The sequence below is a fragment of the Campylobacter sp. RM16188 genome (assembly GCF_012978795.1).
GTDB lineage: Bacteria > Campylobacterota > Campylobacteria > Campylobacterales > Campylobacteraceae > Campylobacter_A > Campylobacter_A canis.
The window spans coordinates 57,289-114,129 of sequence record NZ_LIWQ01000007.1 but is presented as its reverse complement, the minus strand read 5'-3'; the positions used below and the strand labels follow the sequence as shown (position 1 = coordinate 114,129).

General features: G+C 38.1%; 58 protein-coding genes (2 of these 58 cut by a window edge). 26 read left to right on the top strand and 32 right to left on the bottom strand.

The window, feature by feature from the left end; all coding sequences use genetic code 11:
- Nucleotides 1–357 carry the start of a peptide chain release factor 2 gene (gene prfB, locus CDOM16188_RS05555; protein WP_172200116.1) on the bottom strand. The gene continues 744 nt to the left of window position 1, outside the view, so only the first 357 of its 1,101 coding nucleotides appear in the window; the start codon lies at nt 355–357; its stop codon lies off the left edge, out of view.
- Nucleotides 358–475: 118 nt separating this feature from the next.
- On the opposite strand from prfB, the gene panC reads away from it, so the two are divergent.
- Genes panC through tilS form a run of 3 tightly spaced genes read left to right on the top strand, consistent with a single transcriptional unit; the run spans nt 476 to nt 3,621 of the window.
- Entirely contained in the window at nt 476–1,297 is an 822-nt protein-coding gene (gene panC, locus CDOM16188_RS05550; RefSeq protein ID WP_172200040.1) for a pantoate--beta-alanine ligase, read from the top strand.
- Between the two features lies 1 nt (nt 1,298).
- On the top strand, nt 1,299–2,630 hold the full coding sequence (gene rimO, locus CDOM16188_RS05545; RefSeq protein WP_172200037.1) for a 30S ribosomal protein S12 methylthiotransferase RimO: 1,332 nt from the start codon (nt 1,299–1,301) through the stop codon (nt 2,628–2,630).
- Nucleotides 2,623–3,621: a tRNA lysidine(34) synthetase TilS gene (tilS, locus tag CDOM16188_RS05540; RefSeq protein WP_172200034.1), complete on the top strand. Its 999-nt coding sequence runs from the start codon at nt 2,623–2,625 to the stop codon at nt 3,619–3,621. The genes rimO and tilS overlap by 8 nt, the downstream gene beginning before the upstream one ends.
- A 10-nt stretch (nt 3,622–3,631) precedes the next feature.
- On the opposite strand, the gene CDOM16188_RS05535 is transcribed toward tilS, so the two are convergent.
- The 8 genes from CDOM16188_RS05535 to CDOM16188_RS05500 all read right to left on the bottom strand — a co-directional run bounded on the left by CDOM16188_RS05535 (nt 3,632) and on the right by CDOM16188_RS05500 (nt 8,601).
- Nucleotides 3,632–4,159: a hypothetical protein gene (locus CDOM16188_RS05535; protein ID WP_172200015.1), complete on the bottom strand. Its 528-nt coding sequence runs from the start codon at nt 4,157–4,159 to the stop codon at nt 3,632–3,634.
- The gene (locus CDOM16188_RS05530) at nt 4,152–4,676 is read right to left on the bottom strand and encodes a hypothetical protein (protein WP_172200114.1); all 525 of its coding nucleotides are present in this window, start codon (nt 4,674–4,676) and stop codon (nt 4,152–4,154) included. Before CDOM16188_RS05530 ends, CDOM16188_RS05535 begins: the two co-directional genes overlap by 8 nt.
- The gene (locus CDOM16188_RS05525; RefSeq protein WP_172200012.1) at nt 4,676–5,686 is read right to left on the bottom strand and encodes a hypothetical protein; all 1,011 of its coding nucleotides are present in this window, start codon (nt 5,684–5,686) and stop codon (nt 4,676–4,678) included. Before CDOM16188_RS05525 ends, CDOM16188_RS05530 begins: the two co-directional genes overlap by 1 nt.
- A 65-nt stretch (nt 5,687–5,751) precedes the next feature.
- Complete coding sequence (locus CDOM16188_RS05520) at nt 5,752–5,979, bottom strand: excalibur calcium-binding domain-containing protein (protein WP_172200009.1); 228 nt, start codon at nt 5,977–5,979, stop codon at nt 5,752–5,754.
- Entirely contained in the window at nt 5,976–6,440 is a 465-nt protein-coding gene (locus CDOM16188_RS05515) for a hypothetical protein (RefSeq protein ID WP_172200006.1), read from the bottom strand. The genes CDOM16188_RS05520 and CDOM16188_RS05515 overlap by 4 nt, the downstream gene beginning before the upstream one ends.
- On the bottom strand, nt 6,433–7,068 hold the full coding sequence (locus tag CDOM16188_RS05510) for a lysophospholipid acyltransferase family protein (RefSeq protein ID WP_172200003.1): 636 nt from the start codon (nt 7,066–7,068) through the stop codon (nt 6,433–6,435). The genes CDOM16188_RS05515 and CDOM16188_RS05510 overlap by 8 nt, the downstream gene beginning before the upstream one ends.
- The gene (gene miaB / locus CDOM16188_RS05505; RefSeq protein ID WP_301538605.1) at nt 7,049–8,362 is read right to left on the bottom strand and encodes a tRNA (N6-isopentenyl adenosine(37)-C2)-methylthiotransferase MiaB; all 1,314 of its coding nucleotides are present in this window, start codon (nt 8,360–8,362) and stop codon (nt 7,049–7,051) included. The genes CDOM16188_RS05510 and miaB overlap by 20 nt, the downstream gene beginning before the upstream one ends.
- On the bottom strand, nt 8,359–8,601 hold the full coding sequence (locus CDOM16188_RS05500; protein WP_169940004.1) for an HP0268 family nuclease: 243 nt from the start codon (nt 8,599–8,601) through the stop codon (nt 8,359–8,361). The genes miaB and CDOM16188_RS05500 overlap by 4 nt, the downstream gene beginning before the upstream one ends.
- Before the next feature lie 145 nt (nt 8,602–8,746).
- On the opposite strand from CDOM16188_RS05500, the gene nusA reads away from it, so the two are divergent.
- Both nusA and CDOM16188_RS05490 read left to right on the top strand, forming a co-directional pair.
- Nucleotides 8,747–9,853 (top strand): transcription termination factor NusA, encoded by a 1,107-nt coding sequence (gene nusA, locus CDOM16188_RS05495; RefSeq protein ID WP_172200000.1) that lies wholly within the window; start codon nt 8,747–8,749, stop codon nt 9,851–9,853.
- Between the two features lie 275 nt (nt 9,854–10,128).
- On the top strand, nt 10,129–11,940 hold the full coding sequence (locus tag CDOM16188_RS05490; protein WP_172200110.1) for a DNA polymerase III subunit gamma/tau: 1,812 nt from the start codon (nt 10,129–10,131) through the stop codon (nt 11,938–11,940).
- A 38-nt stretch (nt 11,941–11,978) separates the two neighbouring features.
- Here CDOM16188_RS05490 and rho read toward each other — a convergent pair whose 3' ends face one another.
- Nucleotides 11,979–13,322 (bottom strand): transcription termination factor Rho, encoded by a 1,344-nt coding sequence (rho, locus tag CDOM16188_RS05485; protein ID WP_169940008.1) that lies wholly within the window; start codon nt 13,320–13,322, stop codon nt 11,979–11,981.
- A 173-nt stretch (nt 13,323–13,495) separates the two neighbouring features.
- Between rho and CDOM16188_RS05480 the strand changes: the two genes are divergently transcribed.
- Complete coding sequence (locus CDOM16188_RS05480) at nt 13,496–14,605, top strand: cation diffusion facilitator family transporter (protein ID WP_172199997.1); 1,110 nt, start codon at nt 13,496–13,498, stop codon at nt 14,603–14,605.
- Nucleotides 14,606–14,632: 27 nt separating this feature from the next.
- On the opposite strand, the gene CDOM16188_RS05475 is transcribed toward CDOM16188_RS05480, so the two are convergent.
- The 7 genes from CDOM16188_RS05475 to CDOM16188_RS05445 form a co-directional block, all read right to left on the bottom strand.
- Nucleotides 14,633–15,574 carry an ABC transporter permease gene (locus CDOM16188_RS05475; protein ID WP_172199994.1) on the bottom strand — a complete coding sequence of 314 codons (942 nt, stop codon included), beginning with the start codon at nt 15,572–15,574 and terminating at the stop codon, nt 14,633–14,635.
- Nucleotides 15,567–16,313 carry an ATP-binding cassette domain-containing protein gene (locus CDOM16188_RS05470; RefSeq protein WP_172199991.1) on the bottom strand — a complete coding sequence of 249 codons (747 nt, stop codon included), beginning with the start codon at nt 16,311–16,313 and terminating at the stop codon, nt 15,567–15,569. Before CDOM16188_RS05470 ends, CDOM16188_RS05475 begins: the two co-directional genes overlap by 8 nt.
- Complete coding sequence (locus CDOM16188_RS05465) at nt 16,300–17,259, bottom strand: substrate-binding domain-containing protein (protein ID WP_172199988.1); 960 nt, start codon at nt 17,257–17,259, stop codon at nt 16,300–16,302. The genes CDOM16188_RS05470 and CDOM16188_RS05465 overlap by 14 nt, the downstream gene beginning before the upstream one ends.
- A 20-nt stretch (nt 17,260–17,279) precedes the next feature.
- Complete coding sequence (locus CDOM16188_RS05460) at nt 17,280–18,392, bottom strand: double-cubane-cluster-containing anaerobic reductase (protein ID WP_172199985.1); 1,113 nt, start codon at nt 18,390–18,392, stop codon at nt 17,280–17,282.
- The gene (locus CDOM16188_RS05455) at nt 18,389–19,150 is read right to left on the bottom strand and encodes an acyl-CoA dehydratase activase (RefSeq protein ID WP_172199982.1); all 762 of its coding nucleotides are present in this window, start codon (nt 19,148–19,150) and stop codon (nt 18,389–18,391) included. Before CDOM16188_RS05455 ends, CDOM16188_RS05460 begins: the two co-directional genes overlap by 4 nt.
- A gap of 131 nt (nt 19,151–19,281) precedes the next feature.
- Nucleotides 19,282–20,367 (bottom strand): threonine synthase, encoded by a 1,086-nt coding sequence (locus CDOM16188_RS05450; protein ID WP_172199979.1) that lies wholly within the window; start codon nt 20,365–20,367, stop codon nt 19,282–19,284.
- A gap of 31 nt (nt 20,368–20,398) precedes the next feature.
- On the bottom strand, nt 20,399–20,776 hold the full coding sequence (locus CDOM16188_RS05445; RefSeq protein ID WP_172199976.1) for a RidA family protein: 378 nt from the start codon (nt 20,774–20,776) through the stop codon (nt 20,399–20,401).
- A 152-nt stretch (nt 20,777–20,928) separates the two neighbouring features.
- On the opposite strand from CDOM16188_RS05445, the gene CDOM16188_RS05440 reads away from it, so the two are divergent.
- Together CDOM16188_RS05440 and ccoS are read left to right on the top strand one after the other, a co-directional pair.
- The gene (locus CDOM16188_RS05440) at nt 20,929–23,313 is read left to right on the top strand and encodes a heavy metal translocating P-type ATPase (protein ID WP_172199973.1); all 2,385 of its coding nucleotides are present in this window, start codon (nt 20,929–20,931) and stop codon (nt 23,311–23,313) included.
- Between the two features lie 11 nt (nt 23,314–23,324).
- Nucleotides 23,325–23,546 carry a cbb3-type cytochrome oxidase assembly protein CcoS gene (ccoS, locus tag CDOM16188_RS05435; protein ID WP_169940028.1) on the top strand — a complete coding sequence of 74 codons (222 nt, stop codon included), beginning with the start codon at nt 23,325–23,327 and terminating at the stop codon, nt 23,544–23,546.
- Nucleotides 23,547–23,550: 4 nt separating this feature from the next.
- Here ccoS and CDOM16188_RS05430 read toward each other — a convergent pair whose 3' ends face one another.
- From CDOM16188_RS05430 to CDOM16188_RS05420, 3 genes are all read right to left on the bottom strand, one after another.
- Nucleotides 23,551–23,853, bottom strand: a complete 303-nt coding sequence (locus CDOM16188_RS05430) for a c-type cytochrome (RefSeq protein ID WP_169940030.1) — start codon at nt 23,851–23,853, stop codon at nt 23,551–23,553.
- 206 nt (nt 23,854–24,059) lie between these two features.
- Complete coding sequence (locus tag CDOM16188_RS05425; RefSeq protein WP_172199970.1) at nt 24,060–24,371, bottom strand: c-type cytochrome; 312 nt, start codon at nt 24,369–24,371, stop codon at nt 24,060–24,062.
- A gap of 121 nt (nt 24,372–24,492) precedes the next feature.
- Nucleotides 24,493–24,801 carry a c-type cytochrome gene (locus tag CDOM16188_RS05420; protein WP_169940034.1) on the bottom strand — a complete coding sequence of 103 codons (309 nt, stop codon included), beginning with the start codon at nt 24,799–24,801 and terminating at the stop codon, nt 24,493–24,495.
- A 120-nt stretch (nt 24,802–24,921) separates the two neighbouring features.
- On the opposite strand from CDOM16188_RS05420, the gene gmhB reads away from it, so the two are divergent.
- From gmhB to gmhA, 4 genes are read left to right on the top strand one after another with little or no spacing between them, the layout of a single operon-like run.
- Nucleotides 24,922–25,437: a D-glycero-beta-D-manno-heptose 1,7-bisphosphate 7-phosphatase gene (gmhB, locus tag CDOM16188_RS05415; RefSeq protein ID WP_172199967.1), complete on the top strand. Its 516-nt coding sequence runs from the start codon at nt 24,922–24,924 to the stop codon at nt 25,435–25,437.
- Nucleotides 25,434–26,423, top strand: a complete 990-nt coding sequence (gene rfaD / locus CDOM16188_RS05410; protein WP_172199964.1) for an ADP-glyceromanno-heptose 6-epimerase — start codon at nt 25,434–25,436, stop codon at nt 26,421–26,423. The genes gmhB and rfaD overlap by 4 nt, the downstream gene beginning before the upstream one ends.
- A complete protein-coding gene (gene rfaE1 / locus CDOM16188_RS05405; RefSeq protein WP_172199961.1) occupies nt 26,416–27,822 on the top strand; it encodes a D-glycero-beta-D-manno-heptose-7-phosphate kinase in 1,407 nt (468 codons plus the stop codon). Before rfaD ends, rfaE1 begins: the two co-directional genes overlap by 8 nt.
- Nucleotides 27,809–28,375: a D-sedoheptulose 7-phosphate isomerase gene (gene gmhA, locus CDOM16188_RS05400; protein ID WP_172199958.1), complete on the top strand. Its 567-nt coding sequence runs from the start codon at nt 27,809–27,811 to the stop codon at nt 28,373–28,375. The genes rfaE1 and gmhA overlap by 14 nt, the downstream gene beginning before the upstream one ends.
- Nucleotides 28,376–28,563: 188 nt before the next feature.
- Here gmhA and waaF read toward each other — a convergent pair whose 3' ends face one another.
- The 4 genes from waaF to CDOM16188_RS05380 are packed head-to-tail and all read right to left on the bottom strand — an operon-like array spanning nt 28,564 to nt 32,705.
- A complete protein-coding gene (waaF, locus tag CDOM16188_RS05395) occupies nt 28,564–29,517 on the bottom strand; it encodes a lipopolysaccharide heptosyltransferase II (protein WP_172199955.1) in 954 nt (317 codons plus the stop codon).
- Complete coding sequence (locus CDOM16188_RS05390; RefSeq protein WP_172199952.1) at nt 29,501–30,532, bottom strand: glycosyltransferase family 4 protein; 1,032 nt, start codon at nt 30,530–30,532, stop codon at nt 29,501–29,503. The genes waaF and CDOM16188_RS05390 overlap by 17 nt, the downstream gene beginning before the upstream one ends.
- Entirely contained in the window at nt 30,504–31,598 is a 1,095-nt protein-coding gene (locus CDOM16188_RS05385; protein WP_172199949.1) for a glycosyltransferase family 9 protein, read from the bottom strand. Before CDOM16188_RS05385 ends, CDOM16188_RS05390 begins: the two co-directional genes overlap by 29 nt.
- 9 nt (nt 31,599–31,607) lie before the next feature.
- Nucleotides 31,608–32,705 (bottom strand): glycosyltransferase, encoded by a 1,098-nt coding sequence (locus CDOM16188_RS05380; RefSeq protein WP_172199946.1) that lies wholly within the window; start codon nt 32,703–32,705, stop codon nt 31,608–31,610.
- A 121-nt stretch (nt 32,706–32,826) separates the two neighbouring features.
- Here CDOM16188_RS05380 and CDOM16188_RS05375 point away from each other — a divergent pair, with 121 nt between their 5' ends.
- Nucleotides 32,827–34,119 (top strand): hypothetical protein, encoded by a 1,293-nt coding sequence (locus tag CDOM16188_RS05375; protein ID WP_172199943.1) that lies wholly within the window; start codon nt 32,827–32,829, stop codon nt 34,117–34,119.
- On the opposite strand, the gene CDOM16188_RS05370 is transcribed toward CDOM16188_RS05375, so the two are convergent.
- Genes CDOM16188_RS05370 through waaC form a run of 6 tightly spaced genes read right to left on the bottom strand, consistent with a single transcriptional unit; the run spans nt 34,112 to nt 39,609 of the window.
- The gene (locus CDOM16188_RS05370) at nt 34,112–34,906 is read right to left on the bottom strand and encodes a polysaccharide deacetylase family protein (protein ID WP_172199941.1); all 795 of its coding nucleotides are present in this window, start codon (nt 34,904–34,906) and stop codon (nt 34,112–34,114) included. The genes CDOM16188_RS05375 and CDOM16188_RS05370 overlap by 8 nt on opposite strands.
- Complete coding sequence (locus CDOM16188_RS05365) at nt 34,903–35,973, bottom strand: glycosyltransferase family 4 protein (protein ID WP_172199939.1); 1,071 nt, start codon at nt 35,971–35,973, stop codon at nt 34,903–34,905. Before CDOM16188_RS05365 ends, CDOM16188_RS05370 begins: the two co-directional genes overlap by 4 nt.
- Nucleotides 35,954–37,054 (bottom strand): putative lipopolysaccharide heptosyltransferase III, encoded by a 1,101-nt coding sequence (gene rfaQ, locus CDOM16188_RS05360; RefSeq protein ID WP_172199937.1) that lies wholly within the window; start codon nt 37,052–37,054, stop codon nt 35,954–35,956. The genes CDOM16188_RS05365 and rfaQ overlap by 20 nt, the downstream gene beginning before the upstream one ends.
- Nucleotides 37,051–37,746 (bottom strand): glycosyltransferase family 2 protein, encoded by a 696-nt coding sequence (locus tag CDOM16188_RS05355; protein WP_172199935.1) that lies wholly within the window; start codon nt 37,744–37,746, stop codon nt 37,051–37,053. The genes rfaQ and CDOM16188_RS05355 overlap by 4 nt, the downstream gene beginning before the upstream one ends.
- A complete protein-coding gene (locus CDOM16188_RS05350; RefSeq protein WP_172199933.1) occupies nt 37,740–38,633 on the bottom strand; it encodes a lipid A biosynthesis lauroyl acyltransferase in 894 nt (297 codons plus the stop codon). Before CDOM16188_RS05350 ends, CDOM16188_RS05355 begins: the two co-directional genes overlap by 7 nt.
- A complete protein-coding gene (gene waaC, locus CDOM16188_RS05345; RefSeq protein ID WP_172199931.1) occupies nt 38,626–39,609 on the bottom strand; it encodes a lipopolysaccharide heptosyltransferase I in 984 nt (327 codons plus the stop codon). Before waaC ends, CDOM16188_RS05350 begins: the two co-directional genes overlap by 8 nt.
- Before the next feature lie 61 nt (nt 39,610–39,670).
- Between waaC and CDOM16188_RS05340 the strand changes: the two genes are divergently transcribed.
- Nucleotides 39,671–40,690 (top strand): 3'-5' exonuclease, encoded by a 1,020-nt coding sequence (locus CDOM16188_RS05340; protein ID WP_172199929.1) that lies wholly within the window; start codon nt 39,671–39,673, stop codon nt 40,688–40,690.
- A gap of 55 nt (nt 40,691–40,745) precedes the next feature.
- Entirely contained in the window at nt 40,746–41,804 is a 1,059-nt protein-coding gene (locus CDOM16188_RS05335; RefSeq protein WP_172199927.1) for an NAD-dependent epimerase, read from the top strand.
- 417 nt (nt 41,805–42,221) lie between these two features.
- On the opposite strand, the gene CDOM16188_RS05330 is transcribed toward CDOM16188_RS05335, so the two are convergent.
- Together CDOM16188_RS05330 and nrfH are read right to left on the bottom strand one after the other, a co-directional pair.
- The gene (locus tag CDOM16188_RS05330; RefSeq protein ID WP_172199924.1) at nt 42,222–43,904 is read right to left on the bottom strand and encodes an ammonia-forming cytochrome c nitrite reductase subunit c552; all 1,683 of its coding nucleotides are present in this window, start codon (nt 43,902–43,904) and stop codon (nt 42,222–42,224) included.
- Between the two features lie 20 nt (nt 43,905–43,924).
- Complete coding sequence (gene nrfH / locus CDOM16188_RS05325) at nt 43,925–44,428, bottom strand: cytochrome c nitrite reductase small subunit (protein WP_253908135.1); 504 nt, start codon at nt 44,426–44,428, stop codon at nt 43,925–43,927.
- A 249-nt stretch (nt 44,429–44,677) separates the two neighbouring features.
- Between nrfH and galE the strand changes: the two genes are divergently transcribed.
- From galE to CDOM16188_RS05270, 11 genes are all read left to right on the top strand, one after another.
- A complete protein-coding gene (gene galE, locus CDOM16188_RS05320) occupies nt 44,678–45,661 on the top strand; it encodes a UDP-glucose 4-epimerase GalE (RefSeq protein WP_172199921.1) in 984 nt (327 codons plus the stop codon).
- Entirely contained in the window at nt 45,658–46,980 is a 1,323-nt protein-coding gene (locus CDOM16188_RS05315; protein WP_172199918.1) for a UDP-glucose/GDP-mannose dehydrogenase family protein, read from the top strand. The genes galE and CDOM16188_RS05315 overlap by 4 nt, the downstream gene beginning before the upstream one ends.
- Complete coding sequence (locus CDOM16188_RS05310; protein WP_172199915.1) at nt 46,977–47,399, top strand: ecotin family protein; 423 nt, start codon at nt 46,977–46,979, stop codon at nt 47,397–47,399. Before CDOM16188_RS05315 ends, CDOM16188_RS05310 begins: the two co-directional genes overlap by 4 nt.
- Nucleotide 47,400: 1 nt before the next feature.
- A complete protein-coding gene (tviB, locus tag CDOM16188_RS05305) occupies nt 47,401–48,633 on the top strand; it encodes a Vi polysaccharide biosynthesis UDP-N-acetylglucosamine C-6 dehydrogenase TviB (protein WP_172199912.1) in 1,233 nt (410 codons plus the stop codon).
- A 3-nt stretch (nt 48,634–48,636) separates the two neighbouring features.
- On the top strand, nt 48,637–50,154 hold the full coding sequence (locus CDOM16188_RS05300) for an MATE family efflux transporter (protein ID WP_172199909.1): 1,518 nt from the start codon (nt 48,637–48,639) through the stop codon (nt 50,152–50,154).
- A gap of 1 nt (nt 50,155) precedes the next feature.
- Complete coding sequence (locus CDOM16188_RS05295; protein ID WP_172199906.1) at nt 50,156–50,917, top strand: glycosyltransferase family 25 protein; 762 nt, start codon at nt 50,156–50,158, stop codon at nt 50,915–50,917.
- 96 nt (nt 50,918–51,013) lie between these two features.
- Complete coding sequence (locus CDOM16188_RS05290) at nt 51,014–52,075, top strand: glycosyltransferase (protein WP_172199903.1); 1,062 nt, start codon at nt 51,014–51,016, stop codon at nt 52,073–52,075.
- 56 nt (nt 52,076–52,131) lie between these two features.
- A complete protein-coding gene (locus tag CDOM16188_RS05285; RefSeq protein ID WP_172199900.1) occupies nt 52,132–53,061 on the top strand; it encodes a glycosyltransferase family 2 protein in 930 nt (309 codons plus the stop codon).
- The gene (locus tag CDOM16188_RS05280) at nt 53,058–54,101 is read left to right on the top strand and encodes a glycosyltransferase (protein WP_172199897.1); all 1,044 of its coding nucleotides are present in this window, start codon (nt 53,058–53,060) and stop codon (nt 54,099–54,101) included. The genes CDOM16188_RS05285 and CDOM16188_RS05280 overlap by 4 nt, the downstream gene beginning before the upstream one ends.
- Entirely contained in the window at nt 54,098–55,225 is a 1,128-nt protein-coding gene (locus CDOM16188_RS05275; RefSeq protein ID WP_172199894.1) for a glycosyltransferase, read from the top strand. Before CDOM16188_RS05280 ends, CDOM16188_RS05275 begins: the two co-directional genes overlap by 4 nt.
- Nucleotides 55,215–56,841, top strand: partial view of an STT3 domain-containing protein gene (locus CDOM16188_RS05270; protein WP_172199891.1) — the 5' portion only. Its footprint extends 728 nt past the window's final position; only the first 1,627 of its 2,355 coding nucleotides appear in the window; its start codon is at nt 55,215–55,217; its stop codon lies beyond the right edge, outside the window. Before CDOM16188_RS05275 ends, CDOM16188_RS05270 begins: the two co-directional genes overlap by 11 nt.

Below are 56,841 nucleotides of genomic sequence, written 5' to 3'. Positions count from 1 at the left end.
GCTAAGTAGCATTGAAATTTCTAAATTTACTATCTTTTCTTCAAGTGCGTCTGCGTCTTCGTAGAGCGAATTGAGCGTCTCTTCGTCATTTTCTAGATTTGCAAGATCGTAAAGATCTCTTGTGTCGGTAAGTGCGTTTTTAGCCTCTTTAAATTTTGCGAGTATATTTGTTATTTTAGTTTTTTCTTTGCCTATTTGTCCTGCGCGCGTGATATCTTGCCAAAAGCTTGGATCGTTTTCAAGTTCGCTTATGGCTTCAAGGCGTTTTTCTATCTCGTTTGGTTTGATTATAAGGGCGATATTGTTGGTTTTGGTTTCAAGTTTTTTAAGAAGTTCGGTGTATTCGTAGTTGTCCAAATTTATCTCCAAATTTATGTTTTTTGCGTGATTATAACATATTTGATTAAAGCTTAATTTTTAAAAGATAAAATTTTGATATAATTGGCGAATTTTAAGATTAAGGTAGAAATATAAGATGCAAATATTTAGAACCGTTAATGAATTAAGAGAATTTATAAATTTAGTAAATCCTGAAATCGGTTTCGTGCCTACCATGGGGGCGTTGCATGACGGGCATATAAGCCTTATTAAAAGATGTATAAGCGAAAATGAAATTTCTATCGTTTCTACGTTTGTAAATCCGACTCAGTTTTTACCGGGCGAGGATTTGGATGCGTATCCTAGAAACGAGGCTAGAGATATTGAAATTTGCAAGCAGTGCGGGGTTGATGTGATGTTTATTCCTACGGCAAATCAACTTTATTTTAAAAATGAACCTCTTATCAGCGCACCTGAAAATTTAGCTTCTATTTTAGAAGGAGCTACAAGACCGGGGCACTTTGACGGAGTTTTAAGAGTGCTAAATAAGCTATTTAATATAACTTGCGCAAAAAGAGCTTACTTTGGCAAAAAGGACGCTCAGCAGCTTGCAATAGTGCAAAACATGGTCGCTACTAATTTTATGAATTTAGAGATAGTTCCTTGCGAAATCGTAAGAGACAATAAAGGACTTGCGCTTTCTTCGCGCAATGCTTATTTGAACGAAGATGAAAAAGAAGCCGCCCTTAAGCTTTCATCATCTCTTATGCACGCTTCAAATTTGATTAAAATGAAACATTTTGGCGCTAAAGAGATAAAAGAGCAGATGCTTGAAATTCTAAGACCTCTTAAGGTGGATTATGTAGCGATCGTTGATAGAAGCTTTCATGAAATTCCAAGAGTTGAGCTAAAAAATAGCATAATTTTAATCGCAGCTTATGTAGGCAAAACTCGTTTAATCGATAATTTATGGGTATAAAATGCAAAATTTAAATACAAAAAATCAAAAACAGCTTCACCTTATCTCGCTTGGCTGTAATAAAAATTTAGTAGATAGCGAAATAATGCTAGGCAGACTTAAAAGCTATGCTATAACCGATGATATCGGACATGCGGATGTTATCATAGTAAATACTTGCGGATTTATCGATTCTGCCAAAGAAGAGAGTATAAACGCCATACTTAGGATGCATGAAGCGCGCAAAAAGGACTCTTTGCTCGTAGTTACGGGATGTTTGATGCAAAGATACCGCGAGGAGCTTATGAAAGAGCTTCCGGAGGTGGATCTTTTTACGGGAGTTGGGGACTATGACAAGATCGATGAGATCATACTTAAAAAGCAAAATTTATTTAGCCCCTCTACTTACTTGCAAGCTAACGAAGAACGCGTTATAACAGGCTCAAACTACCACGCGTACATCAAAATTTCAGAAGGCTGTAATCAAAAATGCAGCTTTTGCGCTATACCTACCTTTAAAGGTAAGCTAAAGTCGCGCGCTCTTGAAAATATCGTAGATGAGGTAAAAAAGCTGGTTGCAAAGGGGTATTATGATTTTAGCTTTTTAAGTCAGGATTCAAGCTCTTATATGAGAGATCAAGCCGTTAGCGACGGGCTTATTAGTCTTATAGATGCTATTGAGAAGATAGACGGAGTGAAATCGGCTAGAATTTTATATCTTTATCCAAGTACCACTTCAGACGCGCTTATACGCCGTATTATCGCTTCGCCGGTATTTCATAACTACTTTGACATGCCTATTCAACATATCAGCGATAAGATGTTAAAGGTTATGAGAAGAGGAAGCGGCGCAAAGCGTATAAAAGAGCTTTTAACCATGATGAGGCAAGCTGAAAATTCGTTTTTAAGAACAGGCATCATCGTAGGACATCCGGGCGAAAGCGAGGCTGATTTTAAAGAGCTTTGCGAATTTTTAAGCGAATTTAAATTCGATAGAATTTCAGCTTTTGCCTATTCTTGCGAAGAGGATACTTTGGCTTATGAGATGGAGCAAATCCCTGCAAAAACAATACAAACTCGCCTATCAAAGATAGAAAAGATCATAAATAGCGCGATAAAAGAGAGTTTTGCAAATGAGCAAGGCAAGCGAATTTTAGTCTCAATAGACGGCATAAGCAGCGAGGGCGAGATGTTTTATGGCGCTAAAAAGCTCATTTGGGATAAAGACATAGACGGTGAAATTCTTATAAACGAAAGCGACATACAAGAGCTTGAAACGGGCGGTCTTTATGAGTGCGAAGTAAGCGAAGTCGTGGATAAAACTCTACTTGCCCGTGTCATAAAGCATGCCTGATATCAGCCTTGCCGAGCTTGAAACTCTAAAAAGCGGTAAGAATTTACTTGCTTTTTCGCACGGAGTTGATAGCACGGCTCTTTTTTACCTGCTTGAGGATGCGGGGGTTAAATTTGATATCGCGATTGTTGATTATAACGTTCGCGCTCAAAGCAAGCAAGAGATAGCAAGCGCTAAAGAGTTGGCTGTAAAATTTGCAAAGCAAATTTTTGAGCTTAGCGTTAAGCTTGAGTGCGCAAATTTTGAGTGCAGGGCAAGAGAGGCTAGATATGAGTTTTTTGAGCGAATTTGTAAGGAATTTGGATATACGAATTTGATTTTAGCTCATCAGCTTGATGATAAATTCGAGTGGTTTTTGATGCAACTTAGCAAGGGAGCAGGATTAAACGAGCTTCTTGGCATGAGTTCGTTTGAAAAAAGAGCGAATTTTAATCTCATTAGACCGCTTTTAGCCGTAAGCAAAAAACAGCTTTTAGGGTTTTTGCAAGAGCGCAAGCTTAGGTATTTTGTCGATGAGACAAATTTGCAAAGCGACTTTACTCGGAATAAATTTAGAGCTAAATTTAGCGAGCCGTTTTTGCATAATTTTGCCCGCGGAGTAGCAAAAAGCTTTGAGTTTTTACAAAAAGATAAAGAAATTTTAGAGCCTGAAATTTTATATGTTTTTGAGAATTTTTATCTAGTTAAAAACGATATAAACGTAATTCGAGGGATTGATAGGGTGTGTAAAATTTTAGGCGTAGTGATGAGTGAAGCTCAAAGAAAAGAGTGCTCCAGATGCCTAAAATTTGGAGCTGATTTAGTTGTAAGCGGCAAAATATCAGTAGGGTGCACACAAAATTTTATCTTTATATCGCCATTTATAAAAGCCGTTATGGATAAGAAATTTAAAGAGGCTTGCAGAGTACTAAGAGTGCCTAAAGCAGTTAGACCTTATCTTTTTAGTAGAGATTTTGACCTAAATAAATTAAAAGATATTTTAGCCTGCTGAAAGCTTAAATTTAGCGTTGTCCGTAAACTTTGATGTTAAAAGTCGTGTGGATTTTATCCTCTTGTCCGCGCATATTTATAGGAAAATCTACTTTTATTATATTGTCGTATTTGGCAAGCGCGTCTATAAAATCATAAAATTTACTCGGAGTTTGAAGCGAAGTCGTAACTTCTAGCTCGTATCTTAAAAACTTCTCATTAGTGTCTTTTGGCGGAACTTCGGCAAGTCTTACTTCGCTGAAAAATTTACTTGCAAAAGCGCTGAAATTTGCCTTGTCGAATTTGGTTTCAAAAGCCTTAAATACAAGCCTTTGTTTCTCTTTCATATCATTTAAATTTGCGTTTTTAGTATTATAAATTTGATTGATTTTAGTTACGCTTGCAGTTTGAGAGCGATTTTGTAAATTTATCTCGCGATACTCTTTGATGTTTGGCACGATAAAAGCAAAGATCATCACCAGGCAAACTATCACAAATACCAGTATATAGATTAAAAGCTTTGCTATATCGATCTCTTCTAGGCTTGTATCTTTACTCATTGTAACCTTCCGAGTTGTCGATTTTGTTTGTGCTTATGAAATTTAGCCAGCCGTTTTTAAGCTGATAAAATGTCGTGTTTGACGTTCTAAATATCGATTTGAGCGGTGCTAGTAAAAGCATGTTGTAAGTATCTTTGTTTGGTGTAACGCCTTTTATGATAAGCGAGTTTTTGTCCATTACAACTTCATTAAGAGTAATACTATCAGGAACCAGGTCAAAAAGGTTGTTTAGGCTTTGTTTTAGTATGGTATTTGAGGCAAAAATTTCATTTGCCAAGTCGCGTTGCTCTTGCAGTTTTGCAGTAACCGCATCGTTTTGAGCGATATCGCTTGAAATTTGCTCGTAAGTTTGCTTAGCTGAAAGGATACTTTGTTCAAGCATATGGTTTTTAAAAACAAGAAATAAATTTAGCGATACCAAAAGCAAAAACACAATACCGATAAGAGAGATCCAAATTTTACTAAATAGGCTAAAAATAGGCTTTTTAAGAGGTTTAATCAGGCTATAGCTATACATCATATTCCCGCCTCGTCTATCATAAGTTCGGTCATTAGCTTAAGCGTATTTATCGGATATATCGAAGTTTCAACGAGCAACTCCGTTTCCAGGAAGTGTAGGAATGTTGCGCTTGTTTTGGCGTTATCAAATATGATAATTTGCTCGATAAAATCACTCTCATAAAGCGGATTTGAGTAAAATTCCCTTAGAGCCGAAGTTATGTATTGATACATACTCATATCTCTGCCAAATATAGATACGGATGCGGTTACGTCGCTTGAATTTGGCATATTGATATCATAATCCAAATCGGCAAAATCTTCTTCGTTTCCTTGTGTTTTAACAAGGTCATCAAGGCTATCAAGACTGTCTAAACTCTCAAAACTACTATCAACCTCGGCTATAAAATCATCGATATCATCAATGCTTTCTTTATCAAATTCTCCAGCCTCTTCACCGATAGAGGCTACAGTGTCGGTTGTCTTGGCAAAAGCTCCGAATTTAAGCTCTGAGTGAGAAGCTATACAAAGCGCAAACGAGTCTTTGTGATTGTAGATATAAAGAGTGTTTTTTTCGCTTAAGCCTTTTTGAAGGATCATCTTATGAAGCAAAGCTATCGGCGAAAAGATAAGATCGACTCCGATATTTTTAAATTTGGCTTTAGCCTCGGCAATATCGATAAGATCAGCGTATACATACCAGTTTTTATCTACTTTTGTATAGCCAATACTCTTAAGATCTATGCCAAATTTTTTAAAATCATCATCACTTCTGCAAGGAAGCGCGCCTTGTCTTAAAGAGTCAAAAAATAGCGCCAAATAAAGCCATTTGTACTCTTTTTGCTGTCTTTTTAGGTAATTGATTATCTTATCGTTTATGTTGTTTTCATTGTCGTTATCAAATTTGGCTTCAACGGTTTTTATCACTTTGCCGCCTCTCATAACTTTACCGTAAAATAGACACTGCTTAGCCTCTATAACTACGCTAAGATATAAGATACTAAAAAAACGGCGAATAGAAAACGACATAATTCTCCTAAAATTTATAGTGCTTTATCTTACCTAAAATTGGCATTAATTGCAATTAATCGAGGTTATCTTAATATGATGTGGCTACAATGTTGACTCTCGCAAGGCACACCGTCATTATCCCCGTCCGTCCTTTGGTTGCCACCATTCTTTTCGCTTTTGCATTTTTTTAAATACTTCATCGCTTCATCACAATCTTTAAAGTGCGAGCAGTAGTATTTCTTGGAGCAATCAATCTTATCTCCGCTAATAAGCATACTCATGCAAAAAGCAACTAAAACTAAATATCTCATATTTCCTCCTTAAACAGCTCCTCTTTAAGCTTTACAAATTTATCTCGCATATCTTTTGCTTCATCTTGGATATCTTTTGGCGTTAGCGTTGAAGGCTTTAATTTGTCGTATCCTTCGATAACGATCTCGCACATTATGCGTATGCGGTTAGTATCTACCTTGCTAACCTCGCTAGACTTGCTTATCTTTAAAATTTGCTCCAGATATTCATTTGCTTCTTCTATGTATCTTGTGTATTTTAGAGCGATTTGGCTCTGCTTCATCACCGTGTTTGCCATCTTGTTGTAGATGTCTTTTTCGTAGGCTTTTTGAGCTAGTTCATGCGCTTTTTTGTAGTTTCCGATTTCATAATAAAATTTAGACTGCAAAGCCTCTTGGTATGAGCTGTTTGTCGCAAAAAACACCCAAGATCCAACGATGATAGCAGTAGCTAAAAGGACTATGAAAAATTTATTATTCATCGCTAGCACCCATCTTCTTTTTTATCAAATTTTTAGCGTCTTCAAGGCTTAAATTAGCAACGCTAAAAGACTCTGAGAGGGTAAAATTTATGGTTGAAAACGGCTTTGGCAGGATCATCTTATCCCAGCTTTTAAACTGCCAAAATTTACTTGCTTCGTAGTTTAGAATTTGGATATTTACGTTTTGCTTTTGAGCTATTATCACGGCTCCGTCCGCTACGCTATGGCGTGGGCCTCTTGGTCCGTCGGGAGTGATTATCACGTCGTTGCCAGCTTTTATCTCTTTAAAGGCGTTTATAAGAGCTTTTGCGCCGCCTTTTGAGCTGCTTCCTCTGATAGTTCCTATGCCAAAAAATTTAATCACTCTTGCTATTATCTCGCCATCTTTATGATCGCTGATAATTACTTTGCCGTGCCTTTTAAATTTACTCCACCAGTGCAAGTAGGCAAAGCTCATCATGGCTATGCGCCCATGCCAAAAGAGCACGACGCATGGAGAATTTTGTAAATTTGTCTTGGAGTAGGTCTTTTTGCAGGTTAAAAATATGAGCCAAATAAGAAAATATATGGCGTAAGTGGTGAAATTTATAAAGAACGCTCTTTTAAATTTAGCCCACCAACTCGCCATAAAGAACCATTCTTTTTGGATTTGTGATTTTTACTTTTAGTGTTTTGCCAAGTAGTTCTTCGCTGCCCTCTACTTGAACCAAGAAATTATTAAAGCTTCTTCCGGCAACTGCGCCATTTGCCCTTAGCTCTTCAAAATAAACCTCTAAAATTTTATCTTTTTGAGAGGCTGTTATCGCGTCTAAAATTTCATTGTGCCTGCTTTGAAGTCTTGTTAAACGAGCCGAAGCGATGTTATCTGGAATTTGATTTGTAAATTCCGCCGCTTTTGTAAGAGGGCGAGGGGAGTACTTAAAGCTAAAAATTTGCTCAAATCTAACACGCTCAAGCACATCCATCGTATCTTCAAATTCAGCGTCAGTTTCACCGGGGAAAGCCACGATGATATCGGTGCTTATGCTTACATCAGGACACATCGAGCGAAGTTTAAGTGCGCGGTCTAAAAACCACTCTTTGGTATATCCTCGCTTCATCTCGCGAAGAACTTTTGTATTGCCGCTTTGAAGCGGCATGTGCATGGATTTGCAAATTTTGGGATTATTTACAAAAACTTCTAAAAATTTATCATCCATATGAAGCGGGTGAGGGCTGGTAAATCGAATTCTCTCAACTCCGTTTACTTCGCTTATCTTAACCAACAGATCGCTAAAATCCATTTTCTCATGAGAGGCTGAAAAGCGCTTTCCGTAGTTATTTACGTTTTGTCCTAGTAAAAATATCTCTTTAGCGCCGGCGTCTGCAGCCTTTTTAACTTCGTTTAAGATTAAATTTGCAGGTATCGAGATCTCGTCGCCCCTGGTATGCGGCACTATACAATAAGTGCATTTCTTATCGCAGCCTATGGAGATGTTGATGTGTGATTTATATGGTGAGCTTCTAAATTCTCCAAAGGCGTATTCGCTCTCGTCGTGATTTATGTCCGTGCTTATAAATTTCGGAGTATTTACGGCCTGTGAAATTTTGCTTACGTTTCTTGCGCCCAAAACAAAATCCACATAAGGGGCGCGTTTAAAAATTTCACTCCCAAGATGACTTGCCGTGCAACCGCACACTCCGATTTTAGCTCCGCTTTTTTTAACTTTTTCAAAGCTACCTACCTCGCTAAATAGTTTATGAACTGGCTTTTCGCGAACCGAGCAAGTGTTGATAAGGATAAGATCGGCATCCTCCATCTTATCTGTTAGCTCATAGTCCTCTTTTTGCTTAAGCTCTGCGATGATATGCTCGCTATCGCGCACATTCATAGCACAGCCTAATGTCTGTATGAAGAGCTTTTTTTGCGTTGCGTTACTCAAAGAATATGAACCTCGTACATATAGTCGTTCTCGTCAAGTCCGTATTTGACAGTTCTATGATATACGCTTAGCCCTTTTTCTTCAAAATGCTCTATTAGGGCGATTAGCTGCTTGTGGCTATTGTCTTTATCGAAATAAAAAATTTTCTGTCCATCTTTGGAAACTGCGGCTTCGATCTTATCGAGCGAAATTGTCTTTGGTTTCGCGTCAATCTCGTTTCTGGCTAGTTTTAGCTCCATCTTTTATCCTTAAAGTTCTGTTTCGTAATCTATTAATATATCAAAAATATCATAAAATGGCTATTAAACTTATTAAAAGTATATATTTTATATAATACGAATCTACGCAGATAAAATCCCATGAAATTTATTATTTGGAGATATAGTGGAAAAGATAGCAGATATCATAGAGTCAATAGCAAATGAAAAAGGTTTAGAGATAGAGGACGTAAAAGAGCGCGTTATAAGGGCTCTTGTAAATACGGCAAAGCGTGTTTATGGTGAAAATTACGAATACGATGTCGTTATAGACGGCGCAAGTCGCTCGCTTCGTTTGTATCAAAAAATCACGATAGTGGCTAATGACGATGAGCGTTTGCAAGAGGATAACGAGCATTTTTTAAGCTTGGATGAGGCTAAAAAGATAGATAGCGGGGTTGAAGTAGGAGATGAGCTTACTTATGAGCTAAGCACGGATAATCTAGGCAGAACTGCCGCTCAAACGCTTCATAAAGAGCTTGAATACCACATACAGCGCCTAATGGAAGAGAAAATTTTCCAAAAATATCAAGATATGATAGGGCAAATGGTATTTGGAACCGTTACTCGCGTAGATAGTGAAGAAAATACATTCATAGAGATAGATGAAATTCGTGCCGTTATGCCGCGTAAAAACCGTATCAAAGGCGAGAAATTTAGAGTCGGAAACGTCGTAAAAGCGGTTATTAAAAGCGTGTATATAGATAAATCTCAAGGCATTAGAGTTGAGCTTAGCAGGACATCTCCAAAATTTTTAGAAGCTCTTTTAAAAGCCGAAGTCCCAGAGATCAAAGATGGACTTGTATTGATTGCCGCAAGCGCCAGAATTCCCGGTGAGAGAGCCAAAGTAGCGCTTATCTCAACCACTCCAAACGTAGATCCTGTGGGCGCAACGGTCGGCACTAAAGGCGTGCGCATAAATGCCGTGACAAAAGAGCTAAACGGAGAAAACATAGACGCGATAGAGTTTTCAAGTGAGCCGACTATCCTTATAACTCGAGCGATGGCGCCTGCTATAATAAGTGCCGTTAAGATCGTTGATGAGAAAAAAGCCGTCGTAACCATAGCTAGCGAGCAAAAGAGCAAAGCCATAGGCAAAAGTGGTATAAACATACGTTTAGCAAGCATGCTGAGCGGATTTGAAATCGAGCTTGTCGAGCTTGGCAGCGTGAAAGCAACCGAAGATAAAGAAGAGAGCATGAAAGATCTCAAAGCTCTCTTTGGAGATCTGTAGGCTAAATTTAGCCTTTGGCAAGGCGGGTTTTAGACCTCCTTGCCGCTAAAATTTACTTGTTTTTAGTTGATCTGTGAAGCGGATGTTGGTAGTCGTTTCTCTCACAGCCGCTTAGTAAAAATCCCGCTAAAAATATCATCGATACAAGCAATACTTTTTTCATTTATTTCCCTTGTTTTTTGAATTTTCGCGATTATATCCAAAAATTTCACTATATTAAAAATTTATGCAAAAACGGCTACAATCTAGAAATTTAAAATTAAGGAAAATTTGTGTTGCAAGCACTAGCACTTAGATATCGCCCCCGAAATTTCGACGAACTTATCGGACAAGAATCGGTAAGCAAAAGCCTAACTCACGCACTTAGCGAAAATCGCCTAACTCATGCGTATCTGTTTTCGGGTCTTCGCGGAAGCGGTAAGACTTCAAGCGCTAGAATTTTTTCAAAGGCTCTAGTGTGCGAGAACGGTCCCACTTCAAAGCCGTGTGAAAAGTGCGCTCATTGCATCATGGCTAACGAGTCTCGCCACATCGATATCATAGAGATGGACGCAGCAAGCCACAGAAAGATAGATGACATCAGAGAGCTTATCGAGCAGACGAAATACGCCCCTGCGGCGGCGCGGTATAAAATTTTTATCATAGACGAAGTGCATATGCTCACTCGCGAAGCCTTTAATGCACTTTTAAAGACGCTTGAAGAGCCTCCAAGCTATGTGAAATTTATCCTTGCTACAACCGATCCGCTTAAGCTTCCCGCTACCGTGCTTTCGCGCACTCAGCATTTTAGATTTAAGCAAATTTCAAAGCAAAATATCATCAAGCATCTTGAATTTATCCTGAGTAAAGAGGGTGTGGAGTATGAGAGCGAGGCTGTAGAAATTCTGGCTCGCAGCGGCTCGGGCTCACTTAGGGATACGCTTACTTTGCTTGATCAGGCTATTGTTTATTCGCACGCAAAGATCACTCAAAGCGTGGTTGCCGATATGCTTGGGCTACTAGATCCTGCACGTATCGAAGAGATTATGCAAGTCGTGATGAGCGGCGATAGAGCAGCGATGAGCAGGCTTGTAAGCGAGCTTGAGAGCTATGACGGCGAGATGATAATTGATGAATTAATCGCAAATCTAAAAGAGAATTTTTTAAGCGGAAACAACAAATATTCACTGCTTTTATATGAGAGATTTTTTAGAATTTTATCCGAAGCCAAGAGCATGCTTAGCGTAAGTAGTGATAACGGTTTCGTGCTTAGCATAATGCTTTTTATGATGATGGAAGCGATAAATTTAAAGCCTATTGACGACATGATAGGAAATTTTGAGCTAAAAGAGCAGGGCTTAAATTTAAGCACTCCTACAGCTAAGCAGGCTCAAGTAAATACAGCTGCTAAAATGGTATCAAAAAGCCCGTATGAACTGTTTTTGGATAAAATTTACGATAGAGATTACTCTCTTGGAGAGTGCTTTAAGGAGTGCATTGAGTTTTTGGAGTTTAAAGATAACTGTCTGAGCCTTTCTTCAAATGCAAGTGGAGCCAACCAAGAAAAATTACGCTCCAGTTCAAAAATTATAATGGAAATTTTACGTGCGAATTTTGGCTCAGACGCAAAGATTAAGATCGCTCCAAAAGAAATTCAGCCTAAAATAGACGATAAAAACGAAGCGAATTTAGACGAGAGTGATATAGCTAGATCTAGGCAAGATATGGAGCAAAATTCAAGCTCGAATTTAGCTGAGCCGAGCCAAGAAGCTCAGTCAAATTTTAAGCCATATCTTGGTGATAAACGAGATAATACTGAGGATTTTACTACCGCTTATTCGCTAAAATTTCAAACCGATTCGGGTATTGTGGTTGATGATATGGCATTGCTTGATATGGAGCTTGAAAAGATTGAGGAGCAAAGCAAGGATACAATTAAGCCAAGTGAAATTCCCGAAGTAAAGGTTAAGATAGACGATTCTGCTATGCTTAAGCCGGAATCAACTGAGTCAAAATCGCCCGAAGAGTTGCAAAACGCTAAAAACCAAGCTGTATTAAAAGAGGCGCATAGGCTTTTTGGCGAACCTGAAATTTTAAATTTGAGTTAATAAAAAAGCTAAAATTTGAGCTTTAAAAGACTCAAATTTTAATCATTTAATATTGACAAAAGCTCTTTGTTGTCTTTTGTTTTAAGCATTTTTGCATACAGGAATTTAAGCGCTTCCACATCATCCATTGAAGCGATGGCCGAGCGTATAGCCCAAATTTTTTGAAGTTCGTCAGGCTTTTGAAGAAGCTCTTCTTTTCTTGTGCCTGATTTTAAGATATTGATAGCGGGATAAATTCTGCGGTCTGAGATGTTGCGATCAAGCACGATTTCGCTATTTCCTGTACCTTTAAACTCCTCAAATATAACTTCATCCATTCTTGAACCTGTATCAATAAGCGCGGTTGCTACTATCGTCAAGCTTCCGCCGTCCTCGATATTTCTAGCCGCTCCGAAAAATCTTTTCGGTTTGTGAAGTGCGTTTGCGTCAACGCCGCCCGTTAGCACCTTGCCGCTTGGCGGAGTTACGGTGTTGTAGGCGCGTGCAAGACGGGTTATACTGTCAAGCAAGATGATGACATCCTTGCCCATTTCAACTAAACGCTTTGCCTTTTCGATAACGAGCTCGGCAACTCGCACGTGATTAAGCGCGGGAAGATCAAAAGTCGAGCTAAACACTTCGCCTTTTACGCAGCGCTGCATATCGGTAACCTCTTCAGGGCGCTCATCAACCAAAAGCACCATGAGGTGCGCTTCGGGATGATTTCTTGCGATACCGTGAGCAAGCTCTTTCATAAGCTCGGTTTTACCGCTTCTTGGAGGTGCGACGATAAGTCCGCGCTGTCCCTTTCCGATAGGTGTAAAGAGATCAAGCACGCGACCCGTAAGCTTCATCGCATCATATTCAAGATGAAGCTTTTGAGTCGGAAATAGCGGAGTTAAGTTATCAAAAAGCGGCCTTTCTTTGGCTTCCGCTAGAGGCATGTAATTAACTGCTTCGATTTTAAGCAGGGCGTAATATTTTTCTTGATCTTTTGGCTCTCTAACTTGACCGGTTACTATGTCGCCTACACGCAGGGCGAATTTGCGAATTTGAGAGTTTGAAACATAAGCGTCGTTAGAGCTGTCGCTTAAATTTGCATCGACCGAGCGTAAAAATCCGTAACCTTCGTTGGTGATCTCTAAAATCCCCGTAAATAATATAAAGCCGCCTTGTTTGGTCTGTGTTTTTAGGATTTCAAATATCAAATCTTGTCTGCGAAATTCGCGAGGATTTTCCACGCCTACGGTGTTTGCTATCTGCACCAGATCTTCTAGACTTAGCATGCGAAGTTCTTCTATCTTGTGTCCGTCTACAGGAATATGAGTGCGAGTATTTTGATGTTTTTTCGTAGTTTTTGTGGTCTCTGAATTTGCTTGCGCAGATTGATTAGTGTTTTCCATTAGTCCTCTTTAAATTTACTGGATAAATTATAGTAGAAAATAAAGTTTCAAAAGAAGTTCTTTGAAGTTCGTATTTTATATAAAATTTGCTTTGTTGTCAAGTTTAACTCGTGTTCTAAAATAGTTAAAAAATATGATAAAATGGCGAAAATCTTAATAAAAAGAAGTTTAAAATGATGCAATTTAAAGACGGCGAACGTGAAAAAAAGATAATAAAAACCGCTTTTATAGGTATAGTTACGAATGTGATTTTGGCAAGCATTAAAATTTTTATAGCGCTTGCTTCAAATTCCGTAGCTATCATCTCTGATGCGGTAAATAACCTAAGTGACGCATTTTCAAGCTTGATAACGATTTTCGGATCAAAGCTTGCTCAAAAGTTGCCTGACGAGAGCCACCCGTACGGATACGGAAGGGTTGAGTATATCGGAGGGCTTATAGTCTCTATCATAGTTTTAATGCTTGGTTTTGAGTTTTTAAAAACCTCGATAGAAAACATCATAGAGCCTGTTACTACGACATTTACTCCGGCTCTCTTAATCATACTTTTCATAGCTATATTTGTAAAATTTGCCATAGCGTTTTACTATAAAAAGATGGGAAATTTAACCAAGTCCATAGCCTTAAAAGCAGTTGGACAGGAGGCTTTGGGAGACGCTATCATCTCTTGCGTGATACTTGTTAGCGCAGGACTTTCGTACTTTGCAAATATCCAAGTTGACGGCTATGCAGGAGCCTTGGCTTCGCTTTTTATCATTTATAACGGCGTGATTTTGATTAAAGAAACCTTTGATAGAATCATCGGCGGGCGAGTAGAAAAAGAAGTAAGCGATGAAATTTATAAGGCGGTTAAGGAGTGTGAGATAGTTCTTGATGCGTATGATCTGATACTTCATAACTACGGCGTTGAGCGATATGCAGGCTCGATAAACGTAGAAGTTGACGAGCATATGAAAATTTCAGAAATTTCCCAGCGCTTAAACGAGCTTCAGATAGAAATTTACCGCAGATATCGTATATATCTTGTGTTTGGAATTTATAGCGTAAATTTAGGGCAAAACGACACCAAAGAGTGCGTGAAAAATCTATTAAGCGAATTTAAAAGCATACTGAATTTACACGCATTTTTTATAAATACTGCCAAAAAAACGGTTAGATTTGATGTCGTAGTTAGCTTTAAAGAGCGAAATTTAGACGAGCTTAGAGCCAAAATGGAAAGTGTAGTTTCGGCGCAGTTTCCAGGGTATAAAATTTTTATCGTTATCGATAGGGAGTTTGCTTAGAATTTATCCTTGGCGCGCAAAGTTTGATTAGAAGCTGCGCGCTTTGGAATTTTTATCAAATTTGGCGTATATTACAACAGATACGATTATGATAGCTCCGTAAATCACTCGCGTATAAAATGCGTCAAAGCCCATGGCTACGATACCGCTTTCCATTATGCCGATGATTATGCTGCCTATGAGCGTTCCATATACGCTTCCGCTTCCTCCGCTTACGCCCGTACCGCCGATAAAGATCGCCGCAAATACAAGCAACATGTATCCGTCTCCTTGCGTAGGCCACCAGTTGATGAACTCAAGGCTTAAGATAATGCTTGCAAGTGCGCTCATCACGCCCATATTGATGAAAAGCAGGTATTTGCTCCTAGCAACGTTTATGCTTAGCATTTTGGCTGCTTTTGCGTTATCGCCTGAAAATAAGATATTATCTCCGAATTTGTGTTTAAAGATCATGATGTAAGTTAGTATCGCCAAAACGGTCGCGATGATTGATTGAGCGGGTATTCCTGCAAGTCTGCCTACAAAAAATTCCTTTAAAAAGCCTTCGGCACTGGCTAAAGATAGCGAAAGTCCTCCGCTTAGCACCACAGCAAGTCCGCGCCAGAAAAACTGAGTGCCGATAGTTGCGATAATGGAAGGTATTTTTGCGTTTATAACCAAAAGTGCGTTAAAAGCTCCGCTAAGCGCGCCAAAGGCAAGGCTTGCAAGCGTAGCGAAGGCTAAATTTCCGCTTGCTTTAAAAACGTAAGAAAATACAAATCCGCTCATCGCCATCGTCGCAGGAAAGCTCATGTCAAACTCGCCTGAGATGATAAGAGGAAGCAGGCCAAGGCAGAGTATGAGTATGATAGGCACTGAGGTTAGGTAGCTAAAATAGATGTTTTTGGCTAAAAACACCTCGGGCGAAAAGGCTGTAAATACTCCTAAAATCACAAAAAGTATCGCGGTGATGACTAAATTTTTACTCATAAAATACCTTGTAGAGTGAATTTAGATCCGAAATTTCGCTTTTATCTAGTTCTTGCTCTATCACTCCGCTTCTCAAAAGCACAAATTTATCGGCGATATGAAAGGCTTGATTTAAGTTGTGAGTGATGATTATGATGCTTAAATTTTGCTCTTTGAGCTTATCTAAAAAGCCCATAAATCGCTCGGTCTCATTTACTCCAAGCGCTGTTGTAGGCTCGTCTAAAATTAAAATTTGTGATTTAAAATAAATCGCCCTAGCTATAGCAAGTCCTTGCTTTTCACCTCCGCTTAAGTTGCTTGCAAGGCTTGTAGCGTCGATTCCCGCTCCGCTAAAGCCGATGAACTCTTTTAAAATTTGATTTGAAATTTCTATCTCTTTTTTCTTATCGATAAGACCGAATTTCGTGATATGACGAGTGGCGAATATGTTTCGATAAATCTCTTGAGAAAGCCCGAGCGAGCTATCTTGAAAGACTACTTCCATGCCTAAATTTCTAGCTTTTAGCAGGTCAAATTCTCCCCTCTTTATAGGAGTATCAAGCACGCTAAAGCTATCAAATTTATCAAACCTATCATAACCGCAAAGGCACTTGATAAGAGTTGATTTGCCCGCTCCGTTATCGCCTAAAAGAGCGATTGTCTCGCCCTTTTTTAGGTTAAAATTTATGCCTTTTAAAATTTTGGTATTTCCAAAACTTTTAAAAGCGTTTTTAAGCTCTATCGCGTTATCTGATGCCATTTTTTACTAAAGGCTCGATAAGGGCGATATTTTTAGAGGTTATAAATCCACCTCCCGTATCAACCTTAAATCCTGAAAATCCGTATTTTTTACTCATTACGATTTGCACGACGCTAAAATACCCTTGAAAAAACGGCTGAGCGTCGGCGACTAGGTCGATTGAGCCGTCTTTAATCCCTGCAATCGTAGCAGGAGACAGTGAAAATCCTGCGATATTTAGCTTTTCTTTATCCAAATTTAGGCTCTTCATGAACTGCGGTGACTGCGCCGTTAGCGCTCCGTGGTCAAGCACTACCAGCTTGGTGTCAGGATGCTTTGCCATGTAAGCGCCAAATACGCTAAGTCCTAAGCTTGGGTCTTTGTTTATCTCAGGTGAAATTTCGATGTATTCTACCTTTAAACCTTTTTCTTTAAACACCTCAAGCATAGCCTTTGCTCTAAGACCCCTTACAGGCATGCTAAGTAGTCCCCATACCATAACCTTTTCGCCACTTTTCATATCAAATTTTTGCACAGCTTCGTGCGCCATAGCCTTGCCGCTTTCGTAGTTGTTGCTTCCCGTATAGCCAAATCCGCTTGACTTAAAGGCTTCTAGGCTTTTTGGAAGCTCGGTATCTATGCTTGTTACGTTTATGCCTTTTTCTATCGCATTTTTGATAAGCGGCTGATATAGCTCGTCTCCGGGATGACCCATCACTATGATGCCGTCAGGCGATGTTGCAACGGCGTTTTTGAAATTTTCAACCATCTTGTTTGGATCCCACTCGGAATACACCACCTTAAGATCGATATTTAGGTCTTTTGCCGCCATTTTTGCGCCGTTTGAGATAACGCTTGAGAAGTTATCGCCGATACTTCCCGCTTCAAAATAAACTTTAAGCTTATCGCTTGCCGCAACAGAGCCTGCAAGCAGTAAGCAACTTAGTAAAATGCTCTTAAATTTCATATTTTCTCCTTAAATTTTGTTTATAAAAGCTCTATAAAAGCCTCTAGTCTTGTACGTATTTGTCCGCTGTCTTGCCTTGAATAATCAGTCTCTAAACTCATATAATTCGCACCCGCCTCCTTACTAGCTTCTCTTATTTTATTTGTCTCTATAGCGTATGTATGACATCCGCTTAAAACTATATCTATGACGCCGTCTGCGCTGTATTCTTTGATAAATTCTTTGATGATTTGCGCTCTTTTGTCGTTTTTATACATCACCGAACATGGAATTTCAAGATATCTTTTAGCGATATTTTCTATCAAATTTCCTTCTTCTTCGACCAAATTTCGGTAATTTTTCGTTCCGACGCAGTTTTCAAAAGCAACTACGTCAGCGCCTAAATTTTCTATCTGTTTTATTATTTTTTCATACACTCCGCCGCTTGGACAGCCGGTTATGATTATACGCTTTTTATCTGAAATTTTAGCTTCTAAATTTTGTTTAGTTGCCTCTATGAAGGCTTTGAGAGTTTTTATCTTCTCTTTTTTGTCGTAAATAAATTCGCTTGCAAATAGTATCTCGTGAAGTTCGCTACCTTTAATAGGGCTTGGGATGGCCTTGTTTAGCTCCATCAGCTCACACATCAACTCGCGCTCCTCGTTGTGGATTTTTACCGCTTCAAGGAGATTTTCTTGGGTTATCTTAGCTTTGAATTTCTCTTGTAAAAACTCCTTAAAGCTTATTAGCTCGTCCTTCCAAAGAGCCAGCGAGCGCTTATTTGTCATATTTGGAAGCTCTAAAACATACACCGACTTGTGGTTTGCAAGTAGCTCATACATCTTCTTTTTGCCGTCGCAAGTAGTCTCTCCCACGATGATATCGCTTGCGTTCATATAAGGGCATTTTTTGCTAACCGCATATCCGTAGCTTGCCTTTATAAGCGGACAGAGATTTCTTGGAAGCTCTTTATGCGCGATATTTATAGGGCTTTCGTCATTTGCACAAAGACTGACGGCAACTCCGCCTGCAGCGTATATCAGCTCTTTTGGCGAATATGTACAAAACGTGCCTACTATAGGCTTGCCCTCAGCTTTTAAATTTTGCAGTTCAAAGGAGTTGCGTTTTTTAAGTTTTTCAAAATCCATTCTCATGATTTTTCCTTTTTAAGTCCGATCAGGCTAGCTCCCATCGCTCCGCAAAATATGGCATTTTCATCGGTAAAAACATCTCTTTGCAAGTGATTTGCGAGCAAATTTTTAAAAAGACTTACCCTGCTAAGCCCGCCGCTTAAAAAGTAAATTTCACTCTCCAGCCTTTTGGTTAAGGAGGCCACCTTTTGAGCGGACGAATCGATGATACCGTAAGCGATTTGCGTTTTATCTACGCCGTTTGCCATTAGCGAGATTATTTCTGATTCGGCAAATACGGTGCAAGTGGAGCTTAGTTTGATATTTAAATTTTTCTTTGCAGTGGCGTAAAGCTCGTTTATATCAAGCCCGAGACGATTTGCCATCACTTCGATGAATTTGCCCGTTCCTGCGGAGCATTTATCGTTCATTATAAAGTCTTCAGGCCTGTTTGCTACGATTTTGATAGCCTTTGTGTCTTGCCCGCCTACGTCGATTACCGTGCAGTCTTTCGGGAATAAAAAATTCGCCCCCAATGCGTGACATAAAATTTCAGTCGTAGTAAAATTTGCGTATTTAACACTTACTCTGCCGTATCCGGTTGCGGTTATGAAGCTTGGGAAGTAGTTTTTCTCTTTTAGAATTTCATAAATTTCATCCGCTATTTTTACCCCGCTAAATCCTGTAGGGCGCAAAAACAACTCTGTGAATTTTTGATCGTTTTTATTAAAAACAGCCACTTTTGTAGATGTCGAGCCGATATCTATACCGATGAGATACATTGTGTGCCTTGCGTTTGTGTTTCTAACCTTAGAACTTGCAAAATTGTAACAAAGTAACAATGTTTTGTCAAACGATAAATTTAGGATATGAGCGCATATCCTAAATTTTAAATTTGCTTAATCAATCAAGATTAGTGTTCGCTTTTAACCCCTGCGCCGCAAAGCGAGATGATACTGTCTCCTGCGATCTCGTGAGTTTTTATATACTCTTCATACGCAGCATATATCGCAGCCGTAGTATGCTCTACGTAAAATCCGTTTCGCGCCAAGCTCTTTCTAGCAGGCAAAATCGCACTTTCGGGTATCGTTATCACTTCGCGCTCGCCTGCGTATTTGCTAGCTAAAATTTCACGCCCTCTCATCGGCTTTCCTATAGCTATGCCTTCAGCTTCGGTCGGCTTTACGACGATATCAAGCGGCTTATCTTTAGCGCCGAAAAACGGAGCGCAATTTTCGCTTTGTACGATAAAAATTTTAGGCAGCTTTTTTATAAGCCCCGCTTCAAAAAGCTCCGTAAGTGCAAGCTCGCAGCCGATTAGCAGCGTGCCGTTGCCAACAGGCAAGAAGAAGTTATCAGGAACCCTTTTAAGCTGCTCGTAAATTTCATACACGTAAGTTTTGGTGCCTTGATAAAAGATCGGGTTGTATACGTGATTTGCGTAATAAATGCCTTCATCTCGAGCTTTTTTACGGCACGCATCGGCCGTTTCATCTCTAGTGCCGTCAAACACCGTTGCCGTAGCGCCAAAAGCTTTTATCATGTTTATCTTTTTTTCAGACGTGCCTTTAGGGACGTAAATTTCACACTCAATCCCTGCTCTAGCGCAATAAGCAGCAACCGAATTTCCGGCATTTCCGCTACTGTCTTGAAGGACTTTTTTAACTCCGATACTCTTACAAAGCCAGATAAGAAGTGTTGCTCCACGATCTTTAAACGAAAGCGTAGGCATCGCATAATCAAGCTTAAAGTAAAGCTTATCGTCAAATTTAACGCATGCCGTCATGCCTTCACCAAGCGTGATCTGCTTCCAAATTTCATTTTGAAGCGGCATAAATTTGCGGTAGCGAAATAGGCTAAATTCGCTCTTATCCACAAGATCAAGCGAGAATTTAGGCGGAGTAAATTTAAGCTCATAAAGCCCACCGCACTTGCACTCAAAGTCTAAATTTTCAAGCGAAGCTTCGCTACTGCAACTTGTGCATTTGAAATTTGCCATTTTTATTCCTTATGAATTTGATATTTTAAGCCTAAATCATCGCTACTTGAGCTTCTATCTCAACCAAGCAGCCAAAATGAAGTGCCGAGGTAGGCACTACTACGCGCGCAGGTTTATGCTCGCCAAAAAACTTCGCATACTCATCGTCTATATCGTCCCAAAACGCTATATCGGGCGTATAAACTCTGCACATTATCACGTTTTCTTTTTTGGCTCCGGCTTCGGTTAAAACCGTCTGTAAATTTGCAAGCGCCTGCCTAGCATGCTCTCTAGCGCCGCCTTTTGGCAATTGCATGCTCGCCGTGTCGATGCTAAGCTGACCTGAGACATAAAGTATGCCGTTATGCTCTATAGCGGGGGTGTAGTGAGCCTTTCTGTTTTTTGAACTTTGAGTCTCTATCTTTTTCAAATTCGCTCCTTTGATGAAAATTATCAAAATTTACAACCTTTTTTATAAATTCTATGTAAAATTTGGCTTGATATACAAATTTGATTTAACCTTAAAATCAAAACATTATCTGTATAATTTACAAATCTAAATTTGAAAGAAAAATGTAACTCATGAGTAAAACCAAGTGCGCGCATTGTCATCAGAGCTTTGAAGATAGCGTTATGATCGAATCCGGTGACAATAAATTTTGTTGTAACGGCTGTAAAAGCGTATTTGAAATTCTTTCCTCCAGCGGACTGAGTGAGTTTTACGATCGTCTTGGTAAAAATGTCTTAAGCCCCGTTAAGTCTAGCGCTCAAAAAGATGAAAATTTAGAATTGGCTTATCAAAATTATGTAAAAAACGAGAATGGATTTAGCAAAATTTCACTCGTGATAGACGGCATTCACTGCGCAGCTTGTATCTGGCTAAATGAAAAAGTTTTATTTAATGCCAAAGGAATTTTAGAAGCTAATATAAATTCGTTAAATAATAAAGCCACTATCGTTTGGGACGAGAGCGAGACGAATTTGTCCGAAATTTTAAGGCTTATAAGATCTATCGGATATGACGCTTATGCTTACGATCCAAGCCGCGAAGAGGAGTATATAACCAATAAAAGGCGAGAATTTTACGCAAAGCTTTTGGTGGGGATTTTTGCCACCATGAACATAATGTGGCTAAGTGTTGCAAAATACGGCGGTTATTTTACGGGCATAAGAGATGACGTAAAGGCCGTTTTGAGCTTTGCGGAGTTTGTCTTGGCTACTCCGGTGCTTTTTTATACGGGGAGCGGGTTTTTTAAAGGTGCGCTTGTAGCGATTAAAAACAGAAGACAAAACATGGATTTGCTTATCGTCTCGGGCGCGCTTTTAGCTTATGTGTTTTCGATATATGCGATGTTTTCAAGGAGTGGCGAGGTTTATTTTGATTCGGTTGCGATGATAATTACTTTCGTATTTATCGGCAAGTACCTAGAAGTCTTAAGCAAAAAGCGAGCAGGAGATACTCTTGATAGCCTAAATTCGATGGTGTCAAGCAAGGTTAGCGTAAAGACGGAGGGTAAAACCTCGCTTAAAGATGTAAGCGAGGTGCAAATAGGCGATATAATCGTGCTTAGAGCGGGCGAGCGCGCACTTATAGACGGTGTGATAACTAGCGGTTCTGCCAGTTTTGATTATTCAAGTCTTACGGGCGAAAGCTCGGCGGTTTTTAAAGAAAAAAACGATCCTTTAAACAGCGGTTCCATATGTCTTGACGGGCTTATCGAGTATGAGGCAAGCGCTAAATTTAGCGACTCGACTCTTAGTAAGATCATTCATCTGCTTGAAAAAGCTATAACCAAAAAGCCTCACATAGAAAAGCTTGCTAATGAAATTTCAAGCAAATTTTCAAGCGTTATTATGGTTTTAAGTGCGGTTACGTTTTGTTTTTGGCTTTGGCATACGGGTTCTTTTGAAGCGGCTTTGATCGTAGGAATTTCAGTCGTTGTCATTGCTTGTCCTTGCGCGCTTGGACTTGCAACCCCTGTTAGTACGCTTGTGGGGCTTGGGGTTGGGTTTAAAAAGGGCGTGATATTTAAAGAGGCTAAGGTGCTTGAAAGCCTCGCAAAATGCGATACGATAGTGTTTGATAAAACAGGAACCATAACCACCGGCAAGATGGCGGTGGATAAATTTGAGAGTTTTAGCTGGTATGATATAAATTTGCTCTACTCTCTTGCAAAAAGCTCCTCTCATCCTGTAAGCGTAGCCGTTAGCGAGTATTTGAAGGCGGAATTTGACTCTTTTGAAATTTATGATTTGCAAAATTTTAAAAACATCGAAGCAAAGGGCGTTAGCGCTAAATTTAACGGAAGCGAAATTTATGCGGGCAGCGAACGATTTATGCTGGAGCTTGGGATAAATTTGCGCAAAGAGAGCAGGGGGACTAATTATTATTTTGCCATTGATGGTCAAATAGCGGCGAAATTTGAACTAAGCGATAATATAAGAAGCGGCGCAAAGGAGTGCTTTGATGCCTTAAGGCAGGCTAAATTTAGGATCGTAATGCTAACGGGCGATAATGAATTTGCGGCTCAAAAAGTGGCTAATGAGCTTGGTATAAAGGAATTTAAAGCAAACTGCTTGCCTGTTGATAAAGCTAACTTCATAGAGAATTTAACCCAAAGCGGAAAAAAGGTCGTGATGGTCGGAGACGGGATAAACGACGCGCTTGCGCTAAGTTACGCTAATGTCGCTATCTGCCTTGGAAGCGGGGCTGATGTGAGCTTGCAAAAAAGCGATGCAGTGCTTATGAAGGATGATTTAAATTCGCTAAAAGAGGCGATTTGGCTTGCCAAGAGAACCTTTAGGGCGATAAATCAAAATTTGGCTTTTTCGCTTGTTTATAACGCGCTAACTATCCCGCTTGCTATAGCAGGGTATGTTTCGCCCGTGGTTGCGGCGGTTTCAATGTCGTTAAGCTCGGTCGTGGTGGTGCTAAATTCAATGCGTATCAGGCAAAATTCGAAGTAAATGAGTACAGAATGGATATAAGTATAATAGCTTTGATGATAGGCGTTTCGACTCTGCTTGGAGCTTTTGGGCTCTTTGCTTTGCTTTGGGGGCTTAAGACTAGGCAGTTTGAAGACTATCGTAAGTTTTTAGACGGAACAAAATATGACGGCGAAGATGCGCTAAATGATGCCTATAAAATGGAGTTAAAACAAAAAGAGGCGACCAAAAAAGGTTATAGGCCGCCTGATTGATGGATTATTTTAAAGTTTCTATGAAGTCGTTAACCGCTTTTAGATCATCTGCGCTTAAGCTTCTGACCTGAGTTTTCATAACAGCGCCCATACCGTAAGTATTGTTTGTGCCTTCTTTATAGCCTTCAAGCGCTTTTAAACGATCCTCTTTAGATACCGAAACAAGTGGCGGAACTTTGTTCGCATACTTTTTTTCGGCAGATTGACCATGACAGGCTACGCATTTTTTATAAATTTCCGCACCGTCAGCTGCGTATAGAGATGAGCCTAGTAAGCAGGCAGCCGCCAAAATATATACTTTTTTCATTTTGTATCCTTATTTGATAAAAATCGGAGCTTATTATATTCTTAATTTTCTTAAAGTAAGTTGTAAAAAGAAACTAAAATGTTATATGAAATTTGTATTTAAAATTTTATAAATTTATATGTAAATAAGTGTTTTATTTTTGATTCCGCAGGAAGCATTAAAAGCCTAATTTGCATGGCTTTTAATGATTATGCAATGCTTTAAATTTATTTTGAATTTTTCAAAGACTCTATAAAATCATTTACCGCAATTAGCTCTTCCATACTTAAGTGCTTTACCTGATCGCTCATAGCGCTACCCATTCCGTATTTGCTTTGAGTGCCGTATTTGTATCCCTCAAGCGCTTTTAAGCGTCTTTCTTTAGGTATTTTGATAATTGGCGAGGCTTTGTAGTGGTATTTTAAATCGCCTTTTTCTCCGTGACAGCCGGCGCATTGTTTATAAATTTCAGCTCCGTCTCCAGCGTATAAATAAGAGCTAAGCGTTAAAATTACGGCAAAAGCAGATGATTTTTTCATTAAAAATGTCCTTGTTTTAAATTTTAAGAGCTTATTATAGTTTGATTTTGTAAATCTAAAAATGAAAAAGAAATGAAAATGTAATTATAAAGAGAGAAAAAGGCGGAAAATCCGCCTATGGTTATTTTTTTAGAGTTGTTATATACTCTGAAACAGCTTCCATATCAGCTTCGCTCATTGGAGCTACGATAGGTTTCATCATAGCTGCTGAGTTAAATTTGTTTAACGTGCCTGCTTTGTAAGCTTTAAGAGCTTCTACCATCTCTTCTTTTGAAAGAGTTGTAAGAACAGGAACCTTATTTAGGAAAGATTTCTCAGCTTTAGGACCGTGACAGGCAACACATTTTTTGTAAAGCGTAGCGCCGTCGGCAGCAAAGAGGCTTGAAGCAAGAAGCGCTGCAGCACCTGAAACGATAAGTAATTTTTTCATTTTATCCCCTTTAGTAAAATATCGGGCGCATTATAATATAAAAAGATTAACGTTAGTATATATTTTGTAAATATTTACCGCTCTTCTTAAATTTTAGCAATTTTAAGTATAATTTAACTCATGAATGATTGCAAAATCCAAAAAGCCATATTTTTAGATCGCGACGGCGTTATAAACGAGGATTTCGGCTATGTTTACGAGATTGAAAATTTTATCTTTAAGGATGGAATTTTTAAAGCGGTTCAAGGCTTCATAAGCAAAGGCTTCATAATTGTTGTCGTTACAAATCAATCCGGAATCGGCAGAGGGTATTATACCCTTGAGCAATTTAGCAAGCTTAGCGAATTTATGCTTGGCGAGTTTCAAAAAAACGGCATTAAGATAGCTAAAATTTGCTTTTGTCCTCATGCTCCGGAGGTTAATTGCGAGTGCAGAAAGCCAAAGCCAAAGATGATAATTGACGCAGCCGGCGAGCTTAATATCGATCTATCAAAATCTATCATGATAGGCGATAAACATAGCGATATAAAGGCCGGAGAAAGTGCGGGAGTGGGGCTAAATTTCTTGCTTGACGGGAAGAAATTTAAAAGCGTAGAAGATGTTTTTGAAAGTTTAAAAGAGGAAAATTTGATATGAAATTACAGGATAAAAAGATAGTTATAACAGGCGGAGCGGGGTTTATAGGCTCAGCGCTTGCGCATCATTTTGATGAAAATTATCCAAGTTGCAAGGTGCTTGTTGTGGATAAATTTAGAAGCGATGAGAAATTTAGCAACGGAAATTTAAAGAGTTTTGGGCATTTTAAAAATTTGCTCGGCTTTAAGGGTGAAATTTATGAAGGCGATATCAATTGCGCTAAAACCCTTGCGATGATAGAGGAGTTTAAGCCCGACATAATCTATCATGAAGCCGCAATCTCAGATACTACCGTAAGAGAGCAGGGCGAGCTAATGCGAACAAATTTAAACAGCTTTAAGGATCTGCTTGAAATTTGTCTTAAAACGGGCGCTAAGATGATATACGCAAGCTCGGGGGCGACTTACGGAAATGCAAAAAGCCCTCAAAAAGTAGGGGAGTGCGAATCGCCAAACAACGTATATGGATTTAGCAAGCTAAAGATGGATCATCTTGGACAAAAATACGCAAAAAAAGGCGTTAGCGTCGTTGGACTTAGGTATTTTAACGTCTATGGTAAAGGCGAGTTTTTTAAGGATAAGACAGCTTCTATGGTGCTGCAATTTGGACTTCAAATTTTAAGCGGCAAAGCACCTAGGTTATTTGAAGGAAGCGATAAGATAAAAAGAGATTTTGTCTATATCAAAGATATTATAAACGCAAATTTGCTGGCTATCAATGCGCCAAGCGGGGTTTATAACGCAGCCACGGGGAAGGCTAGAAGCTTTCAAGATATTGCAGATATCTTGCAGCGAGAGCTTGGCGTAAATTTAGGTAATGAATATATAAAAAATCCTTACGTAAATTCATATCAGTTTCACACACAGGCCGATATTGAGCCTACTAGAGCCGCTCTTAATTATGAGCCGCAGTGGAGCCTTGAAGAGGGTATAAAAGACTATATCTCTGAGATAAAGAGAATTTTTAAGGAAGAGATAAATGCGTGATGTTCGTGTTTTAGTCGTTGGCGATCTGATGCTTGATCACTATATCTGGGGTAGTTGCGATAGAATTTCGCCTGAAGCGCCGGTGCAAGTAGTAAAGATCAAAGATGAGAGCAAGAGACTTGGCGGAGCCGGAAACGTAGTGCTAAATTTGCTCTCCTTGGGCGCTAAAGTGGGAGTAATAAGTGCTGTAGGAAACGATGAAGTAGGCAAAGAGATAGTTGAGATTATTAAAAATTTTGGCGCAAAGGATGAGTTTATAAAATTAGAAAACGGGCGTACAAGCTCGATAAAAAGCCGTGTAATGGCTACTCATCAGCAAGTAGTTAGAATCGATAAAGAAAGTATAGAGGAAATATCTTGCCAAGATGAGCTTGTGAGTGCATTTAAGGCGGTAGTGGCCGATTATGATGTCGTTTTGCTGTCTGATTACTGCAAAGGCGTGCTTACTAAAAATATTTGCAAGCAGCTTATAAACGAATCAAATTTGCAAAATAAGCCCGTTTTAATCGATCCAAAAGGCAAAGACTACTCAAAATACTATGGCGCAACGCTTCTAACTCCAAATAAAAAAGAGGCTAGCGAGGCGGTTGGCTTTAGCATAAATAGCGACGAGGATCTTGCAAATGCCTTAAAAAAGCTAAAGAGCGAGCTAAATTTAACTCATTCGCTTATAACAATTTCAGAGGAAGGGATTGCGCTTTTGCAGGATGATAAGGCTCTTAAATTTCCGGCATTGGCAAAAGAAGTTTTTGACGTAACCGGTGCAGGAGATACCGTTTTAGCAACGCTTGGATATATGCTTGGGCTTAAAGAGAGCATTGATAAAGCTATACAAACTGCAAATTTAGCCGCTGCGGTCGTGGTGGCGAAAGTAGGCTCGGCGACGGCTAGTTTTGAAGAGATTAATGAACTTGTTAAAAACAGCTCCTCTTTAGGTTTTGAAAATAAGATAAAAACCGCCGACGAGGTTTGCGAACTGCTTAAAAACAGAGGCGATAAAAGGCTTGTTTTTACAAACGGCTGCTTTGATATCTTGCATGCGGGGCATGTAAAATATCTTGCTAAAGCAAGGGAATTTGGCGATGTTTTGGTATTGGGTTTAAATTCCGATCGTTCCGTGCGCGAGCTAAAAGGCAAAGATCGTCCCGTAAATACTGAATTCGACCGAGCTGCGGTGCTTGCGGCACTTGGCGCAGTGGATTATGTGGTGATCTTTGATGAGCCTACTCCTATAAATTTAATTTCCATGCTAAGACCCGATGTTTTGGTTAAGGGTGCCGATTACGAAGGTAAAGAGGTCGTGGGAAGCGATATAGTAAGCGAAGTAAGGCTGGTTGAGTTTGTGCAAGGCAAAAGCACTACAAGTATAATAAACAGGATACAAAATGCAGATAAATGAGATGATAAAAAAAGAGCTTGAAGAGCATAAAAAGACTGCAGAAGCTATCTTTGGGCTTCAAGATGAGATAAAAAAAGCGTGCGAAATGGCTGTTAGCACGCTTAAAAACGGTGGGAAAATTTTACTTTGCGGAAACGGCGGAAGTGCAGGCGACGCTCAGCATATAGCAGCCGAGCTTAGCGGCAGATATAAAAAAGAGCGTGCAGGACTTGCAGGTATTGCTCTAACTACGGATACATCGGCTCTAACAGCCATAGGAAACGACTACGGATACGAGTTTGTTTTTTCGCGTCAGCTTGAAGCTATCGGAAGAAGCGGAGATCTGCTCATAGCGATCTCAACTAGCGGTAATAGCCCAAATGTCATAAAGGCCTTAAAAACCGCTAACGATATGGGTGTGCGAACCCTTGGGCTTAGCGGTAAAGACGGAGGTGCGATGAACGAGTTATGCGAGTTAAATTTGATCATGCCTTCAAGCGATACGCCTAGAATTCAAGAGATGCATATTCTCATAGGGCATACTATCTGCCAAGCTATCGATGATACTTTTTGATTTTTAACACTTGATTTTGAGCTAAATTACTTTATTTTAGCTCAAATCCTTGCATCGGTTCGGCTTGCAAGGAATTACAAAAGAACTCAAAGGTTTGATGATCTGTCGATTTTTTGATATGGTTTATAAAAATTTTTAAAAGCCGTGACGAATTTTAAATTTACTTTCAGATTAAATTGGTCCTAAAATTAGGATATTTCTCTTTTTAGCTCTTTGGCGGCTTTGATTACTAAATTCGGAGTTAAATTTTTCATACATTCATGCGTTTTTATCGGACAAACTCGCTTCATGCAAGGCATACAGTATAAATTTAGATGTAAAATTCTTGCGTTTTCGTTTTTCCAAGGGCTTGTTTCGTCAAATTTAGTAGGTCCAAAAAGAGCTATGGTAGGCACTTTGTAAGCGGCTGCTATGTGCATAGGACCGCTATCGTTGGTTATAAAAATCCCGCCGATTTCTTTAATCCCGCCGATTTTTTCGCAAAGCTCTTGTATGCTTGTTTTGCCGGCTAAATTTTGGCATGTGACCCCGTTTGAGGCTAAAATTTGCTCTATTTGCCGGCAAATCTCAAGTTCACCTTTTGCGCCAAAAATTAAAATTTCAAACTCGTCTTTAAAGTGCGAAGCAACTTCGGCAAAGTAGTCTGGATACCATCTCTTTGCACTTCCGTAGCTTGCTCCAGGGTTTAGCGCGAGTATTTTTTTCTGAAATTTAAAACGGGTAAAGTATAGCTTTAGCTCATCTTTTGTCTCTTTTAAATTTAGTGAATTTTGGATGAAATTTAAGTATTTTAAGACTTGATGAAGTTGTAAGTTTTGTTTTTTGAACTTAAATTTTTTCTGCGCTTTTAAGCAAAATAGCAAAAAACTGCTTGCAAAACTACTTCTAAAACTAATTGCGATATCAAATTCGCCCAAATTCCTAGCCGTTTTAGCTAGAGTTAAAAACCTGTTTTTACTATTTTTGCTACCGTCTATGACGATATTTTTGCAGTTTGGATGAGGTCTAAATAGCTCGCATGTCGCAAAAGAGCCAAAAAACGTGATCTTAGCATCGCTAAAATTTGCAACTATGCTTTCAATTGCGGGCGAACTCATCACCGCATCGCCAAGCCAAGTGGGCAATTCAATGAAGATACGCACCGATTATCTCCATGGTCTCTTGGGCGTTTTTTTCTATACTGAAATTTTTAGCGAGCCCAAAGCTCGCGGCTTGGGTTGATGATAAAAATTTAGCGTCGTTAAGTAGTTTTTCTATGACGCTTAGTATGTTTTCATCGCTTGGCGAACTCATCACAAAATCTTTAGGCAGAATTTCACTAGCTCCGTTTTGAGCGGTAGTGATGACCGCGTTTTTGAAGCTAAGCGCTTCCAAAACGACATTTGAAAAGGGTTCGTATCTGGTTGGAAATATAAAAATATCGCTTGCTTTATAAAATTTCCATATGTCGTTTCTTGCTCCTAAAAATTTTACTTTTTCTGCTAAATTTAGCGATTTTGCAAGCTGTTTATAGGCATTTATTTTTTTGTCTTTGCCTATGATTAAGGCTTGAAATCGGCTTTTTAGTTTTGAAAGCATATGCAAAAATTCATTCACTCCTTTTCGCTCAAAACCGCTCCCGACAAACAAAATAAGCGGAATATCCGCTCTTATATCAAACTGAATATTTAGCTCGTTTTTAGCCTCAAGCTTATTAAAATCATCTTGAATTTTGACACCATTATATATGACTTTTATCTTTTCTTCCGGAATTTCATAAGTTTGAACTATCTGATTTTTTACGAAATTTGAGTTTGCTATGATCTTTTTTGAGTTTTCAAAACAGCGACGCTCAAGGTAACAATATACCAAATTTAAAGGATTTAAAAGGCTTTTTTTCTCTTTCATATAGACCTTATGCACCCCGTCTCCTGCGCGGTATATATCAGCGCAACTTACGCGCTCAAGCGAGAAGTAAAACTCGTCGTTTTTGCTTGAGCAGACTTGAAAGTCATAAATGAGAGCCTTGATCCAAGAGCTTAGAAATTTGGGCGTTTTAAGGCTTTTGATCTGGCATTTTATACCTTTTTCCTCAAGCGTTTCTATGAGGCGAGATAGATAAATTTCAGCTCCGCCGACGGCTTTTGGATTAGCTCTTAGGAAGGTTATTTTTTTCATGATTGCTTTTGTCTTTTATTAAAGAGTTTATGAAATCTAAAATTTTAGTTATCTGACCGGCTGTTAGTTTAAAATACTCATCTGCGTTTGTCTTTGTATCGGTTTTAAAAACCGACGAAAAAGGTTTAAGGTTAGATTCAATAATTAGCGATTTTTCGTATATCGGACGCTGTTCTTTTGCGTAGCAAGGTCCGATAAAATTTATAGTAGCAACCTCCATGGTATCTGCTATGTATGAATTCCCGGTATCTGAAGATATATAAAGATCCATCTTTGAGATGTAAAAAGGAAGTTCGCAAAGCGCTATTTTATCAAGCAAAGAGGTGACTTTGGCGTTATGCGGAAAGATTAAATCATGCATCAATTTCTCTTCATTTTTTAGACCAAATACGTATATCTCGCACTCAAATTTATCAATCGCCCTAAATAACTCATTTAGAGTTTTAGGCGGAATTGTTTTTATTTTATTACCTGCCGTTAGGCTTATGCCTATCTTGAATTTATCGTTATTTTCAATGATGGAGTTTTGTGGCACAAAAAGCGGCTTTTGAATTTCTTTTTTGTAAATTTTACTATGATCTTGCAAGTCTATCATCTTTAGGTAGGTATCTATGGTCAGGTCGTTTAGCGTATGTTTGATAAGCTTCATATTAATACTTAAAAGAGTGCTTGAAGCGTGCCAATTGTAGTGCTTGATGGTCGTGCAGTTTTTTGCAAAGGCAAATTTTGCAAGGAAAAGATTAAGATCATTTGGCATAAGAACGTAAATTTGTTCATAATTTTTAAAAAATAGCAAAAAAGCCAATTTAAGCTTACCAAAAAGAGATTTTTTGTAATCGTTTATGGCAAATTTTGTCTTTATCCTCTCATCGTAATTAGCAAAAGATAAATTGATCTTATCAAGAACTATATCAAACTCTTTAAGATTCTCAAATATAACCGAAGAGTTTGCGTAATCGCCTATTTTGGCCGTTTGAATTATTAGAAATTTGGTAGATTTTCTTCTAAAAAAACTAAGAGTAAAAAGTAGGGGCAAAAATACAATATAGATAACAAAATAAAGCAAATTATTCTCCTAGCCTGCCAAGTCTTCGTAAATTTTATAGATTTTATTAGCCATTATATCTTTTGTAAAATTATTTTTTACGAACTCTCTTGCGTTTTTTTCAAATTTATTTCTTTGTTCGTCGTTTTGCAACATTTTTATAAGAGCGATCTCTATCTCATTTTTATCAAAATTAACAAGGCTAAAATTTGAACCGTCATATAAATCCTTAATGCTTCCTACATCGGTTGCGATGCAGGCTTTATTCATTAAAAGAGCTTGCATTAAAGACTGAGGAACTCCTTCGCTGGAATCTGAAATAAGCATAAAAACATCAAGAGCGTGCAAAAAATTAGCAGGTTCTTCGCAATGACCTATCATTTTTACATATTCGTCCATATGATGTTCTTTTATAAAGGTTTTAATATCGTCTTTTTTCGGACCTTCTCCTGCGATTACAAAAACAACGTCTTTAAATTTGTCGTGCAGATTTAGTGCGATTCGCAAAAAGACATCGTGGCGCTTAAATGCACGTAAAACCGAAAGCATGCCTACATAAATTTTACCTTTTTCAAGTCCAAAATTTTGCAAGCATTTATTTTTATCGTAAATTGTAGCATCAAATTTCTTTTCGTCTATGCCGGTGGGTATGGATGAAATTTTATATTTATCTATACGATTTTCTTTTATCATCGCTTCTTTTACACTTTCACCGGTTGTAATAATAAAATCTGCAAGAGAATTTATAAAATTCAAACGAGAAGGGTTGATTTTATTTGAAAGATGTCTTGTGCGGATAAATTTTATGCCTGCTATTTTTGCAGCAAGACCTCCAATCCAGGTATCTTTACCGCTGTGAGAGTTAAGTATGTCGATCTTATTGTTTTTTATAAATTTAATCAGTTTAAAAATAGTCTTAATATCATAAGATGAGTTAAAGTCAAAATGAACTACTTGTAAGCCTGCCTGCATAGCTTTTTGTGAAATTTTGGCATGGCTTCTGCAAGCGATAAAAATCTCGACTCCGTATTTTTCTTTTAGAGCAAGTGATTCGTTGATTATGCGTATCTCTTGTCCACCCCATCCGTCGGACCATTCTGTGTGTAAAATTTTGAATTTTTTATACATATTACGGCTTTGTTTTTTAATTTAAAATTTATTTTAACAAAATAAGGCAAAAAGTGAAATAAAAATATCTTACTATGTTTTAATGAATTTTAGATATAATCCAAATCTTTTAGGAGATACTTTGAGCGCAAAAATAGCTATTAATTATATTGAAAATACGGTAATAACACTACTTTTTATATTTTTTATCACAGAGCATCATGTTGAATTTACGGCAGTTAAAAATATCTCTCTTTATCTTGCCTTGTTGCTTGTTTTAAGTTTGATTTTTACGGATTTTAAAAGACGAATTTCAAATATAAAATCAAATTTTTTAAATGCCAAATTTGAACTTTCTTTTCTTGGTGTTTTTGTTGCGTATGCTTTTATTGTCTCGTTATTTCCTTATAGTTATGAGTATGACTCTTTTAAAAACGCATTTAAAGAGTTTGGGCGCGGAATTGCTTTTTTATTGATTATTTTAATTCTGGCAGACGGAAATAAAAATAAAGAGAAGATTTTCTTCTATAGTATTTTGGCTGCATTTTTTTGCATCACTATTTATTATTGCTATCCTCTTTTTAGCGAGTTTGACAAAATTTCAAGCGCTAATTTTGAGGAGGGAAGGATCATAAATCGAAAATATGCTCTTTTTGCAGATAGATTTATGGTTTTTGCTCTTATTGCTATTTTTCTTTTTAGGCAATATTGGCTTAAATCTTTAGCTATTGTGTTTTGTTTGCTAGTTGTTGTGATGGATATATTTACGGGAGCTAGAGGAAGTTGGCTAAGCGTTTTTGCAAGCTTTGTCCTGCTGTTTGTAGCTTTATTTTTTAGCTCTTATAAGGAATTTTTAAAAGCTAATTTTAAAAAGATAGCTGTTATTTGTATTGTTGCAACGGCTCTACTTGGATTTATATTTGCTAATTCGTCTGTTTTTATATATAAATTTTCTCAAGGAACTTACAGTTCCGGGCGCGATCTTATCTTAAAAGAGAGATTGCCGATACTTTTTAGCAGCGATAGGGCGTTTGTAGGTCTTGGGTATGGACCTGAGCTTTACGATCAGTTTTTAAGCGATAAGATGGATGAAACCGGAATTGAGTTTTTTATGATGCAGGTGTATGATTCAAGGAGGCATTGGTTTAACGATGAGCCATTTTTCATCGGAAACTATTACTATTTTGGAGTTATCGGCACTGCGGCTTTATTTTTGGCATTTATTTCGTTGCTAATATCTTCTTTTAAAGAATTTAGAAGAACTCAGAATCTACTATTTTTAGGAGTTTTTATATCTACAATTTCGTATTTTGGCATAAGAGGACTTTTTGAAACTTACAATCTTAGAATTTTATATCTTTTTTATATGATAGGCTTTTTTGTGCTGATTAAAGCAAAATTTTCAAACCCTAGCAAAACGCAAGAAATTACTTAAATTTCCTATTTCTAAAATTTGAATACAGATTGCCGATTATAGGCGTTGAGTATATCTTTAGCTTCTTTTTAACTCTAAAGATATAGGTTTTGTCATCCTTTGAGTTGTTTGATATGTCTATGCGGCGAATTTTAAATTTATCATCACCTACGCAGTATCCACCATCAATAACACTAAAGGCGAAGTCGTATTTGGATTTTTTGATTAATCCCATTGAAGTTTCGTTGAAGTGCCCTTTTGGCCAGCAGAAACCAAACTCTTTTTTATTTGGAAAAATTTCTTTGATTTTTTCTTGCGAGCTTTCAAATTCGTCTTTTATAAGCTCTTTATCTTGGCTTTTGCAAGAAAAATGCGTCGCCGTATGACTATCGAATTCAAAGAGCCCACTATCTCTCATCTCATAAATTTCATCTAAGTTTAAAAAATATTCCAAATCTTTGTTGCAGTTAATTTTGCTGTGAGGCTTAAAGTTAAAATTTTTATGCTTTAATTCATTTATATCGTCTGTAATCAAAAAGCAAACCGCAGGAATTTGAAGTTCTTTAAGGATTGGAAAGGCAAATTTGTAATTATCAAAATATCCGTCGTCAAAAGTTAGCAGCACACTCTTTTTCCTAGGCTTTTTACGCTCAAACAATATATCTTTAAACTCACGGTAGTTTATAAATTTAAATCCCATATTGCAAATTTCTTGCAGTGTTTTTTCAAAAAGTTCGGGAGTTATCGTAAGGTCGTCTTTTATAGGGGCGCAATGGTGCATGGTTAAAATACAAACAGGATGTGTCATATTTGCTCCAAGAGAGTCTTTATATGATCTTTAAGCACAGAGTGATCGTGATTTTGCTTTACGTATTCAAGAGAATTTTGTGTACATTTTTCCTTTAAATCTTTATCGGATATAAATTTAATAATATTTCTAGCCAGAGAATTTGAGTCTTTATAGGCTGCGCAAAGCCCTCTTTCTTCGTGCTTTATAAGAGTGCTCATGGGTTTTTCATCATAAACCACTATAGGGGTTTGAGCGCACATAGCCTCCAATAAAACTGTGCCAAGGCCTTCTGAATGACTTGCAAGAGCATATACATCGTAAGATTTTATAAGATTTACGCTATCTTTTCTAAAGCCGGTAAAAATAATATTTTCTTTACTATCAAACATCGCTGAAATTTCATCTTTAACCTCATCTCTGATACTTCCGCCAAACACTATTGTTGCATCTTTATGCGTCTTTAAAATTTCTTTCGCCGCCAAAGCGAAGTCATAAACCCCCTTTTTTCTGTATAAAGATGTAAAAGTACCTATGACAAGAGGGTTTTTTATACTTTGTTCTTCTTTGAATGTGCTTTGTATAGAGCTTAAATTTTTCGTATCTACGGTGTCAGGTAAATAAAATAGCTTATTTTCATTTACTCCAACTTCTTGCATGTATTCACGCACGCTTTGAGATATGTAAATGATCTTATCAAACATAAATTTATGCATAAATTTTGACGCTACACCCTTGACGGGATACATATTGTGACGCTCTCTTGCAAATTTGACACCTTTTTTTCTAAATATTCTTGCTATTGCGCCATTCCAACTATCCGTAGAGCCGTGAGTTATAACTAAATTGATATTTTTATCTTTGATTATTTTGCACAGTGTAGGAATGCTTTTATGGTAAGTTTTTTTGCTCATCTTGCATTCAAAAACTTCAAATCCTTTCTCTTTGGCGACTTCTGAAATTTGAGAATTCGGATTGCAAAATAGCATTACATTATGCCCCAACTCACGCGATAAAACCATTTCGTTTATTACTTTATTTTGCTGACCGCCCCAATTATAAAGCGTTTCAGTGTGCAGTATGTTCATTTAGTTTTTCTTTAATTTTTGATTTTATTTCTTCTATCTCTTGAGCGTCAAATTCGACTAGACAATTACTTATTTTTGAGCCGTTGCAGCCGTCTTTTTGACAGGCTACGCACTCCCAATCTTTTTGAAAGACATAGTGTTTGCCCACGCCTTGATTGCCTCTTGCTTTTTCATAGCTTTGCTGCGCTTCATTATCCCAAGGAGCCCAAATTTGCGCATTGCTCGGTCCAAAAAAAGCAATGCAAGGTGTATCATTTGCGGCTGCTATGTGCATGATAGCCGTATCTACGCCGGCATAAAGAGCTGATTTTTTACTAAGGGCGGCCACTTGCTTTAAATTTAATTTGCCTCCTAAATTTAAAGGAGTTGATTTGCAAATTTTAAGCACGCTTTCTAGTTTTTTTAACTCCGTTTCGTTATCGTCGCTTGTTAGCACAACTTGCACTTTAAGCTCGTTTTGGCAGTAGTCGATTATCTGTGCCGCTACCTCATCGTTTATGCATTTAAACATCCATCTGCTGGTTATGTGCATATGCACGAAAATTTCCGGAAGCTTAAGATGAGATATCAAATTTTCATCAAATTCTATACTCACTTTTTTTGTTTTAGGCTCAAATCCAAGGGCTCTAAGAGCGTCTAAATTTATCTCAACCATATGCTTTGGAGTATCTATTTTAGGCACTTTATGAGTAATTAGTCTATTTAGCGTTTTATTTTTGCCTTCATATCCTACGATTTTTTTAATTTTGGCGTATTTTGCTATGATGATACCGCGATCGCCTGTTGTGGTTTGAATGGCGATATCGTATTTTTCTTTTTTTATGGCGTGTATGTATTTTAGTTCGGTTATCACTTTTTTAAAAAAGCTTGAATTTTGCACTTTTGCCCTATCATAGATATGGATTTTACGGATATTAGGATTTCCTTCTATCATGGCTTCGCAGCCTTTATTGAGTGCGAAATCAATATCCGCACCTGGAAAATGATAACGCAAATTTTCAATCAAAGGAGTGGTTAATAACACATCTCCGATATTTCTAAATTTCATAATTAAAATTTTAAGTCTTTTTTCTTTTTTCATTTTATATATTTCCAAAATGTGTATTGAGCGTAAAGTTTTGCGATTACGTATCCTCGCCAACCGTCCATGAAGCCTTTTTTTAGGATAAAAAGCCTAAAAAACGTCCAAGCCGGATTAAAAATCGCTTTAAATTTGCTTTTTTTGGCGCCAAGGCTAGAGTAGCGATTTTGTTTGGCGATAAACTGCTCTATACTCTCGTAGGCGTAGTGCTTTAGAGGATTTTTTAATTCTCCGGTATCGCCTTTTACAACTACCTTTTCATGCACCTCTTTGTCGTTGAAATTTGCTCTATTTTTGTTAAAAAGCCTGACGGTAAAATCAGGATAAAGCCCCATACTTCGCACCTCTTTACCAAAAAACAAATTTAGCCTAGCTACTTTGTAAGCATCAAATTTGGGCTCTTTAAGCACGGATAAAATTTCATCTTTTAGTAAAGGCATTATAACCTCATCGCTATCAAGAGCAAACACCCAGTCGCTACTCGTAAGCTCTACCGCAGCGCGCTTTTGCTTGCCAAATCCAAGCCAGCTTTGATGCTGAAATTTGACATTTTCAAACCGCTTGCAAATTTGCTCGGTTTTATCGCTTGAGCCGCTATCAAGCACTATGATCTCATCTGCAAAACTTGCACTTTGTAAAACTTCTTTTAAGTATTTTTCGCTGTTAAAAGTTAATATTACGACGCTTAGCATCTATAAATTTCCTCGTTAAAATGCTTAAATCGCTTGTGAAACCAAAAATACTCATCAGGCTTTTCTCTTATAAATTTTTCTGTCGCATCCGCTTGCGCTTGTGTGGCTTTTAAAACGGCCTCTTCTTTATCAAATTCCTTAACGTCAATCGGCTTAAAAAAGCAAATTTCGCTTTTGTTTTTATCCTGCGTTCTTATAAAAGCGGAGATGATAATCGCACCCGTTTTTTGGGCTAAAATGCTTGCTGCAGGTGTATGAAGAACCTTTTTGCCAAAGAAATTTACTTCTATGCCGTCGCTTTTTGCAGTGTTTTGATCAACTAAAATCCCAACAGGTCTGCGCTCTTTAATGCTTTTTATGATCTGCTTTGCCCCGCCTGTTTTATCGATCATGAGTATATCAAATTGCGTGCGATTTTTGGCTAAAATTTTTTGCATTGCCGGGCTATCAAGCTCTCTTCCTACAACTGCGGCTTTTCCAAATTTAGCAGCCATCGCAAGAGCAAAAAGCTCCCACTCGCCGTAATGTGCGGTTTGAACTATTATCGGGCGATTTGCATTTAATGCGTTTTCAAAAATTTCAACATTTTTAAAGCTAACTTTATCTAAGACTTTTTGTTTTGTCGTGTCTTGATTTTTGATGAAATTTATAGCGAATTTCGCGTAATTTTTATATGTGTTTTGAATGATCTCTTCGCAAACTTGCTTGTTAATCTCGCTTCCGTAGGCGAAATTTAGATTGGTTCTTATGATTTTAGTATGCTTTTTGTCAAATTTATAAAATAAAAACGCAATAAAATTTAAAATCGGATTTAGTATAAAATCAGGCAGGATAAAGATCAGAAATTTAAAAAACAGATATAAGCAAAGATAGCCAAAATCACGCATTAAGCAGCCTTTTTGCGGTATTGGCAACTAGGCTTGGCAAAATTTCCCTTATGCAAAGATCGCTTTTGTCTATCTTTCTTGCATCTATTTTTTTGCCTGTGTCAATTGTCTGATTTATGGGGGTTAAAAAAGCGTTTCTATGGCTAGGACGGTTGCCAAAAAGCGTGATAGAAGCGACGTTTTGCGCCCAAGCAAGATGAGTTATACCGCTATCGTTTCCAATCACCAAATCACATCCGGAGATAAAATCCACCATCTCTTTTAAGCTTAGCCTTTTAAGCAGCTTTGCATGAGTATCTTTTGCGATCTCTTTGGCTTTTGCTAGCTCTTTTGTGCCTGCATGACACAAGTAAATTTCAAAATCTTTAAGCGAATTTATGACTTCTTTGAATTTATCATAGCACTTGCTCTGTTCGCTTGCAAAAGGCGCTATCAAAATGCGTTTAGTTTCATTTGAAGGCCGTGCGGGTATAGCACTAAAGCAAGGTTGCTTTGCTAAAATTTCCTCTTTGCTGAAGCTGAAATTTAAGGCGTTTGCAACTAGGCTTAGGTTTCTAATTATGATATTTTCTTCGTAGTCAATGCTAAATTTATGCTTATAAAAGTAGCTTGCAAAGCTTTCTTTGACGCTGTTTTTATCAAATCCGTAAGTTTCATCGCCTAAAATTTTAGCAACTACGGCTGATTTGATAAGGCCTTGCAGGTCTATTATCACGTCAAATTCGCTCAAATTTTTTAAGATCTTGTAGCTTGTTTTAAACTCTTTTTTCTTTAGCGGCAAGCTTACAAGCCTGTTTATCAAAGGATGATCCTTTAAAATTTCGCTAAATCTCTCATCTACTATCCATGTTATGCGTGCGGCGGGCAAATTTCTTTTGATAAATTGCAATACTATGCTTGCGTGAATTATGTCGCCAAGAGAGGAGAGCTTAATGATGGCAATGCTTAAATTTGAGCCTTTAAAATCAGAATTCATTTACCGCTTTGTCTTAAAATTTGATATGATTTTACAAATATTTGGCTAAAAAAGGTTTGAAATGGCTAAAAATTATATCTGCGTGTTTGACTGCGAGACCATCCCGGATGTGGCGCTTTTACGCCAAATTTATGGCTATAAGGGAGATGATTTAAGTGTTTGTAAGCAGGCGTTTGCAGCTCAAAAAGAACTTAGCGGAAGCGAGTTTTTGCCGGTGTGTTTTCATAAAGTTGTTGCTATCTCTGCTGTTATGGCGGATGAATTTGGTAAATTTTTGCGAGTTAGCACGATGAAAGGAGCCAACGAGCATGAAATTTTGGCTAAATTTATAGGATTTTTAAACGAACACAACCCGCGCTTAGTTAGCTTTAACGGGCGAGGATTTGATCTTCCTATGATAATGGTGCGTGCCATGAGATATAACCTTTCAAGTCCGGCTTACTTCGAGAGTGAAAATAAAGAGCTTAACAAAAACAAATGGGAGAACTACCGAAGCCGTTATGACGGACGATTTCATCTTGATTTGCTTGATCATATCAGCGATTTTCGCGCCGTTAGTGGACTTAAGCTTGATACGCTTTGTGCGAGCTTAAATTTGCCGGGCAAATACGACGTGCATGGCGATCAGGTAACTGATATGTTTTTTAGAGGTGAGCTTGCCAAGATAAATGAATACTGCGAATCAGACACGTTAAATACCTATTGGCTTTTTCTTAAATACGAGCTTTTGCGCGGAAATTTAACGAGCGAGGATTATGCCGATTTCTTAGCCGCAATGAGTGAATTTTTGCTTAAAAACTGCCCTGAGATGAGTTATACTCCGGTTTTTTGCGAGGCTGTGGATATGGAGCTTGCGAGATTAAGAGGTGAGCTTGATTATGAGATTGTGCATCTCCAAGAGGACGCTTGGGATGAGACTTGTGAAGAGTTTGAGGCTGTTGATGTCGGTAAGCTTGATGAGCATTTGGCAAAGAGTGGTCTTGAAGGCTTGGTAAAAAAAGGAGGCGAGGTTAAATTAAAATCAAAAGCCGAGCCTAAATTTGAAGAAAAACTACCGGAGATAAATATCGACGAGGAGTAGTTGTGTCTTTTAAATTTAGACGGAATTTATATGCTTAAATCAAAAAGGAATGCAGATGAAAATTTTATTAACGGGAACCGCGGGATTTATCGGGTATCACCTCTCTTTAGCGCTTGCAAAGCGTGGCGATGAGGTCGTGGGGTTTGATAATATAAATGACTATTATGATGTCAATTTAAAATATGCAAGGCTTGAAAACGCGGGCTTTAGCAGACAAGATATCAAAGAAAATGAGCTCATAACATCTAAAAAATATCCGAATTTACATTTTATTAAAGCTGATTTGGCTGATTTGGCCGTGCTTGAAAGGCTTTTTAGCGAATTTAAATTCGATTGTGTCGTAAATTTAGCCGCTCAAGCCGGAGTTCGCTACTCGCTAATCAACCCTCATGCTTACGTGCAAAGCAATCTGGTCGGCTTTGTAAATTTACTTGAGTGCGCGCGTAAATTTGAGCTTAAAAATTTTGTCTACGCAAGCTCAAGCTCAGTTTATGGATTAAACGAAACGATGCCTTTTAGCACTCAGCACAGCACAGAACATCCTATAAGCTTATATGCCGCAAGCAAAAAGAGCAATGAGCTTATGGCGCACACTTATAGCCATCTTTTTGGCTTGCCGACTACGGGACTTAGGTTTTTTACGGTGTATGGACCTTGGGGACGACCTGACATGGCTTTGTTTTTATTTGTCGATGCGGCGCTTAAAAATAAGGAGATAGATGTCTTTAATCACGGAAAGATGAAACGCGATTTTACTTATATCGATGACATCGTAAAAGGCATAGTTAAATGTGTGGATAATCCTGCGCGCAAAAACGAATCTTGGAGTGGTTTAAACCCCGATCCTGCCACATCAAAAGCGCCTTATAAAATTTACAATATCGGGAACAATAATCCAGTTGAGCTGATGGATTATATAAAGGCTATCGAGATAAAAATCGGGCGCGAGATAAAGAAAAATTTCATGCCTATACAAGCGGGCGATGTGCCTGCTACATATGCCGATGTGAGCGGGCTTATCAACGACTTTGATTATAAGCCAAGCACAAGCGTAAATGATGGTGTGGCGAAATTTATAGAGTGGTATGTGGAATTTTACGGAGTTAAAATTTAAAGCTTTTTATTGATATTCTATATAATGAGGACAAAATTTAAAGGATAAATTCGAGATTTTCACTTGCTCTTTTTGATTTTAAATTTTGTCTTTTAGCTGAGATGTTTTATATGATATCAAAATCAAAAAACCTCAAGTCTGCTTAGTAAGTCAGGATAGAAATTTGCTAAGCAGAAAAGGCAAAATATGCGAGCATCTAAGGATTTAGCGGTAGAGTTTTATGCTCATCAACTTCTTCTAAAAAATCTTATTTAAATCAATAATATCTAAAATTTAATTTGTCTAGTTTGCTTGGTATAGATAAATTCTCAAAATAAGCTTTTAAGAATTACGGAATTGCTTTAAAGACAAAATCGATTATAAACGCAGTATACGAATGAGTTTAAGAGCCCGTCCGAGTGATCGGACGGGGATATATTATTTAAAGTTTAGATTTTTAACGTCTTCGTCAAGTTTCTTTAGCCTATCTGATGGAGGAGTGCCGACTAGACCATGGTGAAGCTCAATCTTGGCAGGTGGCTCAGGTATAGTAGCTTGTTGTGTTAGAGCTATTGTTATACCGTATTTAGATAGAGCGTTAGCTAGGTGTAGCTGACCCTCTCTTGCTACTGATTGGCATTGGCCTGTGATTCTTGCAGCCTCTTGTGGTCCGTGGAATCCATAGCTGTTTTCGCTAAACGCAAAGTCCCATCTGATGTGAGCTTTTCTTTGCATCCATAACGGCTCTTTTAGCACTTCGCTTATAGCCTTTTTCTGCTCATCGGCATTAAGTCCCGCAAAATCTTTATGTTTAGCTAGCTCCGCTCTTGCGGTTTTTAGATCTTCGATTAGAGACAATAGATCGTTTTCACAATTTCTAAGCTCGTGAGCGTGGCGATTTTGTATAAACATAATTCTATCTCTTAGCTCGTCCTCGCTTTGCATGTGGCAAGTTTTGCAACTAGCCGTTATGTCTGCAAACGGAGTTTGAATTGTATGGTTTGTAACTTTCGTAGCTCCAACTCTTTTATAAGGCATATGGCAATCAACGCATGTTACACCGCTTCTAGCGTGAACGCTGGTTGAGTGTAGCTCTGCTTCAGGGTGTTGCATCTTAATCATCTTAGCGTCTGTTTGTTTGTGTCTATAGTCGGCTTGGAATAGACCCTTATCATGCACTTCGTCAAAATACTCGTCAAACATCTCTATTTTAAACGGCTCATCTTTAGGCCATTTTGTCCATGGGAAAACTAGATCCGCGTTTAATCCAGGGTAGTATTCAACGTGGCATTGCATACAGACATAATCTCTCATTTCGGCTCTTGTGGCCTTAATGCCTTGTTTTAAATCGGCCTCATAGCCACGCTTAACCATTGCATTAACAAAGCCCGGTCTTGTAACTCTTAAGCTCATATCGTCAGGGTTGTGGCAGTCAGCACAGCTTGAACCAAGGTGCGAGCCGCCGTAAGGGTCTTTACCGTGTTTTTCTTCAACCATTTTCATAACGTCAAAATATGGAATAGAGTTCATCTTCGTCCAAGCTAGCTTTCTTTTTTCTCCGTTTTCTTTATCTACTTCAAAAAAGCCCATTTCAAGCTTGCTTGACTCGGTAGGATTAGCTTGTAAAATTTTATCGTAATCAGGATCGTTCATGATTGCAGTTAAGTGTCCGGTGTGGCAGTTTACACAAAATCCCGGTTGTCCGTTAAATGCAGGAAGGCCGTGAGCGTTTAGATACTCTTTATTATTTCTCATAGTTTCGATTTGATCAATTTGAGAATAAAAATGAAGTCTAGGTCTGTTATAATCTACCGCAAATGCATATCCTTGCCAGAAAACCGTAGCTGCAGGCCATCTCATAAGCTTGCTGTATGGAAGCGAACCGGCAAAAGGGGTTTCAAAGAAAATATCTTTCATAGCTACCGTGTCATCGTATTGAGTCGGGAAATTTTTGCCCCACTCTCTGATATCAGGGTTTAAGTCGCTAACTTTGTTAAGCATTAGAGGGTAATGCCTCTCTTGCGCCTTTTTCTCACTGATATCGCTAAATAGTGCAAACATTGCCGCACCTCCGATAACAGCTATAATAAAAATTATGCTAAAAAATAGCTTGTTTTTCATTTTAACTCCTTGATGTTGTATTAGTAATTATGAGCATGACCTACTTGCCTGTGGCAAGATACGCAGCTTAATGATTCGTTTTGGATATTTGCATCGCCGCCGTGAGCTTTAGCATTTACCGAGGCTGCAGCATACTCTCCATGACACTCTATGCAGTTGTTTTGGATGACTCTTTTGCTCTTTGCGTTAGCCGCAAAAGGTACTGGATTATCTTTAGCCGTAAAAGCGTAGCTGTGCCCAAAACCGCTCTCAGCTTTCATCATCCATTTGCCTATAAAGTCATGAGGGACATGACAATCGTTACAGGTTGCAACGTGCTGATGACCGCCTCTTTCCCAGCTTTCAAACACCTGATTCATAACATGGCAGTTTTTGCAAGCCAATGGATCATCGCTCATATATGAAAAGCCTTTTGCATATACGAAGGTATAAAGCCCATGACCTAAAACAACACCGATGCTAACCACAAGAATGAGAGTAGCCAAGAAATAAGGTTGCTTTTTAGCCTTTTCTATGACTTTCAAAAAACCTCCTTATGGATAAAATAATATTGAGCAATGATACAATCTTTAAATGAAAAATTAATTGATTTATGTCAATTCTTTATAAAAAAAGTTAAATATAATAATAAATACTCTAGTAAAAACGCTTCTGTAACAAATAAGTTACTAATTAAATAAAGTTTAAATATCATTAAAAATACCGAATATTTTATTACTCTTTATTAATAAGACATTTGATAAAATTAGCAAAATTTATGCCAAAGGTTTTTGATGAATATTTTAATAACAGGAGGAGCAGGCTACATAGGCTCTCATGTTTTAAAAGCGCTTTTAAAGGAGAGTGAGCACAATATAACTGTCATAGACAACCTCTGTAAAGGCTCAATAAAAGCTGTTGAAGCACTTAAGAAGCTTAATAAATTCGAGTTTATAAATGCGAATTTGGAAGATGATTTAACTCAAATTTTTGCTGAAGGAAAATTTGATGCCATTATTCATTTTGCGGCATTTATAGAGGTTTTTGAAAGTACACAAGATCCGCTTAAATACTATCTAAACAACACCGCAAATGTAGCTAAAATTTTAACTTACTGCAAGAAATTTAACGTAAATAAATTTATCTTCTCTTCAACGGCTGCCGTTTACGGTGAACCCGATATAAGAGAGGTTGACGAGCTAACATCCCCTGAGCCGATAAATCCATACGGCAGAAGCAAGCTAATGAGCGAGATGATTATAAAAGACTATGCAGCGGCAAATAAGAGCTTTAAATTTGCGATTTTAAGATATTTTAACGTAGCGGGAGCCGATGAAGAAGGACTTATAGGGCAAAACTATCCAAACGCCACTCATCTTATAAAGATAGCTACTCAAACGGCGCTTGGTAAACGAGATAAAATGAGTGTATTTGGGAGTGATTATGACACGAGTGACGGTACTTGCATAAGAGATTATATACACGTAAGCGATCTTGCAGATGCGCATCTGTCTGCGCTTAAATACCTTGAAAACGGCTCCAGTGAAGTATTTAACGTAGGGTATGGTAGAGGATTTAGCGTAAGAGACGTGATAAAAACAGTTAAAGAAGTTAGCGGAGTTGATTTTAAGGTGATAGATGCTCCTCGCAGAGAGGGAGATCCTGCGGTGCTTATAGCAAAATCGCAAAAGATTAGAAATTTAACCGGTTGGAAGCCAAAGCGCGATGATCTGGCACTTATCGTTAAAACAGCTCTTGAATGGGAAAGGAAAATATGAAAATAGCAGTTATAGGGACAGGTTATGTGGGGCTTGTTAGCGGGGCTTGCCTAGCTAAAATGGGCAATAGCGTGATATGCGTTGATGTGGATGAAGCTAAGATAAATGCACTTAAACAAGGTATAGTGCTTATCTATGAGCCTGGACTTGCCGAGATGGTTAAGGAGTGCTTTGAAAACGAAACTCTTAAATTTAGCACCGATATAAAAGAGGCTTTAGCTCATGCAAGCGTGCTTTTTATAGCGGTCGGAACACCTATGGGAGCTGACGGACAGGCTGATTTGAAATACGTCCTTCAAGTTGCAAAAAGTATCGGCGAACACATGAGTCATTCTATGATCATAGTTGATAAATCAACCGTGCCCGTAGGAACAGGCGAAAAAGTGAGCGAGATTATCGCAAATGAGCTTAAAAAGAGAAATTTGGATATAAAATTTGAAGTCGTTAGCAATCCTGAGTTTTTAAAAGAGGGAGCTGCGATTGAGGATTTTTTAAAGCCTGATCGCGTTGTAGTAGGTTCTAGCAGCAGTTGGGGTGAAGAGGTTATGAGAGAGCTTTATGCACCTTTTATGAAAAATCACGATAGATTTATCGCTATGGACGTAAAGTCGGCTGAAATGACTAAATACGCTGCAAATTCTATGCTTGCTACTAAAATTAGCTTTATAAACGAGATAGCAAATATTTGCGAAAGGGTCGGGGCTGATGTAAATTTGGTGCGTAAAGGCATAGGAAGCGACTCTAGAATCGGCTATAGCTTCATATATCCGGGGTGCGGATACGGTGGAAGCTGCTTTCCAAAGGATGTGGAGGCTCTTATCTATACGGCTAGACAAAACGGATTTGAGCCTGAGCTTTTAAATGCGGTTGAGAGCCGAAACAAGGCTCAAAAGCGAGTTTTATTTGATAAAATTTATGAGTTTTTTAAAGGAGATTTAAAAGGTAAAAAAATAGCCCTTTGGGGACTTGCTTTTAAGCCAAATACCGATGATATGAGAGAGGCTAGCTCGCTTACTCTTATAAATTTGCTTGAAAAAGAGGGGGCGGATATCATAGCGTATGATCCAAAAGCGATAAGCGAGGCTAAAAAATATCTTCCAAATTCAACCGTAAAATATGTAAAAAGTAAATATGACGCACTTGATGAGAGCGACTGTATGGTGCTTTTAACGGAGTGGAGCGAGTTTAGATCGCCTGATTTTCATGAGATGAAAAATCGCATGAAAAATCCTGTGATTTTTGACGGAAGAAATCAGTATAATGCTAAAATTTTAAAAGATCTTGGATTTAAATATTTTCAAATAGGGGTAAAGTCATGAAGAAATTCACATTTTTACTAGCCTTGCCGGCGGTTATTTTTGCCAGCAGCCAATTGGTAAATAATAAAATAGAGCTTAAAAAGCTTGAAAACGAAAGAGATTATAAGATTGAAGTGATCTTTGGCAAAGAGCTTAAAGTTGATTGCAACAATCACTTTTTAGGAGGAGGAAAACTTAAAGAAAAGCCTTCAAAAGAGCCTATTGCTCTTTATGAATTTGACGACAAAGCCGAGCTTGCCTCAACTATGATGTTGTGTCCTGACGGTAAAAAGAGTCAAAAATTCGTTCATTACTCTTTTACAAAAATGTTTGATTATGATAGTTACACGCCGATTGTCATTAAAGCGCCTAAAGATGTCATAGTAAAGTATAAAATTTATCAAAAGATAGATGAAAAACGCGCAGAGGTAGCAAGATAAGATGAAAATAGCAGTAATCGGTCTAGGATATGTCGGACTACCGCTAGCGGCAGCCTTTAGCGAGAAATACGATGTAATCGGTTTTGATATTAATAAATCTCGCATACAAGAGCTTAAGGATGGATTTGATCGCACACTTGAGCTTGATAGTCATCAGATGCGAAAAGCGATAGAAAACGGGATGAAATTTAGCACCGATTTGGATGATATAAAAGATTGTAAGCTTTTTATCGTTACCGTCCCTACACCCATAGATAAAAACAAGCGACCCGACTTGACGCCTGTCATAAAAGCTAGCCAGAGTGTGGCGAAAGTGCTTAAAAAAGGCGATATAGTAGTCTATGAAAGCACTGTTTATCCGGGCGTTACCGAAGAGATTTGCGTGCCTATTTTAGAAAGTTCGGGGCTTAAATTTAATGAGGACTTTTACTGCGGTTACTCTCCTGAGCGGATAAATCCTGGCGATAAAGAGCACACCGTAACTAAAATAAAAAAAATCACTTCAGGCTCAACACCGCAGATAGCATGCAAGATCGATCAAATTTACGCAAGCGTAATTACAGCAGGCACTCATAAAGCCCCAAGCATTAAGGTAGCAGAAGCCGCAAAGGTTATAGAAAATACTCAGCGCGATATAAATATAGCTTTTATTAACGAGCTTGCAATGATATTTAATAAGATGAATATCGATACAAACGCGGTTTTAGAAGCTGCCGGCACGAAGTGGAATTTCTTAAATTTCCGTCCGGGTCTAGTGGGAGGACACTGTATCGGCGTAGATCCTTACTATCTTACCTACAAGGCTCAAGAGCTTGGCTTTCACCCTGAAATTATCCTTGCAGGACGCAGGATAAACGATAATATGGGCAGATACGTAGCTGGCGAAGTCGTAAAGCTAATGATAAAAAACGGCGTTAAGATAAGCGACGCTAAAGTGCTTGTGCTTGGACTTACTTTTAAGGAAAATTGCCCCGATATAAGAAATTCTCGCGTTATAGACGTTATAGATGAGCTTAAGGATTTTGGTTGCGGAGTTGACGTCCATGATCCTTGGGCGGATGCTGGGGAAGTGCAAAAAGAGTATGGTTTAAATCCGCTTGAAAATTATGATGCAAGCAACTATGACTGCGTAGTTATAACGGTAGCTCACGATAAATTTAAGGGACTAAATTTAAGCGATACGCTAGTTTACGATATCAAAAATATCTACCCAAAAGCCGATGCGAGACTTTAGAATTTGTTTATAAATTTAATCAGCTCGGTTGTCGTTTTTATCGTATATTTGGGGATAAATTTTTTTCTAACCCCTTATATACTAAAAAGCCTTGGAAACGAGGCTTACGGCTTTGTCGGGCTTGCTAACGCTATCGTCGCATACGCTTCGGTCGTTACGGTTGCTATAAATTCCGTAAGCGGTCGATTTGTCGCGTATGAGTGGCACAGAGGCGATATAAAAAAGGCAAATGACTATTACTCCTCGGTTCTAGCCGTAAATATAATATTTTCATTTGCCATAGCCGCTATTTCGGCAGTTTTTATCTTAAATCTAAGTCGCGTTTTAAACGTGCCCGAATATCTTACGCATGACGTGCGGCTTACTTTTATATTTTATTTTATAAATTTTTGCGTAGGACTTTTTAACGGCGTGATCTCCGTATGCGCTTTCGTGCGAAATAAGCTTTATCTGATATCCGTTCGAAACGCTATTTCCATGGTGATTTTAGCCGCTCTTATCGTGGCTCTTTTTTACTTTTTTAAGCCGATGATAGCCTATATCGCAATTTCTGCGCTTGCATCTTCGGTTTTTGTGTTTTTTAGCACCGTTTTTATCTCTTCAAAAATTACTCCAGAGCTTAAATTTACTCTTTCAAATTTTAATTTTTCGATGATAAAAGAGCTTGCAAGCTCGGGAATTTGGAATAGCTTTAACGCCTTAAACCGCATACTTTTAACAGGGATGGATCTGTTTATCTGCAATATCTTCTTAAACGCGAATTTGACGGGAATTTTAGCCGTAGCAAAGGCCGCTCCTATCATACTTGAAAGCTTTGTGGCTCAGCTTAGTACGATCTTTGCGCCTAAATTCGTGCAACTTTACTCTCAAAAAAACCTGCGCGCACTAATAGCCGAAGCGAAATTTGCTATGAAGGTAGTTGCTTTTATCATGAGCGTTCCTGTAGCTATTTTCGTGGTTTTCGGGCTGGAATTTTACACTCTTTGGCTGCCGTTTAAAACGAGTGATGAGATAAATTTGATCTATAATCTTTCTATCATAACTCTTGTTCCGATCTTGCTTATAGGCTATGTGTTTGCGCTGTTTAACATAGATAGCGCGACAAATAAACTGCGCCGACCGGCGATAGCAAATACTATTTTGGGAGTGAGCACTATCGCCGCTCAAATTTGGATTTTGAAATTTAGCGACTACGGAATTTACGGAGTTGTCGTTGTCGGAGCGATATTTTACTCTATTCGCATAGTTTGCTTTGATCTTATAAACGCTGCGTTAAATTTGCGTATAAGATTAAGTGCTTTTTATCCTCTGTTTTTTAGAAATTTGGCTATGTTTGCACTGACTTGCGCAGTTTTTTATGGAGCTTCTAAATTTGTTGAGATTACAAATTGGACGGGATTTATCTGTTTTTCGCTGATATTTTTATTTGCAGGATACGGGATTAATCTATTTTTAATTTTTAGCAAAGATGAGCGGACGGCTTTGTTAAATAAAGTAAAGAGTAAATTTAAAAGGCTTTAAAGTGGATAATCAAATTTTTCTAATCTCTTTAAAAAGCGATGAATCTCGCAGACAAAAGTTAAAAGAGCAGTTTAAAAGCTATGATAAATTTACGCTTATCGAGGCTGTTGACGGCAGGATCATGAACGCGATGGAGTATTTTAGATACGCAGTTGCCTCATTTAAAGCTTACGGCAAGCTTTTAAGCCCAGCTGAGATAGGTTGTACGCTTTCTCACATGAAGGCTTATGAGGAGTTTTTAAAAAGCGAGTCAAAATTTGCTCTTATCCTTGAAGATGATGTTATGGGAGATGATGAGGGTATTAAAAAATCCTTTGAACTTGCTCAAAATATATGTGAAAATTCGATTTTGATATGCGGTTGTCAGGACGGACTTGACGGAAGATTTAGCGCATTTGGCAAAAGGCTTAACGCTGAGCTTTATGAAGTTTCAAAGCATTCGCACTCAAGTATTTATAGGGCGGCGGCTTATATAGTTACAAAATCAAGTGCTAAGGCGTTGCTTCAAACGCACAACGAGGCTGTTTGCACGACCGATTTTTGGAGCTATCTGCTTAAGAAAAACGGACTTAAGATGTATTTTAGCGATATTTTTGCTCATCCTGTTGATCTAAGTAGTTCGGCTATCCAAGAGGCAAGAGATATAAGGGGCTATGAAAGCCAAAATTTAAAAGCTTACTTTAATTCGGTAAAATACATTTTATCGACTCGTTTTGAAGCCAAATTTAAAGGCTATGAGCGAATTTTTAAAAAGAAAAAGTAAGCAGTTATAAAGGATGAAATTTATAAAATGCCAATTTCTTTTTTATGAATTTTAATTGTTTTTTGCAAGGTTATAAATAAATTTTGGAGATAAATAATGAGAGTTTTGTTTGTGATATCGACTATGCAAGCGGGCGGTGCCGAGCGGGTTATGGCGATATTGTCCGGATATTTTGCAAATTTTCATGATGTTACCTTGCTTAAATTTGACTCAAAACCTTCTTTTTACGATATCGACAAGCGAGTTAAGCTTATAGATCTTCCTTATCCTATGCTTAAGAAGGGATTTTTTACCAATTTTGTTAGGCGGATTAAGAAGTTTTTTTACCAAAGAAAACTCATTAAAGAGGGAAATTTCGATGTTGTGATATCTTTTATGGATAGCACGAATATAAATGTAATACTATCAAATATCTTTATAAACAAGCCGCTTTTTATAAGCGAGCATTCAAGTTCAAGCTTTCTTAAACCTAAGCTTTGGGTGTGGTTAAGACGCCTTCTTTATCCTTATGCGACAGGTCTTACGGTACTTACTAAGAGCGATTTTGACTACTATAAATTCGTAAAAAATAAAACAGTTATGTATAACCCTATGTTTGAAGCTAGCAAAAAGGGTTTGCCTAAAGAAAATATAATACTTTTTGTTGGTAGGCTGGTGGCTCTTAAGGGCTGTGACGTCTTTTTGAAATCAATTAGTTTAATAGATAAAGAAATTTTAAAGGATTACCGAATCGTTATAGCCGGATCGGGCGATGAAAAACAGCGCCTTGATCTTATAGCTCACGATCTACATATAGATGTCGAATTTGTCGGTCAAACCGAAGATATAGCTTCGCTTTATGAGCGTTCTAAGATCATTGTTTCAAGCTCTAAAACGGAAGGGCTTCCTAATGTTTTGATAGAAAGCATATTTTTTGACTGCGCTAGAATTGCAACCGCGACAACTGGAGCCAGTGAGCTTATAGAAGATGGCGTGGACGGCTTTTTAGTTCCGATTGATGACACTAAAGCGCTTAGCGAAAAGATAGAAATTCTTGTAAATGACGATGCGTTAAGAGAAAAATTCGTAAAAAATGCAAACCTTAAAGCCGATAGCTTTAAGATAGAGCAAATTTACAAAAAATGGATGGAATTTATAGGCGACTCCGTTAAAATATAAAAAATTTATATTAATTAAAATTTGATATACTCGGTTATATTTTGAGGCGGAGATTTATGGATAAAAATTTAAAAATTAGCATAATCATACCCACTTATAATCGTAAAAATTTATTTGAGTTAGCTCTAAAAAGCGCTTTAGCACAAGACTATGAAAATAAAGAGATAGTGATTACCGATGATAACTCAAATGACGGCACAAGCGAGCTTGCTAAAGAGTATGAGGCTAAATTCGAGTGCGTAAAATACTTCACAAATCAAACTTACGAGCGCGGACCAAATGGCAATAAAAACAACGGTTTTGATAAATCAAGCGGCGATGCTTTCGTGATACTTGATGATGATGATTTGTTGCTTGAAGGTGCGATATCCAAGATGGTAAACGTGCTAAATTTAGGCTATCATAGCGTTTGGGCGAATTGCTATTATGAGATTAACGGCGAAAAAACAGAGAAATTTTCTGGCTTTGGGCTTGAAAAAAGCCAAGAGATAAATAAGCAAGACTATTATGACGGCAAGATAAGAGGCGAATTTTTAGTTATGTTTAGACGCGAAGCCATCGGCGATAGACGCTTTGAAAAGGGTCTATACGGTAGTGAAAATACGCTTTGGATATATCTTTTTGATTTTCCTGCATATTATCTTCATGAAGCCGTTAGAATTTATAGGTTTCAAAGAGACGATAGCGTTACGACAAACGCACTCAAGCGACCGCTTAGCATTATGAAAGGCTACGCTCTTATGGCTGATTTACTTATAAAAAAAGCCCCCCAAACAGATCCTAATCGCATAGCTATCTTGTATAAAACTGCTGCTTACTATGCAAAGATGGGCGGTGAGTATAAAAAAATGTATCAATTTATATTGAAAAGTCTTCGCGCAAAACCGACTAAAGAAGCGCTTGCGATGCTTGCTTTAAGCCCGTTTCCGCGCTCTTTGATTATATCGCTTAGCAAATTTAGACTTTGGCTAAAAGGCTCTGCTTGAAAGGCGCTAGAATTTGTTTGGTAATTTATATAAATATGCTTGGAGGCAGCATAAAAGTAGCGCGTGCGGTCTATGACGCACTTGTTGATGAAGGTTTTGAAGTAAGCGTATTAAGCGTGCTTAAAAGTGATCAAGAGGGATTTTTTGACGATGTTGAAATGACAAATTTAAACCTTGAAACAAGCGGTTTTTTGCGCAATTCGTTTTTAGAGTTTAAGAAATTTTTTGCAAAAAATAAATTCGATCTAATTATCAGCTTTGCGGGCTTTGGAGCCTATCCTTTGGCGTTTGCTAAAGCAAATTCAAAACTCATCATTTCAGAGCATGGAAATCATACCAATCACAAAAATTTACTAAGCAAAACCCTTGTAAACTTAGCTTATAAAAAGGCTGATTTTATAACGTTTCTAACGAAATTCGATTATGATTTTTACGCTCTTAAACACTCAGCCATCATCAAAAATCCGTTTTTTATGGCAAGCGACGGGGACGAAAAGATAACAAAAGAAAATATCATCCTCTTTCCTTCAAATTTAAGTTCAAACAAGCGTCTTGAATTTCTTATAAACGCGTTTGCTTTAATACCGCCTAGCAGGCGAAACGGCTATAAAATAGTAGTTTGCGGAGCAGGGGATATACGAAAATATCAAAATTTAGCCGATGAAAAAAGCGTTAGCATAGAGTTTGCAGGCGCGGTTAAGGATATAGAAAATTTCTACCAAAGAGCCAAGATAGTGGCCCTTACAAGCCTTAGCGAGGGGCTTTCAAATATCTTAATAGAGGCTATCTTTTTTGATTGTGCGAGAATTTCGGTTGATTGTATATGCGGTCCAAGCGAGCTTATTAAAGACGGGTTTGACGGATTTTTATGCGGGTTAAACGACGAGACGGAATTTGCTAAAAAGCTTGAAATTTTGATAAATGACGAGAAGAAGGCGCAAGAATTTATCATAAACGCAAGAGCTAGAAAGGACGAATTTAAGCTTGAAAATTTTCGCCGAAGTTGGCTTAAAATCGTTAATGACGTGTTAAAACAATGAAAAAGCTTGCGATTTTTCTTTATTCGATGGGTTCGGGAGGAGCCGAGCGAGTTGTTTCAAATTTATTGCCAGAGCTTGTAAAGAGCTATGAAATTCATCTAATCTTAATGAGTGAAGTTATAGCCTATGATATACCAAGTGAAGTAAAAATCCACTTCATAGAGCGCTCAGATCCTTATGAGGGTGGAATTTTAAAGCTTTTTAGGCTATTTTTCGCTTTGCCGCAGCTAGCCTTTAAATACAAAAAACTTTGCGAAAATTTAAGGATAGATACTCACTTCGTGCTGATGAACCGCCCCTGTTATATCGCTTTGATGGCTAGAGTTTTGGGGCTTAAAGGCAGGATGGTTATAAGCGAGCGTAGCTCTCCTTCTATTATTTATGGTAGCGGAATTAGCGGATTTGCCAATAAAATTTTGCTAAAGGCGCTTTATAACAAAGCCGATTTAATCCTTGCAAATGCACAGGGAAATGCGCAAGATCTTATAGAGAATTTTGGCTGCGATGCAAAAAAGACAAAGGTGCTATACAACGCACTTGATTTAGACCTTATTAAAAAGCTTGCAAATGAGCCTTTTGATAGCTATTTTAAGCCGTTTTTCTTAAATATCGGCAGGCTTGATAGCGGTAAAAACCAAGCTATGCTAATAAGAATAATTGCAAATTTAAACGACGAACGAGCAACACTTGGAATTTTAGGCAAAGGAAATTTAAAAACCGAGCTTGAAAGCCTTATAAACGAGCTTGGCGTGCAAGATCGCGTGAAGCTTCTTGGAGTAAGCAAAAATCCGTTTAAATTTATCAAAAATTCGCAGTGCTTCCTTTGCGCTTCACGTTTTGAAGGATTTTCAAACGTGCTTCTTGAAGCTTTGGCGTGTGAGAAATTTATCGTCTCAACCGATCATAAAAGTGGCGCTAGAGAGCTTTTGGGCGATGATGAATTTGGTGTTTTGGTAGGTGTAGATGATGAAAAAGCCATGCAAGAAGCGATGAAAAAAGCTTTAGATGATGAAAATTTGAGAAAAACTTATGAAAAAAAAGCGTATAATCGCATTAAAAATTTTGACAAGACTGCTATAGCTAAGCAGCTTATAGAGCACTTAGAGGGTATTGATGGGCAATAAATTTATAGACGGTTTTAAAAATATTCAGTTTTCAAAGCAGACGTTTTTCCTGATCGCGGTTGCATTTGCTTTTAGCGTATTTTGCAGGATGTATTGGGTGTATTGGGCAAGTGCCTATGAGCCGTTTTTTTGGAACGATCAGCTTATGATAAGCACTAACGACGGCTATGCTTTTGCCGAAGGTGCAAGGGATATGATGGCTGGATTTCATCAGCCTAATGACCTTAGCTACTACGGACGCTCGCTATCATCGCTTACTTATGTGCTGGCTAGCTTTTTGCCGTTTAAATTTGAGACGATAATCCTTTATATGAGTGTGTTTTTTAGCTCGCTTATTGTTGTGCCAGTGATCTTGATAGCGCGCGAATATGGCATGCTAAAGGTCGGCTTTGTAGCCGCACTTCTTGCAAGTATCGCAAACAGCTACTACAACCGAACTATGGCAGGGTATTATGATACGGATATGCTTGTTATCGTGCTTGCCGTGTTTGTGCTTTGGTCGATGGTGCGTCTGGTTGAGAGTAAGCAGCGATCAAACCTCATATATATCCCTGTTTTTATTTTGATTTACAACTGGTGGTATCCTAGCTCTTTCTCGTTAAATTCGGCGATGATAGGTCTGTTTTTGATCTATACTTTGATATTTGATCGGACAAATAAGCTAAATTACGAAGCGCTTATTTTTATGATTATAGCACTTACAAATATCGATTACGTGCCTAAATTTAGCATTATTATCGCGCTTTATGCGGCGATTTATTTTAAGCCTGAAATTTGGAATAAAAAGACAATCGCTATCCTAGCGGCTTGTGCGGTTGCGTTATTTGCGGCTTGCGGCGGGCTTAAGCCTATCATTTTTCAGCTTAAATTTTATATCTTTAGAGATGTAGCCGAAAGCACGGGGCTTACATTTCATTACTACAACGTAAATCAAACCATAAGAGAGTCAAGTATAGTGCCTTTTGACACGTTTGCGCAGCGTATCAGCGGGCATGTGATTACATTTATCGTAGCTTTTATCGGTACCGTGCTTATGGCTTTTAAATTCCGTTCGTTTTTGCTTGCTACGCCTATGCTTTTGCTAGGATTTTTAGCGGTTAAAGGAGGTCTTAGATTTACCGTTTATGCCGTTCCTGTTATGGCGCTTGGATTTGGGTATATCTTAAATTTGAGCATAAATTCTTTAAAAGACGGCAAGCATTTTAAGAAATTTTGTATCGCCGCTTTGGCTGTTTTTATCGCTACTTTGTGCCTTTATTTTGATAGATTTTACGGCGCTATCAATGAAAGTTTGCCGGTATTTGGGCAAAATTTAGCCCTTGTTATACCTGTAAGCGAAGTTAAGATCGGCTCTTATCTTATCTTTGCGCTTGTTTTTGCGTTTGCTTGCGGCATTAGTTACCTAATCATAAACTCCGTAAAATCAAATAGAATTTTAAGCAGGCTTGCTTTAATCAGCATTACGCTGGTTGCGCTTGCGCCATGTGTTTGGCACATATATGGATACAAGGTCTCAACCGTTTTTGTTCAAAAAGAGGTTGAAAGCGTAAGCAAGCTGGAACAAATCGCAGGCAGGGAGGATTATACGCTTGCTTGGTGGGACTATGGATATCCGA

Bases quoted from the DNA above. Each gene is read 5' to 3' on its own strand.
- panC (WP_172200040.1), top strand. From the start codon at position 476: ATGCAAATATTTAGAACCGTTAATGAATTAAGAGAATTTATAAATTTA.
- rimO (WP_172200037.1), top strand. From the start codon at position 1,299: ATGCAAAATTTAAATACAAAAAATCAAAAACAGCTTCACCTTATCTCG.
- tilS (WP_172200034.1), top strand. From the start codon at position 2,623: ATGCCTGATATCAGCCTTGCCGAGCTTGAAACTCTAAAAAGCGGTAAG.
- CDOM16188_RS05535 (WP_172200015.1), bottom strand. From the start codon at position 4,159: ATGAGTAAAGATACAAGCCTAGAAGAGATCGATATAGCAAAGCTTTTA.
- CDOM16188_RS05530 (WP_172200114.1), bottom strand. From the start codon at position 4,676: ATGTATAGCTATAGCCTGATTAAACCTCTTAAAAAGCCTATTTTTAGC.
- CDOM16188_RS05525 (WP_172200012.1), bottom strand. From the start codon at position 5,686: ATGTCGTTTTCTATTCGCCGTTTTTTTAGTATCTTATATCTTAGCGTA.
- CDOM16188_RS05520 (WP_172200009.1), bottom strand. From the start codon at position 5,979: ATGAGATATTTAGTTTTAGTTGCTTTTTGCATGAGTATGCTTATTAGC.
- CDOM16188_RS05515 (WP_172200006.1), bottom strand. From the start codon at position 6,440: ATGAATAATAAATTTTTCATAGTCCTTTTAGCTACTGCTATCATCGTT.
- CDOM16188_RS05510 (WP_172200003.1), bottom strand. From the start codon at position 7,068: ATGGCGAGTTGGTGGGCTAAATTTAAAAGAGCGTTCTTTATAAATTTC.
- CDOM16188_RS05500 (WP_169940004.1), bottom strand. From the start codon at position 8,601: ATGGAGCTAAAACTAGCCAGAAACGAGATTGACGCGAAACCAAAGACA.
- rho (WP_169940008.1), bottom strand. From the start codon at position 13,322: ATGGAAAACACTAATCAATCTGCGCAAGCAAATTCAGAGACCACAAAA.
- CDOM16188_RS05480 (WP_172199997.1), top strand. From the start codon at position 13,496: ATGATGCAATTTAAAGACGGCGAACGTGAAAAAAAGATAATAAAAACC.
- CDOM16188_RS05475 (WP_172199994.1), bottom strand. From the start codon at position 15,574: ATGAGTAAAAATTTAGTCATCACCGCGATACTTTTTGTGATTTTAGGA.
- CDOM16188_RS05470 (WP_172199991.1), bottom strand. From the start codon at position 16,313: ATGGCATCAGATAACGCGATAGAGCTTAAAAACGCTTTTAAAAGTTTT.
- CDOM16188_RS05465 (WP_172199988.1), bottom strand. From the start codon at position 17,259: ATGAAATTTAAGAGCATTTTACTAAGTTGCTTACTGCTTGCAGGCTCT.
- CDOM16188_RS05460 (WP_172199985.1), bottom strand. From the start codon at position 18,392: ATGAGAATGGATTTTGAAAAACTTAAAAAACGCAACTCCTTTGAACTG.
- CDOM16188_RS05455 (WP_172199982.1), bottom strand. From the start codon at position 19,150: ATGTATCTCATCGGTATAGATATCGGCTCGACATCTACAAAAGTGGCT.
- CDOM16188_RS05450 (WP_172199979.1), bottom strand. From the start codon at position 20,367: ATGGCAAATTTCAAATGCACAAGTTGCAGTAGCGAAGCTTCGCTTGAA.
- CDOM16188_RS05440 (WP_172199973.1), top strand. From the start codon at position 20,929: ATGAGTAAAACCAAGTGCGCGCATTGTCATCAGAGCTTTGAAGATAGC.
- ccoS (WP_169940028.1), top strand. From the start codon at position 23,325: ATGGATATAAGTATAATAGCTTTGATGATAGGCGTTTCGACTCTGCTT.
- CDOM16188_RS05430 (WP_169940030.1), bottom strand. From the start codon at position 23,853: ATGAAAAAAGTATATATTTTGGCGGCTGCCTGCTTACTAGGCTCATCT.
- CDOM16188_RS05425 (WP_172199970.1), bottom strand. From the start codon at position 24,371: ATGAAAAAATCATCTGCTTTTGCCGTAATTTTAACGCTTAGCTCTTAT.
- CDOM16188_RS05420 (WP_169940034.1), bottom strand. From the start codon at position 24,801: ATGAAAAAATTACTTATCGTTTCAGGTGCTGCAGCGCTTCTTGCTTCA.
- gmhB (WP_172199967.1), top strand. From the start codon at position 24,922: ATGAATGATTGCAAAATCCAAAAAGCCATATTTTTAGATCGCGACGGC.
- rfaD (WP_172199964.1), top strand. From the start codon at position 25,434: ATGAAATTACAGGATAAAAAGATAGTTATAACAGGCGGAGCGGGGTTT.
- rfaE1 (WP_172199961.1), top strand. From the start codon at position 26,416: ATGCGTGATGTTCGTGTTTTAGTCGTTGGCGATCTGATGCTTGATCAC.
- gmhA (WP_172199958.1), top strand. From the start codon at position 27,809: ATGCAGATAAATGAGATGATAAAAAAAGAGCTTGAAGAGCATAAAAAG.
- CDOM16188_RS05390 (WP_172199952.1), bottom strand. From the start codon at position 30,532: ATGAAAAAAATAACCTTCCTAAGAGCTAATCCAAAAGCCGTCGGCGGA.
- CDOM16188_RS05380 (WP_172199946.1), bottom strand. From the start codon at position 32,705: ATGTATAAAAAATTCAAAATTTTACACACAGAATGGTCCGACGGATGG.
- CDOM16188_RS05370 (WP_172199941.1), bottom strand. From the start codon at position 34,906: ATGACACATCCTGTTTGTATTTTAACCATGCACCATTGCGCCCCTATA.
- CDOM16188_RS05365 (WP_172199939.1), bottom strand. From the start codon at position 35,973: ATGAACATACTGCACACTGAAACGCTTTATAATTGGGGCGGTCAGCAA.
- rfaQ (WP_172199937.1), bottom strand. From the start codon at position 37,054: ATGAAAAAAGAAAAAAGACTTAAAATTTTAATTATGAAATTTAGAAAT.
- CDOM16188_RS05355 (WP_172199935.1), bottom strand. From the start codon at position 37,746: ATGCTAAGCGTCGTAATATTAACTTTTAACAGCGAAAAATACTTAAAA.
- CDOM16188_RS05350 (WP_172199933.1), bottom strand. From the start codon at position 38,633: ATGCGTGATTTTGGCTATCTTTGCTTATATCTGTTTTTTAAATTTCTG.
- waaC (WP_172199931.1), bottom strand. From the start codon at position 39,609: ATGAATTCTGATTTTAAAGGCTCAAATTTAAGCATTGCCATCATTAAG.
- CDOM16188_RS05340 (WP_172199929.1), top strand. From the start codon at position 39,671: ATGGCTAAAAATTATATCTGCGTGTTTGACTGCGAGACCATCCCGGAT.
- CDOM16188_RS05335 (WP_172199927.1), top strand. From the start codon at position 40,746: ATGAAAATTTTATTAACGGGAACCGCGGGATTTATCGGGTATCACCTC.
- CDOM16188_RS05330 (WP_172199924.1), bottom strand. From the start codon at position 43,904: ATGAAAAACAAGCTATTTTTTAGCATAATTTTTATTATAGCTGTTATC.
- galE (WP_172199921.1), top strand. From the start codon at position 44,678: ATGAATATTTTAATAACAGGAGGAGCAGGCTACATAGGCTCTCATGTT.
- CDOM16188_RS05315 (WP_172199918.1), top strand. From the start codon at position 45,658: ATGAAAATAGCAGTTATAGGGACAGGTTATGTGGGGCTTGTTAGCGGG.
- CDOM16188_RS05310 (WP_172199915.1), top strand. From the start codon at position 46,977: ATGAAGAAATTCACATTTTTACTAGCCTTGCCGGCGGTTATTTTTGCC.
- tviB (WP_172199912.1), top strand. From the start codon at position 47,401: ATGAAAATAGCAGTAATCGGTCTAGGATATGTCGGACTACCGCTAGCG.
- CDOM16188_RS05290 (WP_172199903.1), top strand. From the start codon at position 51,014: ATGAGAGTTTTGTTTGTGATATCGACTATGCAAGCGGGCGGTGCCGAG.
- CDOM16188_RS05285 (WP_172199900.1), top strand. From the start codon at position 52,132: ATGGATAAAAATTTAAAAATTAGCATAATCATACCCACTTATAATCGT.
- CDOM16188_RS05275 (WP_172199894.1), top strand. From the start codon at position 54,098: ATGAAAAAGCTTGCGATTTTTCTTTATTCGATGGGTTCGGGAGGAGCC.